At 41.5% G+C, this 57,671-nt stretch carries 51 protein-coding genes and 1 pseudogene (2 of these 52 cut by a window edge); 22 read left to right on the forward strand and 30 right to left on the reverse strand.

From position 1 onward, the window contains the following. The 5 genes and pseudogenes from M5U24_RS16410 to M5U24_RS16430 form a co-directional block, all read right to left on the reverse strand. On the reverse strand, window positions 1–155 hold the 5' end (the start) of the coding sequence (locus M5U24_RS16410; protein WP_298201247.1) for an ISAs1 family transposase. 700 nt of this gene lie to the left of the window's left edge; only the first 155 of its 855 coding nucleotides appear in the window; the start codon lies at window positions 153–155; its stop codon lies off the left edge, out of view. Further along, a complete protein-coding gene (locus M5U24_RS16415) occupies window positions 143–628 on the reverse strand; it encodes a Druantia anti-phage system protein DruA (RefSeq protein ID WP_298203020.1) in 486 nt (161 codons plus the stop codon). The genes M5U24_RS16410 and M5U24_RS16415 overlap by 13 nt, the downstream gene beginning before the upstream one ends. A 60-nt stretch (window positions 629–688) precedes the next feature. Further along, window positions 689–1,069 (reverse strand): annotated as a pseudogene (locus M5U24_RS16420) (ISAzo13 family transposase); the annotation flags it as partial. A 455-nt stretch (window positions 1,070–1,524) separates the two neighbouring features. Further along, window positions 1,525–2,421, reverse strand: coding sequence for a group II intron reverse transcriptase/maturase (gene ltrA / locus M5U24_RS16425; protein ID WP_099323530.1), 897 nt, complete (start codon window positions 2,419–2,421; stop codon window positions 1,525–1,527). Window positions 2,422–3,146: 725 nt separating this feature from the next. Continuing rightward, window positions 3,147–3,317 (reverse strand): hypothetical protein, encoded by a 171-nt coding sequence (locus M5U24_RS16430; RefSeq protein ID WP_298203022.1) that lies wholly within the window; start codon window positions 3,315–3,317, stop codon window positions 3,147–3,149. A 91-nt stretch (window positions 3,318–3,408) separates the two neighbouring features. Here M5U24_RS16430 and M5U24_RS16435 point away from each other — a divergent pair, with 91 nt between their 5' ends. From M5U24_RS16435 to M5U24_RS16465, 7 genes are all read left to right on the forward strand, one after another. After that, entirely contained in the window at window positions 3,409–4,125 is a 717-nt protein-coding gene (locus M5U24_RS16435; RefSeq protein ID WP_298203024.1) for a DUF4338 domain-containing protein, read from the forward strand. Beyond that, on the forward strand, window positions 4,115–5,569 hold the full coding sequence (locus tag M5U24_RS16440; RefSeq protein ID WP_076612121.1) for an IS66-like element ISCku6 family transposase: 1,455 nt from the start codon (window positions 4,115–4,117) through the stop codon (window positions 5,567–5,569). The genes M5U24_RS16435 and M5U24_RS16440 overlap by 11 nt, the downstream gene beginning before the upstream one ends. A 259-nt stretch (window positions 5,570–5,828) precedes the next feature. Then, complete coding sequence (locus tag M5U24_RS16445) at window positions 5,829–6,206, forward strand: hypothetical protein (protein ID WP_099326689.1); 378 nt, start codon at window positions 5,829–5,831, stop codon at window positions 6,204–6,206. A gap of 435 nt (window positions 6,207–6,641) precedes the next feature. Further along, entirely contained in the window at window positions 6,642–7,946 is a 1,305-nt protein-coding gene (locus M5U24_RS16450; RefSeq protein WP_298203030.1) for a TolC family protein, read from the forward strand. A gap of 34 nt (window positions 7,947–7,980) precedes the next feature. Next, the gene (locus tag M5U24_RS16455) at window positions 7,981–9,432 is read left to right on the forward strand and encodes an efflux RND transporter periplasmic adaptor subunit (RefSeq protein ID WP_298203033.1); all 1,452 of its coding nucleotides are present in this window, start codon (window positions 7,981–7,983) and stop codon (window positions 9,430–9,432) included. Window positions 9,433–9,436: 4 nt separating this feature from the next. Then, window positions 9,437–12,589 carry an efflux RND transporter permease subunit gene (locus M5U24_RS16460; protein WP_298203035.1) on the forward strand — a complete coding sequence of 1,051 codons (3,153 nt, stop codon included), beginning with the start codon at window positions 9,437–9,439 and terminating at the stop codon, window positions 12,587–12,589. Window positions 12,590–12,717: 128 nt separating this feature from the next. Continuing rightward, window positions 12,718–13,056 carry a YnfA family protein gene (locus M5U24_RS16465; protein WP_197705255.1) on the forward strand — a complete coding sequence of 113 codons (339 nt, stop codon included), beginning with the start codon at window positions 12,718–12,720 and terminating at the stop codon, window positions 13,054–13,056. Between the two features lie 216 nt (window positions 13,057–13,272). Here the strand turns inward: M5U24_RS16465 and rhuM are convergent, their stop codons facing one another. From rhuM to M5U24_RS16510, 9 genes are all read right to left on the reverse strand, one after another. Continuing rightward, window positions 13,273–13,662: a RhuM family protein gene (rhuM, locus tag M5U24_RS16470; RefSeq protein ID WP_099326693.1), complete on the reverse strand. Its 390-nt coding sequence runs from the start codon at window positions 13,660–13,662 to the stop codon at window positions 13,273–13,275. A gap of 407 nt (window positions 13,663–14,069) precedes the next feature. Continuing rightward, window positions 14,070–14,282, reverse strand: a complete 213-nt coding sequence (locus M5U24_RS16475; RefSeq protein ID WP_099326694.1) for a DUF433 domain-containing protein — start codon at window positions 14,280–14,282, stop codon at window positions 14,070–14,072. A 59-nt stretch (window positions 14,283–14,341) separates the two neighbouring features. Continuing rightward, entirely contained in the window at window positions 14,342–16,111 is a 1,770-nt protein-coding gene (locus M5U24_RS16480) for a transposase (protein WP_099326695.1), read from the reverse strand. A gap of 462 nt (window positions 16,112–16,573) precedes the next feature. Continuing rightward, entirely contained in the window at window positions 16,574–16,744 is a 171-nt protein-coding gene (locus tag M5U24_RS16485; RefSeq protein ID WP_164995065.1) for a hypothetical protein, read from the reverse strand. Window positions 16,745–16,962: 218 nt separating this feature from the next. Next, window positions 16,963–17,706, reverse strand: a complete 744-nt coding sequence (locus M5U24_RS16490; RefSeq protein ID WP_099326696.1) for an ATP-binding protein — start codon at window positions 17,704–17,706, stop codon at window positions 16,963–16,965. Continuing rightward, the gene (locus M5U24_RS16495; RefSeq protein ID WP_157820730.1) at window positions 17,663–18,301 is read right to left on the reverse strand and encodes an RNA-binding domain-containing protein; all 639 of its coding nucleotides are present in this window, start codon (window positions 18,299–18,301) and stop codon (window positions 17,663–17,665) included. Before M5U24_RS16495 ends, M5U24_RS16490 begins: the two co-directional genes overlap by 44 nt. Window positions 18,302–18,326: 25 nt before the next feature. After that, on the reverse strand, window positions 18,327–18,764 hold the full coding sequence (locus M5U24_RS16500) for a type II toxin-antitoxin system VapC family toxin (RefSeq protein ID WP_099326698.1): 438 nt from the start codon (window positions 18,762–18,764) through the stop codon (window positions 18,327–18,329). Further along, on the reverse strand, window positions 18,765–19,046 hold the full coding sequence (locus M5U24_RS16505; protein WP_099326699.1) for a type II toxin-antitoxin system prevent-host-death family antitoxin: 282 nt from the start codon (window positions 19,044–19,046) through the stop codon (window positions 18,765–18,767). A gap of 132 nt (window positions 19,047–19,178) precedes the next feature. Next, window positions 19,179–19,334 (reverse strand): hypothetical protein, encoded by a 156-nt coding sequence (locus tag M5U24_RS16510; RefSeq protein WP_164995067.1) that lies wholly within the window; start codon window positions 19,332–19,334, stop codon window positions 19,179–19,181. A 331-nt stretch (window positions 19,335–19,665) separates the two neighbouring features. Between M5U24_RS16510 and M5U24_RS16515 the strand changes: the two genes are divergently transcribed. The 5 genes from M5U24_RS16515 (at window position 19,666) to M5U24_RS16535 (ending at window position 26,925) form a co-directional block, all read left to right on the forward strand. Next, complete coding sequence (locus M5U24_RS16515; RefSeq protein ID WP_157820732.1) at window positions 19,666–20,061, forward strand: hypothetical protein; 396 nt, start codon at window positions 19,666–19,668, stop codon at window positions 20,059–20,061. A 360-nt stretch (window positions 20,062–20,421) separates the two neighbouring features. Then, window positions 20,422–21,714, forward strand: a complete 1,293-nt coding sequence (locus M5U24_RS16520; RefSeq protein ID WP_099326702.1) for a TolC family protein — start codon at window positions 20,422–20,424, stop codon at window positions 21,712–21,714. Window positions 21,715–21,794: 80 nt separating this feature from the next. Further along, the gene (locus M5U24_RS16525; protein WP_157820733.1) at window positions 21,795–23,327 is read left to right on the forward strand and encodes an efflux RND transporter periplasmic adaptor subunit; all 1,533 of its coding nucleotides are present in this window, start codon (window positions 21,795–21,797) and stop codon (window positions 23,325–23,327) included. Between the two features lie 34 nt (window positions 23,328–23,361). Beyond that, window positions 23,362–23,712 carry a four helix bundle protein gene (locus M5U24_RS16530; RefSeq protein ID WP_099326704.1) on the forward strand — a complete coding sequence of 117 codons (351 nt, stop codon included), beginning with the start codon at window positions 23,362–23,364 and terminating at the stop codon, window positions 23,710–23,712. A gap of 93 nt (window positions 23,713–23,805) precedes the next feature. Continuing rightward, window positions 23,806–26,925, forward strand: coding sequence for an efflux RND transporter permease subunit (locus tag M5U24_RS16535; RefSeq protein WP_298203042.1), 3,120 nt, complete (start codon window positions 23,806–23,808; stop codon window positions 26,923–26,925). Between the two features lie 439 nt (window positions 26,926–27,364). On the opposite strand, the gene M5U24_RS16540 is transcribed toward M5U24_RS16535, so the two are convergent. After that, the gene (locus M5U24_RS16540; RefSeq protein WP_099326706.1) at window positions 27,365–28,204 is read right to left on the reverse strand and encodes a universal stress protein; all 840 of its coding nucleotides are present in this window, start codon (window positions 28,202–28,204) and stop codon (window positions 27,365–27,367) included. Window positions 28,205–28,730: 526 nt separating this feature from the next. On the opposite strand from M5U24_RS16540, the gene M5U24_RS16545 reads away from it, so the two are divergent. After that, window positions 28,731–28,898, forward strand: coding sequence for a hypothetical protein (locus tag M5U24_RS16545; protein ID WP_157820734.1), 168 nt, complete (start codon window positions 28,731–28,733; stop codon window positions 28,896–28,898). A gap of 65 nt (window positions 28,899–28,963) precedes the next feature. On the opposite strand, the gene ribD is transcribed toward M5U24_RS16545, so the two are convergent. Together ribD and aroA are read right to left on the reverse strand one after the other, a co-directional pair. Beyond that, the gene (gene ribD / locus M5U24_RS16550) at window positions 28,964–30,067 is read right to left on the reverse strand and encodes a bifunctional diaminohydroxyphosphoribosylaminopyrimidine deaminase/5-amino-6-(5-phosphoribosylamino)uracil reductase RibD (RefSeq protein WP_230405658.1); all 1,104 of its coding nucleotides are present in this window, start codon (window positions 30,065–30,067) and stop codon (window positions 28,964–28,966) included. A 2-nt stretch (window positions 30,068–30,069) separates the two neighbouring features. Further along, window positions 30,070–31,344: a 3-phosphoshikimate 1-carboxyvinyltransferase gene (aroA, locus tag M5U24_RS16555; protein WP_230408019.1), complete on the reverse strand. Its 1,275-nt coding sequence runs from the start codon at window positions 31,342–31,344 to the stop codon at window positions 30,070–30,072. A 334-nt stretch (window positions 31,345–31,678) separates the two neighbouring features. On the opposite strand from aroA, the gene cooS reads away from it, so the two are divergent. After that, a complete protein-coding gene (gene cooS, locus M5U24_RS16560; RefSeq protein WP_164995071.1) occupies window positions 31,679–33,655 on the forward strand; it encodes an anaerobic carbon-monoxide dehydrogenase catalytic subunit in 1,977 nt (658 codons plus the stop codon). Window positions 33,656–34,393: 738 nt separating this feature from the next. On the opposite strand, the gene M5U24_RS16565 is transcribed toward cooS, so the two are convergent. Further along, window positions 34,394–34,603, reverse strand: a complete 210-nt coding sequence (locus M5U24_RS16565; RefSeq protein ID WP_099326708.1) for a type II toxin-antitoxin system HicB family antitoxin — start codon at window positions 34,601–34,603, stop codon at window positions 34,394–34,396. A 402-nt stretch (window positions 34,604–35,005) separates the two neighbouring features. Further along, entirely contained in the window at window positions 35,006–36,343 is a 1,338-nt protein-coding gene (locus tag M5U24_RS16570) for an IS1380-like element ISCku8 family transposase (protein ID WP_099323988.1), read from the reverse strand. Between the two features lie 229 nt (window positions 36,344–36,572). On the opposite strand from M5U24_RS16570, the gene M5U24_RS16575 reads away from it, so the two are divergent. Further along, window positions 36,573–37,547 carry a transposase gene (locus M5U24_RS16575; protein WP_099326710.1) on the forward strand — a complete coding sequence of 325 codons (975 nt, stop codon included), beginning with the start codon at window positions 36,573–36,575 and terminating at the stop codon, window positions 37,545–37,547. A gap of 206 nt (window positions 37,548–37,753) precedes the next feature. Beyond that, entirely contained in the window at window positions 37,754–38,377 is a 624-nt protein-coding gene (locus tag M5U24_RS16580; protein WP_099326711.1) for a peptidoglycan DD-metalloendopeptidase family protein, read from the forward strand. A 46-nt stretch (window positions 38,378–38,423) separates the two neighbouring features. On the opposite strand, the gene M5U24_RS16585 is transcribed toward M5U24_RS16580, so the two are convergent. The 9 genes from M5U24_RS16585 to atpD are packed head-to-tail and all read right to left on the reverse strand — an operon-like array spanning window position 38,424 to window position 45,090. Beyond that, complete coding sequence (locus M5U24_RS16585; protein WP_099326712.1) at window positions 38,424–39,323, reverse strand: F0F1 ATP synthase subunit gamma; 900 nt, start codon at window positions 39,321–39,323, stop codon at window positions 38,424–38,426. Further along, window positions 39,324–40,859 carry an alternate F1F0 ATPase, F1 subunit alpha gene (locus M5U24_RS16590; protein ID WP_099327122.1) on the reverse strand — a complete coding sequence of 512 codons (1,536 nt, stop codon included), beginning with the start codon at window positions 40,857–40,859 and terminating at the stop codon, window positions 39,324–39,326. 8 nt (window positions 40,860–40,867) lie between these two features. Then, window positions 40,868–41,635, reverse strand: a complete 768-nt coding sequence (locus M5U24_RS16595) for a hypothetical protein (RefSeq protein WP_099326713.1) — start codon at window positions 41,633–41,635, stop codon at window positions 40,868–40,870. Next, on the reverse strand, window positions 41,635–41,916 hold the full coding sequence (locus M5U24_RS16600; RefSeq protein ID WP_099326714.1) for a F0F1 ATP synthase subunit C: 282 nt from the start codon (window positions 41,914–41,916) through the stop codon (window positions 41,635–41,637). Before M5U24_RS16600 ends, M5U24_RS16595 begins: the two co-directional genes overlap by 1 nt. Window positions 41,917–41,922: 6 nt before the next feature. After that, the gene (locus M5U24_RS16605) at window positions 41,923–42,633 is read right to left on the reverse strand and encodes a F0F1 ATP synthase subunit A (protein ID WP_099326715.1); all 711 of its coding nucleotides are present in this window, start codon (window positions 42,631–42,633) and stop codon (window positions 41,923–41,925) included. Between the two features lie 13 nt (window positions 42,634–42,646). After that, the gene (locus M5U24_RS16610) at window positions 42,647–42,952 is read right to left on the reverse strand and encodes an ATP synthase subunit I (protein WP_157820735.1); all 306 of its coding nucleotides are present in this window, start codon (window positions 42,950–42,952) and stop codon (window positions 42,647–42,649) included. Between the two features lie 53 nt (window positions 42,953–43,005). Further along, window positions 43,006–43,320: an AtpZ/AtpI family protein gene (locus M5U24_RS16615; RefSeq protein WP_099326717.1), complete on the reverse strand. Its 315-nt coding sequence runs from the start codon at window positions 43,318–43,320 to the stop codon at window positions 43,006–43,008. Next, a complete protein-coding gene (locus tag M5U24_RS16620; protein WP_099326718.1) occupies window positions 43,313–43,705 on the reverse strand; it encodes a F0F1 ATP synthase subunit epsilon in 393 nt (130 codons plus the stop codon). Before M5U24_RS16620 ends, M5U24_RS16615 begins: the two co-directional genes overlap by 8 nt. Continuing rightward, complete coding sequence (gene atpD / locus M5U24_RS16625; RefSeq protein ID WP_298203050.1) at window positions 43,702–45,090, reverse strand: F0F1 ATP synthase subunit beta; 1,389 nt, start codon at window positions 45,088–45,090, stop codon at window positions 43,702–43,704. Before atpD ends, M5U24_RS16620 begins: the two co-directional genes overlap by 4 nt. 440 nt (window positions 45,091–45,530) lie before the next feature. Between atpD and M5U24_RS16630 the strand changes: the two genes are divergently transcribed. From M5U24_RS16630 to M5U24_RS16640, 3 genes are all read left to right on the forward strand, one after another. After that, a complete protein-coding gene (locus M5U24_RS16630) occupies window positions 45,531–46,640 on the forward strand; it encodes a site-2 protease family protein (protein WP_099326719.1) in 1,110 nt (369 codons plus the stop codon). A gap of 125 nt (window positions 46,641–46,765) precedes the next feature. Further along, window positions 46,766–48,337 carry a trehalose-phosphatase gene (otsB, locus tag M5U24_RS16635; RefSeq protein ID WP_099327124.1) on the forward strand — a complete coding sequence of 524 codons (1,572 nt, stop codon included), beginning with the start codon at window positions 46,766–46,768 and terminating at the stop codon, window positions 48,335–48,337. Further along, window positions 48,330–50,726 carry a glycosyl hydrolase family 65 protein gene (locus tag M5U24_RS16640; RefSeq protein WP_099326720.1) on the forward strand — a complete coding sequence of 799 codons (2,397 nt, stop codon included), beginning with the start codon at window positions 48,330–48,332 and terminating at the stop codon, window positions 50,724–50,726. Before otsB ends, M5U24_RS16640 begins: the two co-directional genes overlap by 8 nt. A 187-nt stretch (window positions 50,727–50,913) precedes the next feature. Here M5U24_RS16640 and ettA read toward each other — a convergent pair whose 3' ends face one another. After that, window positions 50,914–52,599, reverse strand: coding sequence for an energy-dependent translational throttle protein EttA (gene ettA, locus M5U24_RS16645; RefSeq protein WP_099326721.1), 1,686 nt, complete (start codon window positions 52,597–52,599; stop codon window positions 50,914–50,916). Window positions 52,600–53,206: 607 nt separating this feature from the next. Between ettA and M5U24_RS16650 the strand changes: the two genes are divergently transcribed. Further along, window positions 53,207–54,448, forward strand: coding sequence for an aspartate kinase (locus tag M5U24_RS16650; RefSeq protein WP_099326722.1), 1,242 nt, complete (start codon window positions 53,207–53,209; stop codon window positions 54,446–54,448). Here M5U24_RS16650 and M5U24_RS16655 read toward each other — a convergent pair. Then, a complete protein-coding gene (locus M5U24_RS16655) occupies window positions 54,445–55,650 on the reverse strand; it encodes a radical SAM protein (RefSeq protein WP_230405660.1) in 1,206 nt (401 codons plus the stop codon). The genes M5U24_RS16650 and M5U24_RS16655 overlap by 4 nt on opposite strands. Before the next feature lie 401 nt (window positions 55,651–56,051). On the opposite strand from M5U24_RS16655, the gene cimA reads away from it, so the two are divergent. Beyond that, the gene (gene cimA / locus M5U24_RS16660) at window positions 56,052–57,656 is read left to right on the forward strand and encodes a citramalate synthase (protein ID WP_230405661.1); all 1,605 of its coding nucleotides are present in this window, start codon (window positions 56,052–56,054) and stop codon (window positions 57,654–57,656) included. Beyond that, window positions 57,653–57,671, forward strand: partial view of a valine--tRNA ligase gene (locus M5U24_RS16665; RefSeq protein WP_230408021.1) — the 5' end (the start) only. Its footprint extends 2,750 nt past the window's final position; only the first 19 of its 2,769 coding nucleotides appear in the window; the start codon lies at window positions 57,653–57,655; its stop codon lies beyond the right edge, outside the window. Before cimA ends, M5U24_RS16665 begins: the two co-directional genes overlap by 4 nt.

The raw sequence follows: 57,671 nt of genomic DNA on the forward strand, positions 1-57,671 counted from the left end.
GTCTCCTTTCTTAATTGTATGGTAAGATTAAGGTTGTTAAGTTGTTTTTGGACTTGTGCTTTCAATGAGCGAACAAAGACCATCTTTGGCTTATTGTGCAGAAGATAGCCTTGTGATGATCTGGCAAAACCGGTTGAATGTCCTAAAAAATCCATCCTGCGGCCTTATAGCAGACGCCTTTAAAAAAACGAGGATCGACAAAGGTCTCCACAAGCCAGATTGGATGCCCATAGACCTTAGTCCAGTCTTGTGATAAGCGCTTAAGGTTAAGAGAAAGAATACGGGAGGCAAGGTTTGGTACGTGTATCTGAGGAAGGATCAGGAAACGTGAGTTGTTTGCTATGAGTTTCAGTCGTTGCGATTTTAAAAATGGCGGCCATCCAATCCACTTATCGCGAACGGTACATTTTAATGCTGCGGCAGCCCAGCCGATCAAGGCAAGCCATTGTCCCTGTGATTCCGCTACGTAGCGAATTGATTCTCCTACGAGAGAATGAAATCCAAGGTAATGATGCTGGCGCATCAGTGTGTCCCAATTTGCCTGGTCGTTTTGTGAAACAGGACGAACGGTAATTGAATGAAGTAGTTCGTTGTGTGTGTTATCGATTGGTGTTGTATGCTGGTTCATGCCCTATAATATAAAATATTTTAGGGGGAATGTCCACGTTTTTTTACATATCTTTGTATATTATGTGCTTATGGAAAACTTTGACAGCGCCGTGGGTGTGTCATAGGACGTACCAACAATAACTGTCCCTAGATTAGTCAGCAATTCATAGATACCAAACGGACATCCAACACCAATTGCCTGAGAACGAAAATCATGCAGGCCAAAACTCTCGTTTACTATTTTTGTCCACGCCTTGCCCTCATTTCTGAAATTACCTATCAATTCCTTTTTCTTACTGTCAACACTGATTATTGGCTGACCAGAATCTTCAAAATACTTTTTTGTCTCATTAATAATTTCAAACTGTCTATTACGGTCCGGATGACGTGTCTCTGCTATCGTTTTGCGATTTACCCTCAGAGAATAATCCATGTCCTTAAGAAGCTTGCTAACTGTTGTTGCACATACGCTTAGCTGGTAGGCTGGAGGCCATTAGCCTCCAACCCCCACTCGTCGCCAGATACTTTGGACAACGTGACAAAGCATCCTTTTTAAACCATACGTCTTTCTCGTAGTCAGCGACCCCGAAGTGTTGCTCTATAACAGAGAAAAGTCAAACATCATGCTTTAGCACACGCCTTAAGAAATTCTCTTTCGAATGAGAGTAACCCCATTTTAAAGAATCGGTGAACAGGGAAACGCTTGTTGTCTGTTCTCCATTTTCTTGAGAACTTGAAACATCTCAGTCTCATGCGTACCCAACAGTCTAATGAGCGATATACCTTTTGTACATTGCCCAGCCGAAAATAGTTGACATGCCCACGAATTACAGGGTTTAATGTATCAACAATGGCTTGCAGATTGACGCCCTGTGTACGTCTGGTGATGTCTCTGATGTTGTTCCTTCGGCAGGCTCAGGACAGGCTCTTGAGTTTGTTCAGTGATTTCGTGCTTATACCCTTATACTTGCCCTTGAAATCGTATCCGAGAAACCTGAAACCTCTTTCGAAGTTGGTGAGCTTGGTTTTATCCTCGCTCAGCTTCATTCCAAGTTTCCCTGCAATGATTTCTTTGACATAGCTGAGGGCGGCTGGGAGTTCATCTTTTGTTTTAGTCATGACAACGAAATCATCGGCGTATCGGACAAACTTATATCCAGCCTTTTCAAGTTCCTTGTCGATGATGTCACCGATAAGGTTTGCAAGCAAAGGGGAAATGACGCCTCCTTGCGGAGTGCCTTTGTTTGTCTCGTGCACGATGCCGTCCTCCATGACCCCTGCTTTGAGCATGTTCTCAATACTGTTCAAAACCCATCCATCAGCGATTTTCTCACGTAAGGAGTCCATAATAAGCTTATGGGGTATGGTGTCATAGAATGCCATTATATCGGCATCAAGGACGCTGGTATACCCTTCCTGCTTATACTGTTCAAGCCGTTTGATAGCATCGTGACAGCATCTGTCAGGGCGAAATCCAAAGCTGTTATCTGAGAATCCTTTCTCAAATATTGGCTCTATGATTTGCCTGAACGCCTGCTGTACAATCCTGTCCTTAACAATGGGAATGCCAAGAGGTCTCTTGTCATGCCTGCCTTTGGGGATGTATACCCGCAGGACAGGCGCAGGGTTGTATATGGCAGTCTTGAGTTCCTGATGGATACTCATGATATTCACATCAAGATTGGACTCAAATTGCTTAATACTTACCCTGTCAAGACCAGCTTTGCCTTTATTCTTCTTTACGTGTTTGAAAGCAGCATAAAGGTTTTTCAGACTAAACACCTTGTCTCTTAATGAATGATACTTAAGCATCTCTCGATATATTCCTTTCGATTGATTACGGATAATAGATTTGTCAATCGTGTTTCCTGGGTACGGATTCTCCCAAACATAGGCAAAAACAAGAGAGGCTCTTGTTACTGCTTACCTACGCAAAAGAGTTTCTTTTCTCATTGAACGTATTCAATCTGCCACTTTCATCAATTCCACTACGGTTATGCCCCTTTCATTTCCGATTCACACCGGAAACTATTATGAGCAATGCTGACGACTTCAAAGATAGACTTGTGAGAGAAGCTTGTCTATCACCATCTCATACAGCTCGGACTTCGGAATTTCCTTATACCTTGCTGTTAGGGAATTTTGCCCAAGGCGTAAGTCCTCCCCCGGTCATATGGATTACCCCTTTTCCCTTCGTGATGTATGTTCAAACGCATTAACCAGAGATGGTTTTACTTAATCTGTTTATCCATCTCCAACAAAGGACATTGTCAGTGCTTCGCTGAGAAATGGCAGTTGGCACGGAATAACACGCCACACTCATACACCCCAAAAGGTCGTCTGTACCTCGTAACTCCGTCATACCCCTCACGGGTATATGCTATCTTTCTACGCATACGGATTGCTCCATTGTGTGCGCATAGGCACAAACTTCTCTACGAGGATTAGGCTCGCAGAGGTGGTATTTTCAACCACTCAGGTATTCCATACTTCAAGGCACACACACCTCTATCACCGCATTCTTTTTTTGTAACCGTTCACGGGCAATAATGGCAATAATTTAGAGTTGCCCGCTGCGCCGTAATTTTTTTAGAAAAAAAGTTGCGTTCCGGTTCCTGATGATTTATAGTTTCGGGAATGGAAACAACCATAACATATCGGAGGCGGTCAGTCTCCCCGGAAGATATCGAGACCATCAGGCGGATCATTGAGGCGCATCCTGGCAAAAGCAGACGCTTCATTTCTTAGGAAGTTTGCAGGGAATGGGACTGGCGGCAGTCGAATGGTGTTCTTAAAGATATGGTCTGCCGAAGCCTGCTTCTTGTATTGGAGTCAAAAGGCCTCATTAAGCTGCCACACAGGAAATTCACTCCTGCCAACCCGCTTGCAGAACGAAAGAAACCATCCGGAGTAACAGTCGACAACACGTCCATTTATGGTTCTCTTGCCGATCTGTTTCCCATCAACCTTGAGCAGGTTCGCAGAACTCCCTTTGAGAAGATATTCAATGGTCTTGTAAGCGAATACCATTATCTTGGCTATACCCAACCCATTGGAGAGCACCTCAAATATATGGCCTTTTCCGGTGGCCGCCCCGTTGCATGTCTGGCATGGGGCTCTGCGCCATGGTATATCGGTGCGAGAGATCGTTTTATTGGCTGGAGTAAAAAGGCCAGAGAAAGGAATCTTCACCTGATCGCCAATAATCTCCGTTTTTTGATCCTGCCATGGGTACAGGTATCATGCTTAGCCTCATATCTGCTGGCATCTAACCGTCGGCGTCTGTCACAAGATTGGCAAGATCTATACAACCATCCGGTTTATCTACTTGAAACCTTTGTGGACACAGAACGATATCATGGTACCTGCTACAAGGCAGATAACTGGATATGTGTGGGCCAGACAACTGGTCTGGGCAAACTTAGTAAATCGCGCGAACCGCTACTTTCCAAAAAGGCCGTTTATGTCTATCCCCTGACTAAACATTTTCGCCGGGAGTTATGCTATGACGCCTGATGACGCATTGGCATTGTATAATGCAGGGCCTAAAGTTGTAATCAAAATACTGTGTGATTTAAGCAACACTGTTGAATCTCAAAAAGAGCAGATAACTCTCCTGGAAGCCAAGGTCGCCAGGCTTTCAAAGAACTCCTCCAATTCCGGCAAACGGCCTTCTTCCGATGATATTACAAAGCCCAATAAGAAGAAAAAGAAGAGTACCAGAAAAATAGGAGGACAACCCGGACACAAGAAACATGAGCGTCCATTATTTTCTGACAAAGAGATTGATAAGGTTCATTCCTACATATTACCTGCCTGTCCGGACTGCAAAGGGGAAGTCGCCATAATGGACGGCAAACCGCGTGTCATTCAACAGGTTGAATTGATTGAAGTCCCTTTGAGTAGAGAAGAACACCGCTCATATCCGGTATGGTGTCAGACATGTCTCAAGACTCATTATATGCCATTCCCTCCTGACGTTTATAAAGAGGGGTTGTTCAAAGAACGCTTAACATCGCTGATAGCCTACATGAAAAATGTCCTCCACGCATCATTTTCTACCATCAGGAAGTATATCAGAGATGTCCTTGGAGAAAAGATATCCCGGGGATATTTGCGTAAAGTCATATGTAAGGTATCCCGGTCTCTTGAAGCTCCGTACAACGAATTGCTCAATCGTCTTCCTTTAGAGACAGTCGTAAATTTAGACGAAACCGGCCATAAGGAAAATGGCGATAAATTCTGGACATGGGTTTTCAAAGCCGATCTTTACGTGCTCTTCAAGATTGACAAGTCCCGTGGTTCAAAGGTCTTGATCGACGTTTTGGGTAAAGAGTTTAACGGGGTGCTGGGTTGTGACTATTTTTCTGCATATCGGAAGTACATGAATGATTTTAACGTCTCAATACAGTTTTGTATTGCCCATTTGATTCGGGATATCCGGTTCTTAACCACTTTAAAGGACCGGGAAACAAAGGTTTATGGCCAAAAACTCCTCGATGAAGTCAAAAACATGTTTAAAGTCATTCATAACCGTAAAAGCATGACGTCAGAAACCTTTACGTCTGCACTCGAGTATGCCAAAGAACAAATCATCGCGGCGGCGTTAAGCAATGTTCCAAGCAAGTTGAACAAAAATGGTAAAGAGGAGAAAAGGGAAGCCCAAAATATGGCAAATCGCTTTCGTCGTCATGGAAAAGCATATTTTGAATTTATCACAACACCTGGCATAGATCCTACCAACAATGTGGCAGAACAAGCTATACGGTTTGTGGTGATAGATCGTCATGTAACGCAGGGTACGCGCAGCGAAAAGGGAAGACAGAGCAACGAACGTTTATGGACTGTTATAGCGACATGTTCTTTGCAAGGCCGGTCAGCTTTCAATTTCATCCTGGAGGCGGTCAAAGCATTTTTTTGTGATCAGCCTCCCCCTTCACTACTACCCGATTCCTCCTGACAATCATACCCCTCCTTGTCCAGCAGCTATCCGCTCAACTTTTCTATAGCACATGGATCTCGTATTGTGTTATAAAATTACCGTTCAGTCTCAACTACAAATGCATGGATGGAATCCGTATGCCCCCTGTGAACGGTTACAATTATTTTTAGAACTTGCATTTCTATTTGTTTGTGGATTATTATGAAAACGTAAAGATTGACAACCTTCATCATACGCTTAATGGAGTATTTTTGTCGTTATTGTACGAAAAGAAAAAATGAAATTTTTTACCCGGAAGTCTTTATTAAGAAAAGTATTCTATAGCATTCTGGCAGTGTGGTTTCTCTTATGCATATTGCCGGGTGATTGTTTATTATTGGGATGCACGGAAGAAGGTACTTCACATTGCAATGAAGAACCTTCTGTTGTCTCTTCCTATGATAATGATCATACTGCTGCCCCCGGAAATGCTTCACACTGTTCCACCTGTTGTGTGCTTTGCGCACATAATCTTATCTTATACACATCCCATTATCATTCAAATACGCACATGGACCTCATTGGCAATTGTGCGTTCATCCCTACAAACCGCTTTAACGCTATTTTTCAAACCATTATATTTCGCCCACCGCGAACAATCGCAGAACCTTTCTGATTTTCTACTCATTATTTAATTTTAACGCTTCACAGGGACACTATTTCCCCAAAATGGCAATAGCATAATCTTTTTCTACCGGTATGTTATCAGTTTATTTGACATGCAGGTACTGGAATGCTGTACAGTCGGCAATCAACAATTAGCAGTCGGCAGTCGGCAACCGGCAATCTACAGACGGCAAATTGTGGACTGTAGACTGTAGACTGTGGAAATTATTATAAAAACCTTAATTTATTGAGAAGTTACGTTAAATTCATGTAGTGCGACGAGGCTCGCCGCACTACAAATGGCACTTTCCCGTGTTGTCTCAATAAATAGGGGTAATGCATTTACATTCTTCGTATAAACCTTATAGCTGCTTACCTTTGTGCGGGTTTACCTATTTATTGAACTGATACTATTTAATTGTATTTTTTTACAAAAGGGCATGGTATGTTCACACATTTTTTTAACAGGCATAATTTTCAACGGTGTATTTCCAAGTATCATCTTCTTCTTGTTTGCTCATTTATTTACTTTAGCGCTTGCCATGAAATCGTCTGTGGGAACGATATACAAACACCGGCTAAAGCAATTTCTCTTAAAGAGGCAATAGACATTGCTCTTGAAAGAAACCCAGAACTGCAATCAATGAAAGATCAGGTAGAAGCACAAATTGGCTCATTGAAACAGGCTGGACTCTACCCAAATCCGGTAATTAACTTTCTGGCGGAAGAAATGCCTACAGATGAGATAGGGTTGAATGAGAGCCAAAACCAGGTATCAATAACCCAGCCCATCATTACCGGAGGGAAAAGAGGCCTTGCAATAAAAGTAAGCGAAAAAGCAAAGGAGAAAAACGAATTTGAACGGGATTCCTTTCTCCTCAGTGTTATTGCTGATACAAAAAAGGCATTTTACAAGGTGTTAGCAGGTCAGGAAAGTCACTCGGTAGCAAAGGAAACGGAAAAGATATCGAAAGATATTTATGAAAGTGAAAAGACACGGTTTGAAGCGGGAGAGGTTGCACTTACCAATGTATTCAGGGCAGAGGTGGAATTTTCAAAGGCAAAAAATCTGGTTTCCCGGACTGAAGGAGAGTTGCAAAACTCTTTCAGGGAATTGCAAACGATCATGGGTATCCCGGAGGCAACCGATTTTGATATCACCGGAAAACTGATAACGACACCCATGGAATTGTCGTTTCATGAACTTGAACAGAGTATGAAAAATAATCAGCCGCTTCTCAGGGTGTCTGAAAAGAATATAGAAATAGCGGAAGCCGGGTTACTGCTGGAACAAAGACAGGCCATACCGAATATCACCGTATCTGCAGGATATAAAAGACTTTCGCAGGAAGACGCTGATACCATTCAATTCAGCCTGGGGATACCCGCCCCTTTTTTCAACCGTAACCAGGGAAACATACAAAAAGGCAAAGCCCTTTCGAGAAAGGCAAAAAACGAAAGCATGTCGGTTTATCAGCAAATGCTGTTCGAGTTAAAAAAGAATTTCAACCTGTACAATATTGAAAGGAGACGCCTCATTGAATTTAAAAACAAGATTCTGCCAGGCACAGAAAAGGCCCTCTCCTTAATTACAAATGGCTATAAAGAGGGTGAGTTCGATTATATAGACCTGCTGGATACTCAGAGAATCTGGGCAGATACGAGGGTATCATATATCGATGTAATAAAACAACTAAACCTGATAATAGCCGATATCGAAAGACTGGCAGTTATCAAAATAGGGAAATAATAATGAGCATATGACACTTTCTTATAAGGAGAACATGGTGAATTATTGTATTTATTTACGGATGCACAACCCTCGTAAAACCATTATTTTATGGGGTATTATTCTTTTCTTTATCAGTTTTTTACCGGTAACAGATACTTTTGCCCAGAGAGAAGATGAACATGCATGCGAAAAGTCGTGTGGGGAAAAAGACGAACATATCCGGGAACAGACAAACAAAGATGAAAATAATCATGATCATAGTACTTCAGCCGGGGAAAATTTTTTGAATAGTACTGATTCTGGGCATGAACTCTACGAAAAACTTTTGAAAAAAGAATGCGAACATGATGTATCAATTATCAAATGTGATGAATGCCGTTATGAAGTTGGCGTCGTCAAGGTTGACCCGTCTCTTTTGGATGAAATCGTTATCATTGGCAAAGGAATGCCCATGGATATTGGTATTACGCATGAGGCAACCGGAGAAGTGGGACCCAACCAGGATCGTTTTGTTATAGTTTCGCCAAGAATATCAGGGGTAGTGAAAGAAGTATTTGTTGATTGGGGAGATCAGGTAAAGGAAGGGCAGAAATTAGCGCTATTGGATAGTATAGAACTCGGCGAAGCAAGGGCGGATTACCTGAAGGCTGCGGCCATGCTGAAACTGGCGGAAAAGAATTATTCGAGAGAAAAGGAACTTTACGGAAAAAATATTACTTCGGGAAAACATTTCTTTGATGCGGAGAATGCCCACGAACAGTCACACATAGAATTAAATGCCCTGATGGAAAAATTGCTTCTCATGGGTCAGGAAGAAGGGAGCATTAGACAGATGCAGGAAAAACTGCTCCTGATGGATCAGGAAGAAGTGGATATAAAGCACACGGCAGAAGCGGAGAAACATGTATCTTCGTTATTTACGCTCACCGCCCCTTTTGATGGAACCGTTATTGACAAGAAGGTCGCGGTTGGCGAACTCAAAAATGCCTTTGATCCGATGCTTACCATCGCAGACCTCACACAACTGTGGGTATGGTTTGACGTCTATGAGAAGGATATTCCAAAGGTAAGAATGGGAAATAAGGCGATGGTATCGGTAGCTTCTTATCCGGAAGAACAGTTCGAAGGGAACGTGACTTATATCGGGAATACCATAGACGAAAAGACACGCACCGTAAAGGTCCGTATCGAGGTTGCTAATCATCACGAAAAATTGAAACCCGGTATGTTTGCAAGGGTGCTGCTTCAGGTAGATGATGCCAAAAGCGCTGTTGGATTACCGGAAGAAGCGGTACAGGTTGATGGGCAGGAGCGATTCGTCTTTGTGCCACTCAAAGACGGCTATTTCATTCGGCGCAACGTGATACTGGGAACGCGGTTGAACGGGTATGTAAAAGTCGTCAGTGGTTTAGAGGAAAACGACCCGGTGGTTGTCAAAGGAGGTTTCCTGCTTAAATCCGAAACGATGAAAGAAAAATTTGGCGAAGGATGTGGAGGACATTAAACGTATGTTGAACAAACTGATTGAAGGTACATTACAGCAGAAATTTCTGATTATTCTTACCGTATGCGCCATTATCGGACTCGGTATATTTTATCTGAAAAAGCTGCCCATTGACGCAGTCCCCGATATATCACCCAACCAGGTACAAATCAATACCGAAGTGCCGGGGCTCGGACCGGTTGAAATGGAAAAACTCATATCGTTTCCCATCGAGTTCTCCATGAGCAGTTTGCCGGGGGTGAAAGAAATACGGTCACTTTCAAAAACCGGGCTTTCCCAGGTGCTTGTCTTTTTTGAAGACAACATCGATATTTATTTTGCCCGCCAACTGGTGCTGGAACGGTTGCAAACTGCAAAGGAACAACTCCCTCAACTCTTAAACGCCCAACCGGAAATGGGACCGGTCAGCACCGGCCTTGGCGAAATCTATCAATATGTAGTTACCGCTGAGAATAAGGACGCCATGGAACTGAGGACCATTCAGGACTGGATGATTACCCCACGACTGCTGCTTATCCCGGGCGTCAACGAGGTGAACAGCTTTGGCGGTTTTGTAAAACAATACCAGGTATTAATCGACCCGAATAAACTTATCACTTACAACGTTACCCTTCGCCAGGTATTTGATGCCCTGACCGCCAACAATGTCAATGCCGGCGGGCAATACATAGAACATGCCTCGGAGCAATATCTGGTACGGGGAATTGGCCTGATCAATACCATACAGGACATTGAGAATATTGTAGTTCATGCCACAAGGGAAGGTACCCCCGTTTATGTTAAAAATCTGGCGGAGGTAAAGCTGGGCTCAGAGGTCCGCTATGGCGCCGTTACCAAGGATGGCAAAGGGGAAGTAGTAACAGGCATTGCCATGATGCTAAAAGGGGAAAATAGCCGCACTGTTGTGGAGGCGATAAAACAGAAGGTAAAAGAGATCAGACAAAGCCTGCCGAAAGGTGTTGATATGATCCCGTTCTATGACCGGGCAGGCCTGGTCAACAATGTTATTCACACGGTATTTACCAACATTGGCACAGGTGTTCTCCTGGTAATTGGCGTGCTTATTCTTTTCCTGGGAAATTTGAGAGGGGCACTTTTGCTTGCGTTCTCTATTCCGCTCACGGCATTTTTAACCTTTACCGGTATGTATCATCTGGGCATTGCGGCTACCGTAATGAGTTTGGGCGCTCTTGATTTTGGCATGATCATTGACGGCCCTGTCGTTATGGTGGAAAACATTATCAGAAGACTTTCTCTCAGAAAGAAAACCGGCGATTCCGACCTGGTAATACGCTCTTCTGCACAAGAAGTAGCCCGTCCCATTCTCTTTGCTATCGCCATTATTATTATCGTATATTTACCCATTATGACCCTGCAGGGTATTGAAGGCATGATGTTCAGACCTATGGCCTTCACCATGGCCATTGCCCTCCTTAGTTCTCTCTTTGTTGCCCTATTTATTATGCCGCCCTTATGTTCCGTGGTTTTTAAAAAAGGCATAAAAGCCCATAAGATGAAGGTATCCTCCCTTCAATCGAAAGGAAACGATACGCATAGTCTGGTAACAGAAGTATCATCGGAAGAAACGGATAATCGTGTTATTCGATTTCTAAAAAGGTATTATGGCCCCTTATTACAAAAGACGATAGCCCATCCAGTGATAACAACCATTGCCGCTGCTTCATGCTTCTTTTTAAGCCTTATTCTTGTACAATTTTTAGGTTCCGAGTTTATACCGAAACTGGACGAAGGCGCTATTGCTATAAATGTCAATCGGCTCCCCAGTATCTCACTGATGGAATCGGTGGAGAGCTGTAAGTTGATAGAAAAGACCCTTTTGAAATACCCTGAGGTGAAAACCGTAGTATCCAAGACTGGAAGGCCGGAAATAGCAACCGACCCTATGGGTCAGCAAATCAGCGATGTATTTGTCATACTCAAACCAAAGAGTACATGGCGTAAAGGATGGACAAAGGAAGCGCTCATTGCAAAAATGAAAGAAGACCTGGAAAAGATTCCCGGCATGAGGTATAGCTTTTCTCAACCCATAGAACTCCGGGTCAGCGAAATGATTGCCGGCGTTCGCTCGGATATCGCTATCTGGTTGTATGGTGAAGACTACGAAATATTACTCCCAAAGGCAGGGGAGATCAATGCGGTTATTACGTCTGTCCCTGGCGCCAGCGAGGTAAGGACGGAACAGGTAACCGGTTTGCCTGCGATAGAGATAGAAATTGACCGCAAGGCAATTGCCCGTTATGGCATCAACGTCTCAGACGTACAGGATATTATAGAAATAGCCATTGGTGGTAAAGCAGCCACTCAGGTACTTGAAGGCGTAATGAGATTTGATCTTTTAGTACGGTATACTGAGGAAACGAGGAATGATGTTGAGAAGATAAAAAATATCCTGGTGAGCGCTCCCAGCGGCGTGCGGGTGCCGCTAAGCCAGTTGGCCGATATCTCTGTAGTAGAAGGACCTGCGCAGATAAGCCGTCAAAACGGAAAACGCCGCATTGTGGTGGAATGCAACGTCCGCGGCAGGGATATCGGGAGTTTTGTCGCTGAGGCGCAAAAGAATATACAGGAAAACGTTGAACTTCCTGCCGGATATTATCTGAACTGGGGAGGCCAGTTTGAAAATATGCAACAGGCAAGGAAACGCCTGGCAGTTGTCGTTCCCATCGCCATGGGTCTCATTTTTATACTCCTCTATACAAGCTTCAATTCCTTTAGAAACGCCATCCTTATCTATATTAACGTCCCCTTTGCGGCGACGGGTGGGATTATTGCATTGTTCTTACGTGATATGCACCTCAGTATAACTGCGGGGGTAGCATTTATTGCCCTTTTCGGCTTGTGCGTATTGAACGGTACGGTTATGGTTTCTTATATAAATGAATTACGGGAAAGTGGTATGAGGATGAAAGAATCTGTTATAGAGGGTGCATTAACACGGCTCAGACCCGTCCTGATGACCGTTACAACCGATATTATCGGGTTTATGCCTATGGCCATATCCACCGATGTTGGTGCGGAAGTGCAAAAACCCTTTGCCACCGTTATCATTGGGGGGTTATGTTTTTCAACATTCCTTACCCTTTTTGTTATTCCCGCTCTCTACGAATGGTTTCCAAAAAAGATAGAGACAACATAAAATAATTTTCCGTAGAGATTACAGAGGTTGCGGAAAAGAATAGGAACTTAGGAGTAAGGTACGTCACCTTGAAGAATCGCTATAGTACCTTGTGAAAGAAAAGATTTCTAACGCAAAAGAGGAAAACCATGGAAAAGATCGAGATTACAAAGTCCATTTTCTTCTTTATCCTTGCCGGATTCTGCGAAATAGGCGGCGGATACCTCGTATGGCTCTGGCTAAGAGAGGAGAAGAGTATTTGGCTTGGTTTATTCGGAGCGATAGTACTGGTTATCTACGGAGTCATACCAACCTTCCAGCCTGCAAACTTTGGCCGTGTATACGCCGCCTATGGTGGTGTATTCATAGTTCTCTCCATTCTATGGGGATGGCAGGTTGATAAGATAGCTCCGGATAAATTTGATCTGATCGGTGGTCTTATTGCCCTTATTGGTGTGGTTATCATCATGTACTGGCCACGGGGATAACATGTTTTATTGAACGGTTACTAAATACTATAGTAAACGCTAAAAGAAAGTTGTCATTGCGAGGAGGAACAGTTGCGAGGCAAAGCCGAAGCAAACTATTGGTAAGATTCCTCACTTCGTTCGGAACAGGCTCCTCAATCTCATGGCATGGATTGCTTCGCTGTCGCTCGCAATGACGGATTCATGTCAACTTATTTAGGATGTTTACTATTGAAATTATTCCTTACAAAGGAAGTCTGTAATTTTTTGGTAAAGCATCCTCTCGCTGGAGCGGATGTCTTTGATTTCTTCGTAAAGTTCGTCAAAATATCTGGCGCTGAATCGGGAGCCATATTTGAATCTGTCGCTATCCAGCACATAACCTTTGTGGATATAGCTTTTGAGGATTTCTGTTGCCCACTGCCTAAACTGGATGCCTCTTTCAGAATTGACACGGTAACCAACCGCAATAATTGCTTCCAATGAATAAAAGGAGGCGCTTCTTTTTACCTCTCTGTTTCCTTCTTGTTGAACTTGTAAGAAATCCTTACAAGTTGCCGGATGATCAATTTCGCCGCTTTCATAGATATTTTTCAGAAGGTATGAAGCTACAATTTGTATCTTTATTAATCCTTACTATTGGTTGTATCTCTACAAAATTTCCGAATTTTATATTTGAATATTGTTTCTTCATACCCCAAACTTCCTAAAACTCTCATTCATCCATGGAGACGCAAAATCTTGCGTCTCTACCTGGGTGTTTAAAATCTCTATTGCGCTCTTTCTCACGACTTATCCCCCTTCCGCATCAGTTCCGCCTCGCGCTCTTCTTCTCTACTGCAGATGATTGTTTAATCCTGATGTCTATGAATTCTATATCCAGATTCGGAAAGTACGATCATAAATGATTTTTCAGTATTCAATAGCACTTTTTCGTTGTTCATAACTTCAGTAATATTTTTTGCAATTCAACCGTATATTTTCATCTGCGAGTATTTTCATGGTTACTCTTTATTTGCAAAAACATTAACCTCTTATCCCTGGAATTGTCTAGTGGCAAAATCCAGAGCTGCATCCAATCCTTCTTCTGTCAGTTTTGGATAACCCATGAGGATTTCCTCCCTGGTCATACCTGAAGTAATATTCTGCAGTATCAGAGCCACAGAGATTCTTGTGCCCTTGATAATAGGCTTTCCATTAAGAATTTTTGGGTCACATACAATATGACCTTTCTCCTGTTTCTTCATAAGGTTCTCCTTTAACACCGATTTTCACAGGCATGAAAACCATCATAAAAACACCCTAATCATGCCGTCCAGACAATTTCAATAGATTTTCCTCCAAGCCATGGAACAGCGAATGGAGTTTGTAATTTTTTTACTTCCATCAAAACCGGAGTATGTGCTCTTTTTCTTATTTTCACAAAAAACTTACCACCGTCATAAACGACCCTCCCCGGCATATCAATAAACTTCCTGAATATTGCAGGGGCAAGATTATTTTCAAAACGTCTCAGGTCGCATGCGAATCGATGATACAGGGTATCAGCAATCATTGTCCATAGAATGTCAAAATGAATACGGATCATAATAGGTGAAGACAGAGAGTTCAGATTGAAAAACATTACCAGTTCGGCTATTTTGTTTTCTATCCGCCATCGTTTAGCGTAAACTTCCAATACCCTTTGTAAGGACAGCTCTTTGCTATTGGTTAAAATAAATGTAGGGTTCTCCCGTCCGTGATCTTTCACCACTATTTGCCTGAAAATGTTTTTACAATCTTTAAGCCTGACTTCGCTTTCATAAACTGAGACGTTTTTATACTTTCGCTTTGGAACCGGAATATAAACTTTTTTCCATACCTCCTTTGGAAGTACCAATGTTTCCTTCACAAGGCCGGCATAACGTTTACGAAGCGTTATGAACTTTACCTTGTCATTTTCAAGATCGTCAAGGATATTGTAAGCCGTAAACTTGCAATCAAAAACAAGTGTTTCGCTAACATTGCCTTTTATATTTTTCCAGTAACTTACAAACTTTTTAACCTCTTGCGACTCTTCGCGCCGTAGTATATCAGCTCTTGTATATAAAACTGCATTGCTTTTACTATCAGACGCAATGATGGTATTAGCGCCTTTCATGGTCTTACCCTTAGACCCACACCAGATCTTTTCCATTTCGGATTCATCCCCATAATGCGGGATCGAGTGAAAATCAAGATTTATATAGTCGCTACTATAAAAGTCCGGATACTTTTTCCTGAAAAGCGAAACAACTTTGCTTTGCAAATTCATCAACTGAGTTTCAGAGCAACGGCATGAATAGGTGTTCATGTATGTAGGCTTCGGAAGAACGTTTAATCCGGCAAAAACTCCAAAGCCAGGTTCCTGGTCATAAGCACAAATATGGGTCAGCCTCCTCTCGCCTATTAATTTCAGCAGTAACATGGAAAGACAGGCTTGCGTCGATCCAATATCGCTTGATTCAGGCAACTTACATTCCTGCAACAAATCAAGGATACCGGATTCTATGATATAAGGGATAAAAAAGAAAACCCCGGCCGTGGGGCAATCCACATTAAGATATTCGAGTATCTCAAAATCCAGGTGTTCCGAACGTTCCGGTATGATTTTGTTTTTAAGAGTTTTTCCAAGTTCATTATTCGTTCTGCGTTTTAGTTTGCCGAACCCTGCGGTTTTCAGAATACGTTCTACTGTGATTGCAGATATATTGATCTCCTCTTCCGCAAGGCGGCTATGGATGTCGGTTGTCGATAGTCCCTGTTTCCTGTATTTGATAATTTTATCCTGAACATCACAAGTAGTCCTTTTCTTTTTAGGGCCCTTTCGCACGATAGGGAAAAGTTCTATTTTCCCTGCATTAACGTCTCTCATTAAAGAATAAACCGTGCCTGGCTTGTAACCAAATTTTGTTGCTACAGTCTCAACTGCCTGTTTGTCAATTACAATGGCCCTTACTGCTTCATATTGTTTTTGTCTTTGTGAAACAGGATTATTGAAATATGAAACTAGATTAAGTTTGCCATGTATTAGGGTGTTATTATGATGATTATGCATTTGTAATATTCTTGCTGAATACTGATAATACCGTCAAATACCTTCTATTTGAGAGGTATTTGCGCTTGCTAATTGGTTAATATTCAGAATTGTAGCACACTTATAATCATCAATCAAGCATTTTGTTCATCATATTATCACCCTAAAATCCCAAAATTTGCTGAAATTCCCGAATAATGCAAAAATGCCCTGATTTAAAAATGTAATTTGTTACTACTAACAGGCAAGTAATGAAATACAAGGCATAGACTATTTTGTAATATAAGTTTACAAGGTAAGGGCAAAATAAATTCATCGCTCTGCAGCCTTCAAACACAGACGACTTTAAGGGGTGTATTATGATGGTTTATGTGTGTGTGAAAATCGGTGTTAAATCAGTTCAGTTTCAAGATGCTTTAAAATTTCAATCTCCCCTTCAAGTTCAATAAACTGCATGTCGTTGGTCTCTGTATGTTCAACATCTCACTTCATTAACTTACCAGTATCAACTCCGAGCGTTTTTGTGAGAGAGTTAATCTTCTCCTTACTCTTCCTGATGGTATCCATAATGATTTTCTCTTCCCTCTCCACTGCGTTTTTTAAAAGAGGAGCCACAGTCTCCGGAGAGTCGCTTTTTAAGGTTATTGTCTTCATGTTGGCACATAAGTTACTGGGAACAAATTTATGCCCTTGAAAGCTCGTATTTTACGTGTAAAAGCCTGTCCAGCATTACATGGTGTGACGCATCGAGGATTTCAATACCTACAATGCATCTATCATTGGCACAAATCTCTTGGAACGTAACCTACCAAAAAGGCTGAAAGCTAAAATGCTCGTCATTGCCTATCTATATAAGTTCTAATCGTTGTGTATTACCCATCAACAATCTCCCAATGCCCGCCTTTATCGGGACCGATGCGTTTGAGAATCCCCTTTTTTCTAAGTCTGGTTATATGATATTTTATTCCATCATCAGTTATTCCAATAAGTTCAGCCAGTTCTTTTTGAGTGATATCTGATTTCTTAGCGATAGCTTCTATAATTTTCTGGGTAGTTTTCTGGGTAATATCTTTCCCCGCTTTAAGAGAATACCTTGAATCACGGTAAAAAATGACCCGAAAGAACGCATCCATTTCAAACACAGGTTCTTTCAGTCCGGCCTCGCGCATAAGCTCTCTCATACGCTCGATACCAGAACCCATACGCTCAACTTTACCCATGCGATGGAACAGATCGGCAATAATCGGATTTCTTCTTACAGATGGCTTGCCGAAATCCCGCTTTGTAATTCCATCAGGCAATCCGCCGGGGTTTTCTATTTCCACGCGATCATCAAATATTCTTACATAAATACTTGTTCCGTTAATCGTATAATTCCTGTGGACTATAGCATTAACAACTGCCTCCCTTAAGGCGTCTAAAGGAATCTCATAAATGTCAAAGCGGTCAAAACCCCGAATTTCACTGCGAACGTTTAAATGTTTCTTTAAAAATGCAACGGCTCCATTAAACTGGGTTAAGAGGTCGTCTTTCACATCATTTCTGTCATAAATATTCGTTTTATCCGTTCCCTTAAAAGATGCAAAGATGCTTTCTGCGAGGGATGAACTTTTCAACTTTGGAAGAAAACATTAAAGCCCCTGTATTGTTGATTTTGTCTTTCCTGTAAATGCTCAGACTTGTGAGAAAGGAGGCAAGATTTGCCTTGCTGACCTTGTAAGACATATTTGCTTCACGCAAAAATGATTTAACTTTCATAAGCGAAATATCCTTAAGGCTTAAATCTCTGCAAGGGATATCCTCAAAGGAGATATTATCGGTTTCACGAAAAAGAGACCGCACCTCCCGATGAGTCATCTTCTGTGTCACTGCGTCAAGCCGTCTGTAATAACCGGAAGATGAACCATAAGGCTTTTCATCTCCCTCGGCAACCTCAACAACAACGATATTTCCCTCTTGATGGATTTTCTTAATGTGAATTGACGGATCACAGTTCCTGGCAATAGCATTTATTTCTGCTTTCATTTTATTGGTCAGTTTCTCACCAACAACCTTTCCTCTATCATCAATACCGAGAAGCAATAAACCGCCTTTTGAATTGGCAAAGGCGACAATATCACGGTCAATCTTTGGCGTGTATCTCTCCTTAAACTCAACCGTTAAGCCTTCGCCTTCTTTAATCAGAATGTTTATCTTGTCAGCATCTGTCATTGGATATCTCCCCATCTTCAGCAGTTCAACCAATAAAAACAGTCTTTAACCCTTTATCGTTGGTAAATTCTGCCTGTCTTTTATCAGAGGTAATAAATGTCAGCGCTATTCCTGTTGATTCCTGAAATAGCAGCGCCGAGGCTATGTGGATAGCATCAAGGGTTCGCGCACTTGAATGCAATAGAATTTCCTCAGTCCTCCTTAATACATCGTCTGTAAGTCTGACTATTTCAAGATACGGCAAGTCTTTTTTCACGCGGTTCACTAACCTGTCAAAGGTCTTATCATCTATCTCTTTCCCTTGCCTTCGCCTTGAGAAGGCTGAAAAACACTCGCTCGTAAGAATGGCGGATGCAAGGAGTCTGTTTTCTTTGACCAGTTTCCTTACCTTGTCCGACCCCTCTTCCTTCAGGAATATCTTCAGATATGCGCTTGTATCAATATATATCCAGGGCGGGTTCATTTAAAACCTCTCTTCCCTTCCCTCTATGATGGTTTCGGATAAAGGCTTTCCTGTAATCGCAATAGTCCTGCCAAGCGGCAACTTCCCTTTAACAGCCCTTCGCAATATTCCCCGATCTTCCAAACTTTTGATCTTATCGTCCGGCGTCCCCTCTTTCATGATCGGCTTGATAACGGCAACAGGGTTTCCCCTCTCCGTTATAACAACCTCCTGCCCTTCTCTGACTAACTTCAGATATTTTGAAAAGTGCATATTTGCTTCCCTTAATCCAACTTGCAGCATATCAGTCCTCCTTTTGTAGTTATGTTACTACAATTTATCTGTTTATACCTTCTGTGTCAATTTGTTTTTAAAGACCTTCAGGGCATTTCATTTATAGCGGTGTGCGCCACAACTATCATAATCTATTTACGATTATATAACTTTCCATCTGATAGTAAACAGTTCTGTTTGTTCAATCTTCTGCTTCAACCCCGCCTCAATTTCTTTAATTAATTGGTTTTTTTTATTATCCACGTCATCCTGTGTCTGATACAAATTTAAACGCATGGTGTTTCGTTTCTTTTCCATTTCCTTTATCTGCCTATGTGCCATTACGCTACATAACAAAATTTGGTCTTCAGTTTCAAACGAATGAATTGTTAAGTTAATTACAGATAACCAGCCGGGAGCATTCCCGTTTTTTTGTAACCGTTAATGATGGGGTCAGGACGAAACAACCCAGACAGGGTTTGTAACCTAGTCAGTGTTGTTTTTTCCTGACCTCATGAACGGTTACCAGGTTTGTAACCCGGCAGGAATCACGGCTGGATAACGAAAAATTATTGACACTGTGGGATGTTATGAATTATATTTTGCATTAGTAAAAATATTTTTAATATTTCATTCTGCAAAATCTCTGATGACAAAAATACAAACAGCCAAACTTCTTTTAATTTTAGTATCCATTGCATTCTGTTTATCGAATGCCACTATGGGCAAGATTATCACACACGAACATGAACTTCATTTTGAACACGGTACTGTTCATGTTCATCATACCACCGGAGATCATGGCCCAGGAGAAACTGACCATAAAGACGCAAAGGATATTTTGTCTTTCGATTATTTACCTGCAAACCATTCCAATTCCGCCAAGACGATTCACGCCATTAAACCATGTTTGTTTTCTCGTTTTTCACTTCAACCAGATGACCTATTTATCTGCATTTCTTCAAAGAATTTCCATTTCTTATCTTTCCGCCAATCTTCTTCCTCCAATAAAATATACCAACTCAATTCTGCTTATCTTATCTAAACAATTCGTATTACCACATTTCCCTTTGTTCGCAAATTTGTTTTCTTTCGGAAAATAGCGTCATTTTCATCGACTTTATTTTTCTATAAGGAAGCATCATCGACAAACAGGTCGCTCCTATGGAGCTTTGATTGATTTAATCAATTTCCGTTATTACAAACAGTTCGTCCCTACGGGACTTTTACAAACAAATTATCCTTTTAGCTCCATCAGGAGCATACTGTTTGTAGTAGATAGAGATTATATTCCATACAGTTGGTTAGCTCCGTAGGAGCGGCCTGTTTATTCTCTTATTGTTCATGCTTTGTCTTTTACCCGGTCAACATAAAAAGGTCTCATGCCATAAATAGGAGTAATAAAATGAATTTTCTTAAAATTTTAAGTATTGCAATTCATCTGTTTATCGTTACGCATTTTGCAATATCTTTCAATACCACTTTAGTGATTGCTTCTGATTTGGAATTCAAACAGAAAGAAAAACATCTAACCATTGAAGACGCTGTAAATATTGCAATCAATAATAACCCCATCATTATGTCAAAGAAACATACCGTAGGTGCTGCCCAAGGAAAGATAAAACAGGCTCAATTAATGCCAAATCCGGAGATTACGCTGTTAACAGAAGAGATACCCACAGAAGAAATAGGGTTAAATCAAAGCCAAAATATGGTTTCATTATCGCAAAAATTAGAGATTGGCGGCAAAAGAGGACTAAGAACAGATGTGGCAAAAAAGGAAAAAAATATCCTAAGCTTTGATGTACAAACTACCATCTGGAATATTACAGCACAGACGAAAAAGGCATTCTTTGATCTTCTCACAGCGCAAGACGAATTAAACCTTGCAAAAAAGACCGTTGAAATAGCAATGAGCTTGAAAAACCTGTCAGACAAAAAGTTTAAAGTTGGTGATATATCAAAGTTGGGAGTTCTTAAGGCGGAAGTTGAATTATCCAACGCAAAAACAACTGTAGTCGAAGCTGAAAGGAATATGTTTAATGCAACTAAGAGATTGCAAACTGTTATGGGGACAACAGGGGCTCCTTTACAAAAGCTTGTTCCTATTCCTGTTACCGATGCGCCGCTTCTCAAATTGGAAAAACTAGAGGAGTTATCATTAAAAAATTATCCTGAGTTACAAGCGCAAAAAAGTATTGTCAACCTTTCGTTATTAAAGGTTAAAGAGGCAAAAAGAAAAATGATCCCGGATATTGATGTATCTATAGGATATAAGCGTCTTTCAGCAACAGATGACGATACAATCCAGGCTGGAATAAGCCTTCCTTTACCTTTTTTCAATAGAAACCAGGGCAATATTATCGAGGCAAAAGAATTGTCACACAAGTCAAAAGATGATGAGGCCGCCGCTAGAAACAAATTATTACTTCAATTGGACAATGCTTATTCTATGTACGCTTCAACTCGTGAACTGGTTCGTTCTTTTATTGACACGATAGTCCCACAGGCTGAAGAATCTTTGAAGATGTCAAAACAGGGATATGAACATGGTGAGTTTGATTTCCTTGAAGTATTAGATGCCCAACGAACATTGGTGACCGCAAATGTTTCATATTTAAAGGCTTTAAACGATCTTTTTACTTCAATAACAGAAATTGAAAGACTTGTCGGAGTTAAGATTTCTGATATTAAATAATTTCATATTTACCACTTAAATTACTGAAAAATTAAAAACCTTTTTTACACAAGGATACTTACATGCTAAGAACGTTCTTTATGAATAAAATAATCATTTCATTCGTCATCGTTGCAGGCTTATTAGCGGGCTGTAATGATGACAATCATAAACACGTTGATGCCGAACACGGTCATTTGCACGGAGACGAAGTACATACAGACGTAGAGCCTGAACCGCTTGCTTACACCCTCTACACAGACAAAATGGAACTGTTTGTAGAGTTTAAACCTTTGATCGTAGGGAAAACCTCAAAGTTTGCTGCACACTTTACCCGATTAGGAGAAAATTTCAAAGCAGTAACAGAAGGTTCCGTAACAGTCCGCCTGATCGGAAACGAGAGGCCATTAACGGATAAAGCCGAAAAACCATCATCTCCGGGCATATTCCGATTGGCTTTGAATCCTGAAAAACCCGGCACATATCAGTTGGTCTTTGACATCCGTACTAAGGAATTTTCCGACAAAATCATGATAGAAAACATCACTGTTTACCCTGACGCAAAAACCGCACTGTTACATCAACAGGAACAAACAATCAACGAAGAAATTGTTTACCTGAAAGAGCAGGCATGGAAGATAGATTTTGCCAATAGGGAAGTAAAAAGACAGCCCTTTACAGAAATAATCAAAACCACAGGACAAATCTTGCCTGCACGGGGAGACGAGATAACTATAACAGCAAAAAGCAGCGGTATCATAACATTCGGAAACAATAAAAAACTGATCGGTTCTGCTGTAAATGTAGGCGAAACATTATTTGTAATTTCAGGAGCCGGTTTAACAGAAGGTAATTTAGACACGAAATACAAAGAAGCAAAAAATAACTATGAAAAAAGTAAAATAGATTTTGAAAGAGCCACAGAGTTGGCGAAAGACAATATCATTTCACAAAAACACTTTCAGGAAACACAACTCCAATACAAAAATGCCCAAACCACTTTTAATACTATTGAAACCAACTACACTGCTGGTGGACACAAAATCAAGTCGCCAATACAAGGGTATATAAAAAATGTGGTGATAAGCGAAGGAGAGCATGTTGGAATCGGGCAACTCATCGCCATCGTTTTCCAAAACCGCAAACTCATTTTAAAAGCCGAAGTGCCTCAAAAGCATTTCTCAAAACTCAACAGTATTTCATCAGCGAATTTCATAACTGCCTATGACAGTAAAATATACCGCACTGACAGCTTAAACGGCAAGCTCGTTTCATATGGAAAAAGTGCCGACAACAACGCTTATTATATTCCGGTAAACTTTGAGATTGACAATAATGGTGAAATCATTCCTGGTTCATTCGTAGAGGTGCTTCTAAAAACCAATGTAATTAGAGATGCTTTAGTAATTCCTTATTCAGCGCTCATAGAGGAACAGGGAAATTACTTTGCATATGTGCAAACATCGGGTGAGGGATTTCAAAAGCGTGAATTAAAAACCGGAGTCAATGATGGTATGAATGTACAGGTATTAGCAGGTATAAAGGAAGGCGAAAGAGTTGTCACTAAAGGAGCCTACCAAATAAAATTAGCAACAATGTCAGGTAAAATGCCTGCTCATGGACACGAACACTGATAAAATTTTGAATTTTAAATTAAGGACAATTTCAATGAAAAAGGACAATATAATACTTGAGAAAACCTTTGATTTTGCTTTAAGCATTATCGAGCTGTATAAAAAAATGACTGAACAAAAGGAATATGTTTTGTCGAAACAAATTCTCCGGAGTGGAACAAGTATTGGTGCAAATATAGAAGAGGCGATTGCAGCACATTCAAGAAAAGATTTTGCAGCTAAAATGATACTTGCATCAAAGGAAGCAAGAGAGACCCGATACTGGTTAAGGTTACTTCAAAAGAGCCAGTTGGTTAAATTAGAATTTACAACTCAATTAAATGACATTGAAACTATAATCAACATTATTACTGCTATTGTAAAAACTACCCAGAGGAAATCTTGAATTATGAATGTTAAATTTTAAACAAAAAATAAACAGTCAGTAAATTAAAATTTAAAATCTAAAATCCAAAATCCAAAATCTAAAATTTCTACCATGTTAAATAAAATTATACAATACGCCCTAAATAATCGCTTAATGATTATGGCAGCCTCAGCACTGCTTTTAATAGCTGGCATTTATACGGCATCCATAATGGAAGTTGATGTATTTCCTGACCTTACTGCGCCAACGGTAGTAGTGTTAACCGAAGCGCACGGAATGGCTCCGGAAGAAGTCGAAAAATTAGTAACCTTTCAAATTGAAACGTCAGTCAATGGCGCCACCAATGTACGCAGGGTAAGGTCATCATCTGCCGCAGGAATATCAATTGTTTGGATAGAGTTTGAGTGGGGAACAGATATTTTTAAGGCACGACAAATCGTTAGTGAAAAACTGACAATCATTGCAGAAAAGCTACCACTGGGAGTCGGAAACCCTACAATGGCCCCTCAATCATCCATCATGGGTGAAATTATGCTTATCGGTTTATCATCGGAAAATACAACACCAATGGATTTAAGAACCATTGCCGACTGGAATATCCGGCCCAGGTTATTGGCGACAGGAGGCGTGTCGCAGGTTATTGTAATTGGCGGAGAATACAAGCAATACCAAATACTTGCCTCTCCTCAAAAAATGAAACATTACAACATTTCTTTAAACGAATTGCTGAGGGCAAGTAAAGAAAGCAATCTTAATGCCTCAGGCGGTTTTATGAACGAATATGGCAACGAATACATCATAAGAGGTGTTGGAAGAACAAACAGCGTGGAAGAAATAGGCAATGCAGTAATCAAGGTTGTTGCTAATGTGCCGGTAAAAATAGAGGATGTTGCAGAGGTTAAAATAGGCGGAGCAATCCCTAAAATCGGGGACGGTTCACTCAAAGCAAGTCCGGCAATTATTATGACCGTAGCAAAACAGCCGGGAACCAACACCCTGGAACTCACAAAAAAAATTGATAATGCTATTACAGAGATTGCCAAAACCCTGCCTTCCGACATCAAAATCAACACCAATATATTTCGTCAGGCGGATTTTATTCAGGCTTCCATAAGTAATATTCAAAAAGCGCTAATTGAAGGTTCTGTCTTTGTAGTTATCATTATGTTCTTGTTCTTAATGAACTTCCGAACCACCATTATATCCCTGATTGCTATTCCCCTTTCACTTATCGTTTCCATTATCACCCTTAAATTTTTGGGATTAACCATCAATACCATGTCTCTTGGCGGAATGGCAATAGCCATCGGCTCATTGGTAGACGATGCTGTTATTGATGTGGAAAACGTCTTTAAACGTCTAAAGGAAAATGCACAAAAAAATAATGAAGCACGAGAAAGTACACTTGTTGTAGTTTATGATGCCTCAAAAGAGATTCGCTCATCAATCCTTAATGCGACCCTTATCATTATTGTTGCTTTTATCCCCTTGTTTTTTCTTGGCGGGATGGAGGGAAGAATGTTGCGGCCTCTGGGGATCTCCTTTATCGTTTCTCTGTTTGCATCCCTGATTGTTGCGGTAACACTCACCCCTGTGCTTTGCAGTTTTATGCTTACCAACGACAAAATGCTTTTAAAGCAGGCAAAAGGCAGTTGGCTGGAAAGAGGGCTTCACCGATATTATAATTCCGCATTAGGAAAGGTAATGAAAATTAAAAAGACATTACTTGGGATATCCATCGTGTTGTTCATTATGGCGATTTTTCTAATGTTTGGTTTGGGACGGAGTTTCTTGCCTGAATTTAACGAAGGCACTTTAACGGTAAATGCTGTCAGTATGCCGGGCATATCACTCGAAGAATCAAATAAAATTGGAAACAAGATTGAAAATATCCTACTGTCGGTGCCAGAAATTTCAATTACTTCACGCAGAACGGGAAGAGCCGAATTAGATGAACATGCACAAGGTGTAAATGCCGCTGAAATTGATGCTCCCTTTGTTTTGGCGGAAAGAAGCAAGGATGAATTTATGAAGGAAGTTCGAAAGAAATTAAGTGCTGTCTCTGAAGCGAACATCACCATCGGGCAACCCATAGGACACCGTATTGACCATATGCTTTCAGGCACAAGAGCCAACATTGCCATTAAGCTTTTCGGAACAGACTTATCCAAAATGTTTTCTGTTGCTAATCAGATAGAGCGCACCATTGAAGGCATAGACGGACTTGTGGATATTAGCGTGGAACAGCAGATTGAAATTCCGCAAGTACAAATAAAAGCGAAACGGAATATGCTGGCTAAATATGGTATTTCAATAGGTCAATTTGCCGAATTCATTGATGTTGCCCTTGCAGGCGAAAAGGTATCTCAGGTTTTTGAGAGAAACAAAAGTTTTGATTTGGTATTACGATTTAATGATGAAAACAGGGGCAAAATAGAAAATATCCGCAACGTCTTAATTGATACCAATATCAATCCAAACCAACAATCCAAAATTCAAAATTCAACATCCAAAATCCCTTTACATTATATAGCTGATATTGTTTCAACAACAGGCCCCAACACCATTAACCGGGAAAATGTACAACGGAAAATTGTGGTTTCAGCCAATGTGGCCGGACGTGATTTAAAAAGCGTAGTAAACCAAATCAAAGAAAAAATAGATGATACTGTTCAGTTGCCGGAAAATTACCGCATTCAATATGGCGGACAATTTGAAAGCGAAGCAAAGGCATCAAAAATATTATTCTTCACCTTTTTAATGGCTTTATTCATCATATTCCTTTTGCTTTATCAGGAATTTAAAAATATCAGGCTTGCAGGCATTGTTTTTCTCAATTTGCCTTTGGCGCTGATAGGCGGCGTCTTAAGCATTTGGTTTACAGGAAAAATCATAAGTATTCCCTCTATCATCGGGTTTATTACACTGTTTGGAATAGCGACACGTAACGGGATATTATTGGTTTCACGCTATCAGACATTGCAGAGTCAAGGCGTTGCTTTGTATGAAACCGTCATTAAAGGCTCTTTAGACAGGCTAAACCCGATTCTCATGACTGCCTTAACTACCGCTTTGGCATTAATTCCATTGGCAATAACCGGCGACCTGCCAGGAAATGAAATACAAAGCCCAATGGCAATAGTGATATTAGGAGGTCTGCTCAGTTCCACCCTCTTAAACATCTTCATTATTCCTGCCGTTTACTACATTTCAAATGTGAGAAAAAAATGATGATGATACTTGATATTTAATGGTAAAATCCGAAGTCTTCAGTCTTCAGTCTGCGATTTTGTACGATTGATGATTGCCGGGTGAGAGGGTGGGTGGGAAAGGATACATCCGGATGAATGGAAGGATGAGTCTCGATGGGAGCATTCCCGATTTTTTGTAAGTGTTCATGGAGTTGGGGCAAAACAACCCTGACAGGGTTTGAAACCCTGTCAGGGTTAACATACTGTACGTTTTATTAAAACATGGCGGAAGTCACAAAAAATCGGGAATGCTCCCAGTCTCGATACAAATATTGCTGAAAAGACCTGTCACAAAATTACAAGGACGTTTCCCACCGTATTGACCTTGTAATAACAGAAGTTCTCTTCACTACGAGAAACATATCCCGTAATGCGGAACAATCGCCAATGCTTTTTTCTCATTTATAAAACACGCTTACTTACCGGTAAAGCAATAGTGGGCAATCAGTATGTCTCATTACCCTTGTAGTCGTGCTGCCCAAAATCATTTCTTGTAGTTTGGAATGTCCATACGCGCCCATCACTAACAAATCGCAGTTGTCTTTACATGCATCCTGTATACCCTTTGCATGATCTTTTCCTTCTATTGGAACAATGTTTGGTGTGAGGTTAAGACCATCGAGAAAAGTTTTTGCTTTGGATAAGATTTGCAAGGCTTTTTCCCTGGTATCATCAACACATAGTAACGTCATATTTAATTCCATGAGTTGTGCCATCTCCGCCCCTATCGCTAATGCCTTATCTGCAAACAGGCTCCCGTCGTATGCAATTAGCATGTTACGAAAGGGTTTAAATCCAGCAGGCGTTATAAGTACGGGCTTATGTGTTTTCCGCACAACGAATTCTACGTTTGAACCAAGAAAGACATCCAGCCATTCAGCGTGAACCCCCTTTTTCCCCATAACAATCAAATCATAATTTGCCGATGATTTTACAATTTCATGATTTACAATGCCTTCTTGTATTTCACGGGTAAATGGTACTCCCGCTTGTATGCACTTCCCTTCTACCTGATTCAAAGCTGCGTCTGCCTTAGAATCAAGCATTTCCCTGACCGTTTGATTAAACGTCCCATAGGGAACCATACCGCCAATGCTTGTGCCAATGTCATGAATCAAAGGACCCGCCAGAATTTTAATATCTTTCACAAATAGTCCATGCACACTCCCATCATTTGTTTTCGCGATACTCACGGCATAATCTGCTGCGGCAAGGCTATTATCGGAACCATCAGTAGGAACTATAATTTGTTTTAACATAGATAACCTTGATAAAAAAATTTATATTATTTGCCACTAATTACGTCATTAGGGCATTTTACAAAGCACAGAAGCAATGTGATTATTACGTTGTGATAAATTTTTGTCAAGTTAAAATATGACTTAAAAATTGATAACACTTTATTTTTTAAAAAATTCCAATAATCGCAGTGTAAGGGCGAAGCATTTGCTGTAAATTGTCATAAGTGCGTTTATACCCAAAACGGGCAAATGCTTCGCCCCTACTTTTTCAAAAAAATAAAGTGTTATAAAGATGGTGAAATATATTTTCCACCACCATCTTTAGCATCTGAATGAATGTCAAAGAAATTCAGACACTCTTCAAGCCCTCATTAAATGCTAATATCGCTCCAGGAAGGCATATTCATTTGTTGTGTTTTATTTCTTATTTTTGTGGTTAATTTAGGCTTGACATTATGTGCTGCAGGTATATAATTTTTATCGATTTTTATTTATTTCTGATTGTCGGATTTAACCTATTTTATAAGCGGGAGAAAGTAATAAAATGATTTTAGAGGCTAATCATTCCACAGATAACCAGTCAAAGAAAACTGAGCGTTTATCATTTATCAAAGAGAGATATAAGAAGTTAGTACTTGAGCCAAGAAAAGAAATTGAATTCGAAATTGAAAGATCTCTTGATGATGAAGATGGCGCAGTAGAACCTGCGTAAACAGGCGATGTTATCCCACATACCATTTACATATACTTATTCCGAAAGAAGACTTCGCAGATTTTTTAATTTAAAAGTCCTTCCACTACAATATCGTCTGAAAATCTATAGTGCCTTACTTCTCTTATTTTCAGCGCATCGCAAACGTTTTCAACGCCCTTACCCAGCACCGGAGAGGTATCCCCACATCCTCCAATTATGATGGGAGCGATAAATACAATAATTTTATCCGCAAGACGTTCTTTCAGTAATGAGGTGATTATTTTGCTACCACCTTCCACCATAATATTGGTCAACCGCATTGACCCCAGTTTTAAAAAGAGTTCTTTTAAATCAACATGATCGTAATCGCCATTTGTTTCTATAACCCGGCATCCCGATTGCCGTAATATCTCAACTTTTTTTTGGGGGGCGTTTTTACTCACCGCGATAATTATTTCACTTTGTTGGACAGTCCTGATAAGCGCTGATGTTAAGGGAAGCGAGGCCCTGCTATCAATAATGATTCTTTTTGGATTTCTCCCCCCATTAAAGCGGCACGTCAATAGCGGATCATCTTTCAAAACGGTGTTAATTCCCACCATAACACCGTCAACCTGACTTCGTAATGTATGAACATACCGGCGGGATTCTTCCGACGTAATCCATTTTGAATCGCCGGTGACGGTGGCAATCTTCCCATCAATCGACATTGCCCACTTTACAATTATATAAGGCATCCCCTTTTGAATTAATTTAAAAAAAGGGGCATTAAGTTTTTTGGCTTGATCTTCCATGACGCCCATGCGCACAGTTATTCCCGCAGCCTGTAATTGCTTCACCCCTTTGCCGGATGTAACCGGATTAGGGTCCACGCATGTAGTTACAACCTTTGCAATTCCCGCCAAAATTATAGCGGCAGCACAAGGCGCGGTTTTGCCATAATGAGCGCATGGTTCCATGGTTACATATAGCGTTGCGCCTTTGCAATTTACTCCGCCTTCATTTATCGCGTGTATTTCCGCATGAGCGCCGCCATAGTTCTTATGATACCCCTTCCCCACGATTTCATTGTTTTTTACAATGACAGCGCCTACCATTGGATTCGGTTCAACCATCCCCCTGCCTTTTTCTGCAAGTTCCAATGCAAGCGTCATATATTCTTCGTCATGTTCTTTCATAAGCGGCATAACTATCCCCGCAATTTTTCTATCAGTTGGAAATAATTAGGAAATGTTTTAGAGACACATTTCGGATTTTTAATAAATATCCCGTCTGATTTTAATCCTATCAAAGCAAAACTCATTGCCATGCGATGGTCATCATAGGTTTCTATTTCCGCAGGTTTCGGCATAGAAGGTTCAATCTCAAAACCATCTTCATATTCCGTGACAGATATCCCCATTTTCCGCAATTCTTTTGCTACAGCGGCGATTCTATCCGTTTCCTTAATTCTCATGTTTTTAACATTTCGCACCCTTGTTTTGCCTTTCACATAAACCGCAACCGCCGCTAATGTTTGAGCCACATCAGGCATATCCCCCATATCAACATCTACGCCATGTAATGCCCTGCCGCTGACTTCTATCCAGTCCCTTCCCCTATCCACATGACATCCCATTTTTTTTAAAACATCGGCAAATTGGACGTCGCCCTGCAAAGAATCTTTTCCTACACCTTCAACCCGCACTCTTCCGCCGGTAATCGCCGCAACAGCAAAAAAATAAGACGCTGCGGAAGCATCTCCTTCCACTTCATAAGAAATTGTTTTGTACCGCTGTCCACTTTTCACCAACAGTCTTTTGTAACCGATATTTTCAACAGTTACGCCGTGCTTGCCCATTAAATCAATGGTCATATCAACATAACGCTTTGACACCAGATCGCCCTTCACTTCTATTGTCACATCATTCTCTGCATAGGGAGAAACCATTAATAAAGCGCTAAAATATTGACTGCTTAAATCGCCATTCACTATAGCCTTCCCTCCCTTTAACCCCTTGCCCTTGATGATGACCGGAGGGCAGCCATTGTCAAGTTTTGATTTTACTTCAGCGCCAAGTTGGTTTAAACCCTCCAGCAAATCCTGTATAGGTCTTTGTCCCATTCGTTCCACGCCGCCAATTTCATACACCCCGTACCCTAACGTAAGCAGAGCGGTAAGAAATCTCATGGCAGTCCCGGCATTACCAACAAACAGATTTGCCTTCTCTGCGGGAATACACCCCCCCTTGCCATTAACAATAAATGTATTCGTGTCTTTTCGCTCCTCCACAGGAATCCCAAGAGAATTTAAACATGACGCCATATAATGTGTATCATCGCTAAAAAGGGCATTATTTATTGAAGAGATTCCGTCGGCAAGTGCCGTTGTAATTAATGCCCTGTTTGTATAACTTTTTGAACCTGGAACCCGAATTATCGTGTTTATTCTTCCTGTAACAGGTTTAATCTCAATCACATTCATTCTGACATCCCGTCCGTTTAAAACTTGTTGTTCATGATATAATAGATATTTTAATTTTACATCTGATTGACTGCAAACAAACTCAATATAGCAAACATATAGCGAATTAAAAGAAAATAATGCATACGTCAAATATTTGAAAAAATATATTTAATAATCGTCATGTTCTGTTTTTCCACTATTTAAAAAGAACCATGACTGTCTGAATAACACATGTTCCAAAATTGACTTTGTTTCTGTGATTTGATAGAATCCCGCTGATTTTTAAAATACTAATAGGTACGACAGCTTTCTTTATATTGTTTTATTGCTTGGGAAAAATAAAGGTGGACAAATGAAACATTTTTTAAAAAAAGAAAAGGAATTAAGAAAAAAAGCCTTTGCTGATAAGCAAATTGAGGAGACCGTTGATTTTTTGCGACAACAGGGTATTGAAACTGTTTGGGATATACAGGCGGCTTACGATACAAGCCTGTTTGGATTAAAAGACAGGTGTGGATTTGGAAGTCATGGACTCTGTTGCCGAAACTGCAACCTTGGTCCCTGCCGGCTGGATAGTGAAGAATTACCTCTTCATACAAGGCTTGCAGCCCCAAAGGTAAAGAGGAGTTCCTGCGGCAAAACGGCTGATAATATGGTTGCCGGTATGTTTCTTCAAACGGTGCTGCGCGGCACAAGCTCGCACCTGGGGCATGCAATACATGTGGCGAAAGCGTTTGTCGCGGCAGCTAAAGGGTCTGAAAATTTCCCAATAAAAGATGAGGCAAAACTTTATGCCGTGGCAAAAGAATTGGGCATAAATACTGACGGCATGCAAATGCTTGATATTGCTAAGGAAGTCGGTCAAAAAGCGATGGAAGACCTTGTTGGGCAGGGAGAGGGACCTATGAATTTTGCTCTTGCCCTTGCACCAAAAAATATTGATAAACTGGCAAAGGCAGGCATTGTTCCTCAAAAAGGCGCTGCAGAGGCAATAGTTCAGGGAATCCATAGTACCGCCCAGGGGATGATGAGCAGCACAGACCACCTTATCATGTCGTGTTTAAAATACGGGGTAATTGATGTATTGGCCCTCTACATTTCAACACAATTACAGGACATTTTGCTGGGAGTACCCACACCCAAAGAAAGCTCGATAGGTATGGACGCACTCGATAAAGACAAGGTAAATATCCTTGTACATGGCCATGTGCCGGTACTTTCTGAAATGGTAGTTCATTTTGCAAACAAACTTGAGGACATGGCAAAAGAGGCGGGGGCGAAAGGCATTAATGTGGTAGGAACCTGCTGCACCGGTACGGAAGTATTAATGAGGCTCGGCATACCCATGGCTGGTAGCACAATTATGCAGGAACTTGTGGTTGGCACAGGACTGGTAGACGCCGTATGTGTGGATGTACAGTGTGTGTATCCATCACTTTCGTCAATTACAAAGGGGCTCCATACCCGATTAATTACTACCATGCCTGAATTGCGGATGGACAATGATACCTATATTGAATTTACTCCGGAAAACGCCCATGAATCCGCAAGGCAAATTGTAGAGGAGGCAATCAAAGCGTATAAAGATCGTTTGTCTGACCGCGTATTTCTGCCAAAAGCCAAGGGGCATAAATTAATGGGTGGCTTTTCTACCGAGGTAATGATTGACGTCCTGAAAAAATTAAATGCCCAACAGCCGCTAAAACCGCTTGTCGATCTTATAGTGGATGGTTCTATTCAGGGCGTTGCCGTGCTTGCCGGTTGTTTGTCCTCAAAGATTCAAACAGACATGAGTTTTGTTATCATGGCAAAGGAGCTTTTAAAGAATAACGTTTTGGTCCTTGCTACAGGCTGCGCGGCAACGGCATGCGCGCGTCACGGATTACTGACAGGAGAGGCGAAAAAATATGCAGGTGATTCTTTGCGGGGTGTTCTGGAAACAATAGGAAAAACCTCTGGATTAAATGGAAGCATCCCCCCTATCCTTCACTTTGGTTCATGCGTGGATAATTCACGCTGCGCTGTATTGGCTTCAGCCATTGCAGATTATCTGAACACATCCATCGATAAGCTCCCTCTTGTTGCAAGCGCCGCCGAACATGTTGTGGAAAAAGCGGCCGCTATTTATATGGGGGTTATGGCGCTTGGAATTACCACACACATTGGTGTAACGCCAAAGCTTGGAGGTTCTCCGTATGTAATTGATATGCTCACCAACAAACTGGAAAGTATCACCGGCAGCACATTAATCATTGAAATCGACCCTGTTGAATCGGCAAAAAAGATGATACATCATATTCAAAAGAAAAGAAGGGCATTGGGGATATGATAATTTTCAACACATCAGTACCTTAGTCAGCAATCTACAGTCGGCAAATTGCAGATTGAGGACTGAGGATTGAGGACTGCAGACTGTTTTCGTGTTTGTTTGGCTATGGCAGCTTAATGGGTAAGAAAGAGGTGTATGATTCAGGCACAGGGCAATCGCATCATAACGGAAATCTTTTTGGTACTTTACAAAAATAATCGTCACCCCATCCGGCCATTCATTTTTTAGTACCAATATAGTTTTAGAAAAAACCAATAGTAGCGATGTTTGCCGCATATTGTAGGGGAGAAGCATTTGCTATAAATTGTTATAAATGCGTTCATGCCCAAACCGGCAAATGTTTAGCCCCTGCTTTTCCAAAAAACTAAAGTGTTACTCCGCATGTCATTTTATTATGTGTAACGTCCCAGTTGAGCGGTACCGGCTACAAACAGAACCGAGAAGCGCCGCGGCCGAGTCACGGCATCCGCCTCGAACGTAATGTTATACATCTATCTTTGTGGAAATCCTCAAAGACTTCACTACTCTATTCCAACCAGAAAGCTTTCTAAAGTGGACGGGTCGGTTCCGGTTTCCGTTCATAATAATCATAATTATAAGTAGGTGACTATGGTCACATCTTAAATAATAAATATTAAGAAAAGAAATTGGAAAATCTTTACAGGCTATCACGAAATACAATACAAATTCACAAATTTCCTTTTAAACATTCATTGTTTTTTCCCACCCGCTATTCTTTTATGCGAAAATTAACCTGCCTTTAGGTTCGGGAACATGACGTCCTAATTCCTTAGCAGTCTCTAGCCAATCTTTGATAACAATTTCAGCATTACTGAGCGCCTCCTGATATGTAGCTCCATCGGCTGCACAGCCTGGCAATTCCGGAACTTCTGCAATGAAGGCATGATCCTCTACGCTCCAGTAGATAATTATTTCATATCTGCTCATTTTCTTTGTCTCCCAACTTGTATTTTAATATTATATTGCGTACCTGTTTAACTCCTAAGCTAAGCCCCCAGCTATGCTGGGGAGAATGGCAAAAGCTATGCTGAAGTATTTGAAAAAGGAATGAGCTTTTGAGATTATTATTGCTCCTAAATCCTGCAAACGATTTTCGCAATGCGAAAATCAGTATTTTCCACTACCAAGATTGGCAAAAAGCGATAACAGATATCCGTTTTTTAGCAATTGTGGTAGCGCTATTGTACTACTTTAAACAAAAAGACATGGGAAATTGTCGGAAACGTGCTCTCTGATGCAATGAAAATCAAGATAGGGATGTACTGTCTCCATCTGCGGTATACTTACCACTCTCAAAAGACTAAAAAAACGAAATACAACGTCGGTTTTCTACTGAAAAACTACATCCAGTGACATGCGTTCCCACTTTTCCCATTCCTCCTGATGGAGAAATTTCTCCGGCAATTTTAATGTCATCTGCCGGCTTCTCTCCACCAGTTTCCCTGCCACACGGATTAACCACAGTCTCATCGTCTTTACTTCCCACTTTTGTATCACTCCACCACTGAGCAATCCCATCCACTTCAAAAGATTATACGCTAACACCGCACACTGAAATAGCGCAGCATTGGCCAAAAATTCACCCGTACGTATGTGCCCCGCATTCATCTGTCCTTTACTCTCTTCTATCAAAGTCTCGCAGGTAGCCCTCTTTCCATAACAACGATGCGCTTCCATCGGACTTAACCGCTCCGTTGTAACGTAACAAAAATACTCATACACGGACACTTCTACTAATTTCTTTTCTCTTTTGACCAATTGCCGCACTGCCACAAAACGTCTCGCACGATCCCACCCTGCACATCGATACCAAAATTCAGCCTGTTCCCATCCTGGCTCCCCTTTCACCTCATTCCATTTCTGCCCTTCAAGCAATCCTTCCAGATTCTTCAGCTTTACCTTAATCAGATATCCCGCCAATATTGACTCAAGGTATTCAAGTAATTCTCCGGTAAAAAAACCGCTGTCTCCCCGAAATACCACCCTTACCCCCTTATTCATGTACGCCATACATTCCTTCATGAACTCTACTACTCCGTTACTCGTGTAGGCGCTTCCACAGCGGAACCAACTATGTAATACCTCCTTTGTTTCTGCAATAAATGCCATTAAGGGATGATACGCCTTCTGCCCCTTCTTGTGCGGATTATATCCTACCTCTGCACCCTCCTGTTTCCCATATACACCATCTACGGTAGAATCAACATCTATCCATACTTCGCAAAGAGCACTCCTGAGTTTATGGCCTGATCTCACCGCACGCTTCCATATCTTTCCCCTAAACCGGTGGATCACCCCCGTCAGTTCCACTATATCTCCCTGACTCGCCAGCTTCATAATACGTCCTATCGTAGTATCTACAGGTACCTCTTTCCACCCGGACATCTTCTTCAATACCTCATCTGTACACACCTTCATCACCTCTACCATCGATGTCGCCCCTGCTATCAACCCTATCACTACCATTTGTACCGCATCGACAAACTGATACCGGGCATTTGCTCCACGATCCTTATGGACCGCTTCATGGACTCTCTCCCGGAACATCAGCTTACCCATAAAATTCAATACCGGTAAAAGCCCTGCATGTACCGTTAAGCCTTTCCCGCTCATCTCTGCCTTGATTTTCGGTTGTCTTTTGCTGTATTTTTTTGCTATATTCTTCATCGAAATGGTGAATCTCCTTTCAGGTGTTTTTTGTTATCAATATACCGCCGAATACCTTGGAAATCCTACCATTTCAATCCTATTCCTGCAACAAGGCTTTGCCTTGTTTGCAGGATTTAGGTTGCTTATTATTTCCACCTGTCAATTACAAAAAATTAAACATTTCAAAGAAAAGGCGGGGTCAAATCTTAATGATTGACAAATAGCTTGTATCTGATATGATACCCGCATGGCAAGACCACTACGCATACAATATAAAAATGCATTATATCTTGTGACCTGCCAGGGTAACAAGCGTAAGGCAATATTCAGGGATGACCAGGATAAGAAACTGTTTCTTGAGTTGTTGAATGACGGGCTGAAAACTTATACTAACCTTCTGTATGGTTACGTTCTCATGGAGAATCATTTCCATCTGCTTTTAGAAACACCCCTCGCCAATCTCAGTGAATTTATGAAATGGATTAACATTACCTACACCGCATATTACAATAAAAGACACAAAAGGACAGGCCATTTGTATCAGGGGAGATACAAGAGCATTCTCCTTGAAAAGAAAGCGTATCTGGATATTGTGTCCCGATATATTCATTTAAACCCTCTCAATACGAGGCTGGGGAAAAAACTGCCGCTATCGGAAAAGAGAAATTATTTGAAGAACTATGCGTGGAGCAGCCTTTTAGGTACTATCGATCATACCAAAAGAAATGACATTATAGCGTATGCCGGGGTACTTGAGCCATATGGAGGCGACAACAAAAAAGGACGGCAATTGTATTGGGAGGCTGTTTGCAGTGATTTGCCGGCAGGTATTAAAATAAAAAATATGGTTGTTGGTGGAAACATACTGGGGAGCACCGGGTTTATCAACAGGGTGAGAGATAAATATTTACCGCTGAGATCACGTGAGATTTTACCTGCACGGCGGTTAAAAAACTATATCAGAAAAGAGACCATCATTAAAGCACTCTGCAAGGAGACAAAGAAAAGTTTTGATGAAATAAAGAATGAACGGGGTGTAATACGGCAAATAGCCATGGACTTATTGTACCGTTTTGGCGGGCTAAGCGGAACGGAGATCGGAGAAATGATGGGGATTGGCTATAGCACTGTAAGCATGGAGAGAAAACGATTACGGGCAAAACTTAAAGGCAACAGGCATCTTTCCGGGATTATCAAAAGGATTGAAGCTATCCTCCAATGAGAAGGCATTGACCCCTCTCCCCTTAAGCTAGCATAGCCAGAATCAAACAAACACGAAACAGTCCTCAGTCTTCAATCTTCAGTCTTCAGTCGGCAATCCTCAATCGGCAATTTGCCGACTGCCGACTGTAGATTGCCGACTGCAAAAAGATACTAATAAAGCAGCTCCCCGATTACTTCTCCCGCACGACATTTCCAGACCGCATTATGACTATTGAAAAATCGCGATTCCACCAATTTATTATAAAACAAAATAATTTTGACCGGCTAGGGTTTGAAAATTGGGTTTTTTACCCCGGCATGTTGTTTAATGATCATCATAAATGGTGGTCAGATGCAGGTATTCGCCGCCAACCTCACGAAGGAGTTGATTTCTGTTTTTACCGGGATACAACGGGAGGTATACGTACTATTGGCTATAAAACAAAGATCCCGGCGCTCTATGATGGAAGGGTAGCGCATATCCACGATGATTTTCTGGGCAAATCTATCTATGTGCAGCACAATACCTACGACGAGCGCAGACATGCGCTTTTCACTATATATGGACATACCATTCCAGTGAATGGCCTTAATACGGGAGATATGGTGAGCGAGGGCAACATACTTGCAACCACCGCAAATGTGCGGGAACATGCAAGGATTCTTCCCCATGTGCATATCACAGTGGCATGGATACCTGTATCTTTTCCCCATGAAAGACTTACATGGAAAATGATAAATGCCCCACAGATAACCACCCTCTGTAATCCTCTTGAGTTTATCGATTGCAAATTTACCGTTGAAAGGGAATGGGTCGATCCGGAGGATTATTTTCCGGCAAAAGACTGATTTTTGGCTTACCGAATTATTCTCCCATGTTACAAAAAGAAATGAATCAAAATTGTTTCCCTTCTGATTGCAACGCCTCAAAGCCCGCTACTATATCAAGAAGTTCTTCAGTGATAGAGGTCTGATACTGATGACGATAGGACATATTCAACCCTTCAACCGTTTCTTTTATATTTTTTTCTGCAGTTTGCATGGAAGAAAGCCGGCTTGCGTTTTCACTTGCCATAGACTCTGCAAGTGCCCGATAGAGTAAAACAAAAATATACTGGCGAACAAGCGTTGAAAAAAGTTTCCTCCTCTCCATTGTAAATGTTGGAATTATATGAGATGGCCATTTTTTCCCCGCTAACGCATCCAACCATTCCTGATCCAGCGGCAAGAGATGCGCTGTTTGAGGTTTGCAGGAAGTGCTGGATAACAATTTATGGTGAAACAAAATAACCTTTGTAATTTTCCCCTTCTCTTCCAAACTGTTAAGCGCCGTTACAATTTTGTATCCGGTTTCTACAAGCTCTGAGTGGGACGCCGGTACAGGGAATATTTCTTCAACAGGATGCCCTCGTTCTTCGATAAGATCTGCTGCCCGCACTCCGACGCAGAGCAAAACATATCGTTCATGGGCAATGCTTTTGCTGTACATGCTTTCCAGCGCATATGATGTTATTTGACTATTGAATCCGCCACAAAGGCCATGGTCGGAACCGAATACCACGGCGCATCCTGCAGTTTTTTCCTTTCCTGATATTTTTGAAACAACTTCTCCCTCTCCTTTTTGGAGAACCACCTGAAGGCCCATTTCAATGGTTCGGTAGTAACCGGAAACCGCTTCAACAGCTTCCTCATAATGGCGAACATTTATCGCTGCAAGCGTTTTCATAGTTTTTACTATGGCATGCAAATCTTCAGCGCTCTGAATTTTCCTCCTCAACCGTTCAAGTGTTAGCATCTAAATGCCCTCTTCTTTTTCAGCAATAACATTTCTTGCCAGAGAGACAATTTTATACCGGTCTTCGTCAATGAGTTGTTCTCCTTTTTCAATCTTCTGGCATACGTCAGGCAATTTTTCAGTCACTTCTTTACTGATGGCGGATTCCGCTGCAGAAATAAGCTCTATGGGCGATTTATCCAATAAGCCTTCCACTACTGCCATTAAAACAACAATTTGCACAGAAACCGGCACAGGTTGAAACTGTGGCTGTTTGAGAATCTCACGGACACGTTTCCCACGCTCAATAATTTTTCGGGTTGATTCATCTAACCGCGTGCTGAAACGCGCAAACCTCTCCAACTCCTCAAATTGAGCGTAAGAAAGCCGTAAATCACTTGCCACCATCCTGTAAGACGGAAATTGTGCCTTGCCCCCGACTCTGGATACCGACCTCCCTACATTTACAGCCGGCATAATCCCTTTCTGCGCAAGTTCCGGAGATAGATAAATCTGTCCGTCAGTGATAGAAATCAAATTTGTAGGAATATACGCCGAAATATTCTGCGCTTCCGTCTCAATAATAGGCAAAGAGGTCAAAGACCCTCCTCCAAGCTCTTTTTTCAGGTGTGTGGATCTTTCCAGCAGGCGGGAATGAATATAAAAAATATCGCCGGGAAAAGCTTCCCTGCCAGGCGGCCTTCTCAGCAGGAGGGATAGTTCCCGGTATGCCCGTGCATGATTCGTTAAATCATCGTACACGATGAGCACATCCTCTCCCTTATACATGAAATATTCCGCCATGGCAGTGGCGGCATAAGGAGCGATATATTTCATTCCGGGAGTCGATTCACCAGCGGCAACCACGATAATTGTATTATCCAATACATCATTTTTCCGAAGATCCGCTATCAATTTTGCCACGGAAGAACTTCTTTGCCCTATTGCGCAGTAAACGCAAATAACCCCCTTATCTTTTTGATTAATAATCGTGTCCAGGGCAATCGTTGTCTTTCCTGTCTGGCGGTCGCCAAGAATGAGTTCTCTTTGCCCCCTTCCTATGGGGATTAAGGCGTCTATCACCTTTATTCCTGTTTGCAGCGGTATATTTACCGGAGAACGGTCAATAATAGCCGGCGCTTCTCTCTCTATAATTTGACGGTGAGTTGTTCGTACCGGGCCATAATTATCCAAAGGCCTTCCCACAGCATCTATCACGCGCCCAAGCAGCATTTTACCGACAGGCACATCTATGACCTTGCCTGTCCGCTGCACTTCGCCTCCCGCTTTTATATCATCATCTTCGTCGAGCAAAATGATCCCAGCTTCCCCATGATCCAGGTTGAATACCAGGCCGGGAAGACTGCCGGAAAAAAGCACCATTTCTTCAGATTTCACATTCCATAAGCCATTTACCCGCGCAATTCCTTTTCCCACGTAAGTAACCGTGCCTGTTTCCCGTATTTCCAGTGGATATTCTTTTTTCTCCAATATCTGTCCGAAGGCATCAAATGCCTTGTTAATTTGTGTTTCCATGAGATTTCCAGTAGTCGCCATAATCATGATTACCTCGCTAATTCTTCATCCAATGTTTTATCCACTTCTTTCTCAAGGAATTTAATGTAATCATCGAGGTTCCATCCGATCCTGTAGTTTTTTACCCTGAAGTCTATTCCACAAATATGGTCATGGGGAGATATATATTGAATTTCCAGTTTTTCACCCATGACATTGCTGATTTCAGTGGTAATGATTTGCTGCTGTTCTGCAGGAATCTCAAACATACTGGTTATCACTGCCTGATAGTGTGATTGTTCTAAAATGTCTTTAATCTTGTTTTTCTCTGTGTTGCCAAGATTTCTGATTTTTTTAAGAAAGGTATCTGTCATATTTTTTTCAAGATCAGCACTTGAAAGATCCGACAATATTTTTCTCAGAATAGCATATATCTGCGTAGTCGTTTTTTTCCGGAGATTTGCAAGAAACGTTTCTCTCTCTTCCTTCAATGATTCATGCCATCGTTCTTTCAATTCTTCAACTTCCCTGCGTGCATTTTCAATAAGTTCCTTTTTCTGTGCTTCTGCTTCCAAACTTGCGCTGGTAAAGAGACTTTCGCATCTTGCATCATTTTCCTTATTTTTTTGAAGATAAAGTTCTCTTTCGTTGTCTGCGTCAATCATCTTCTGTTCCGCCGACTGCAATTTGGAAGCGATCATTTCTTCTCTTGCATTCATAACCGAAATAATCCTTCCATAAAGAAAATGCTTCAGGAGAAAAACAAGAAGCAGGAAGTTAAATATTTGGGCAAATACGGTGAACCAATTAATAAGCATCACTGTCCCCCGGCTTTAGTTATCACATAATTCCAAAAAGGATTTGCAAAAATAACAATCATAGCTACAACAAAACAATAGATCGCAGTGGATTCTATCATAGCCATGCTGACAAACAACGTCCTCGTAATTGTATTTGCCTCGTCAGGCTGCTGTGCAATTGAACTGAGAGCCTGAGCCGCCGCACGAGCCTCTCCCAGCGCGGGGCCAATCGAACCAACCGCTATTGTAAAACCGGCGACAATAATAGATACCATTCCAATCAGGCCAACATTATCCATGCTGTTTTACTCCTTTCCTTTTCCATATTTTTCTAATGTTTGTTCTTTTTCTTCATAAACCCGCGTTGCAGAAGCGATATACACGATAGAAAGAATAGCAAAAATGTACGCCTGTATTAACCCTGTCAGCAAGCCCAACGCCTGCATGAGAATGGGGAAAAAAATTGGCGCAATCGAAAGCAGGATTGCGATGATAACAGACCCGCTCATAACGTTTCCAAAAAGCCTGACTGCAAGCGCTATCGTACGGGAGGCTTCTCCCAAAATATTGAACGGCAACATGAATGGCGTGGGTTTCAAATAATGTTTCAAATAACCTATAAAACCGCGTTTTGATATTCCGTAAAACTGCACTGCCACAAATACACAAATGGCAAGCGCTGCAGTGGTTGATAAGGAACCGGTGGGCGATTGATACCCCGGAATAATACTCATAATGACAGACACTGAAATGAATAAAAATAACGTTCCCACGATAGGCAAAAACCTGTCCGGTTCCTGGTTGCTGATTGCCCGAATCTGTTTATTCATGCCTAATACAAGCGTTTCAAGAAGATTTTGCCAGCGGGATATCTTGCATTCTGTCGTCAATTTCTTCGTGCCAAACCATGACAGCGCAACAATCACTGCCATGGTAATCCAGGTATAGACAATGGTCGCATTTAATGCGATCGGCCCAATGTGAAGAACTATTGTATTGTCAGGACTTATATTCACGCATTACCCCCCACTATTTTGAATGGTATGTCATCTTCATCTTGGACCCTTCGGGAAGAAAACGTTTTACCAATACTCGTCGTACAATAAAGAACCCCACTAAACACACAAGTAATCGTTCCCAGCGGCCATCCATGATGAAATAAAATGTAGCCAGAACAATCGCCATGCGTATAATATAACTTAGCATAATCAGTGCGGAGGGGTATTTTATTATTGGAAGATAATGTATGGTACTCCACATGCCGGCAAAATTCAGCAAACCTACCGCCATTCCAACTGCAAGTGCAGTGGCAAGCGTAAATATATCATTTACCATAATCATTATTCCCCTTTGTTCCAGATATATTTAACAGTAAAGCAAGATTCACATTAATCATTTTTATCGGACATTTTTATCCAGCGCCACGCATTCAGGCAACCAATTGCTATGCCAACACTAAGAAGCGTAAGCGTCCATGACACAGGCGACGGCCATTTTTTATCAATCCAGATACCAAGTGCTATGCCAAGTAATGTGGGAATAGTTATCGACCAGCCTATGATCCCCGACATGCCCATGCCAAACCAAAACGATTTGGACTTCGATTCTTTCCTGCCTTTTATTTTACGCGATTCTTTTTTCCCTACTTCCACAACGAATTTTTTTAATACATCATCCTCTTTCTTTTGTGCAGGGTCAACCATGTCTGCTTTCACCAAGTTCAATAAATTGCCGTACAAAATTAATCTCAAGTTTTGCTACAGCGGAGCGAGCGGTTTTCTTTCGTTCATCATCTGAACGAAATTTATTTTCCACCGTTTCTTTCAATTTCCCAAGGTCAGGGCCACGAACGGCATTTCTTGTGGAAACAAGTACCTCGGCGCCACATTTTGCGAGAATCCCTTCATCAATAGCAAGGAATACTTCGCGTCCTTCCTGCTCGTATATTAAAAGCCCCGGAACAAGAGCAGATACAAAATCTACATGGCGGGGCAGTAAGCAGAAATATCCATTATCCGCTTCCGCAACGACCTTTTCAACTTCTTCGTTTATAAATATTTCAGTAGGAAGCAGTACTTTTAGTTTCATGGTTTCTTTGCTTCATCAATTCCGCCAATCATGTAAAGTGAGCTTTCCGGAAATGAATCGAACTCTCCATTCAAAATCCGCTCACATCCTTCCAATGCATCCTCAATGCCGACTGTTTTTCCTTTATGCCCGGTAAATTGCTCAGTCGTAAAAAAGGGTTGTGTAAAAAATCGCTCAAGCCTTCTGGCAAGATATACCGTCCTTCTGTCTTCCGGAGAAAGTTCTTCCAGACCCAGCATAGCGATAATATCTTTGAGTTCTTCATAGTTTGCCAATATTTTTAAAATTTCGCGCGCAATCTGATAATGCTTCTTTCCAACAATATGCGGCATAAGCATCTTTGACCCCGATTGCAACGGGTCAATCGCTGGATAAAGACCCTCGCTGGCTCTTTTTCGCGACAACACGATTGTGGCAGATAAATGACTAAACGTATGAACCGCAGAAGGGTCTGTAAAATCATCCGCAGGCACATACACTGCCTGAACAGAAGTAATTGACCCAGAAGAGGTGCTGCAAATTCGTTCCTGTAGTTCAGAGAGTTCCGTTCCCAATGTAGGTTGATACCCTACGCGGGAAGGCAACTGCCCCAAAAGCCCCGACACCTCGGAACCTGCCTGTATAAAACGAAAAATATTATCTATCAGGAGCAACACATCCTGTTTTTCTTCATCCCGAAAATATTCAGCCATTCGAAGCGCCGCATGCCCTATACGAAATCTCGCGCCTGGCGGTTCATTCATTTGCCCAAAGAGCATTACCGTATTATCCAAAACCCCGGCAGCTTTAATTTCCCGAAAAAGGTCCTCAGCCTCGCGGCACCGTTCACCTATACCGCAAAAGAAGCTTACTCCGCCGTAAATCCCCATGACTTTATGAATTATTTCAGTAATAAGCACTGTCTTTCCAACCCCGGCGCCTCCAAAAAGCCCTGCTTTTCCTCCCCTCTCAAGAGGTGCAAGCACATCGATTGCTTTAATTCCCGTACTGAAAATCTCTGTAGAAACGGAACGGCTGGACAGTGAAATCGTTGGCTGGTATATGGACTTCCACACAACATCACGAAGAGGTTCTCCATTATCAATAGTTTCACCAAAAACATTAAACATTCTCCCAAGTAATTCTTTTCCCAAGGGAACCCTTAACGTTTGTTCCATGTCGGTCAATATAAACCCCCGGTATAATCCCCCTGTGGGAGTTAGCGCTATTCCACGAACGGTTTCATGATCAAGATGAATCACTACTTCGATTACGTATTTTACATTTCCCAATTCTCCCCTGAGTTCATTATGAATAGGAGGGACTCTTCCTGGAAAGCGAACGTCCACAATACTTCCTCTTATCGATACAATCTCACCTTTATTGATTTCTTTTTGTAGTAACATGGGATGCATACTCATTTATTATCGTATTACTTGTTGAAATACTGGTAATACTTTATGTAGCAGCAATTCATCCGTCGCCGCTACACCGCTGATAATGGCGTTATTGTAGTATTTTAAAAAAACGGACCTGTTGCGAAAAATCAGTATAGGTCAAAAGAAAATTCAATGCAAGCACAATACGCTTGCACATTACTTACAAAACGAATGGTTAAAATATTTTGTAACACTTTGGTTTTTTGAAAAACGTAAGAGCGAGAGACGAGAAACGAAGGATATCCGTCGTCTCTCGTCCGTCATCCTTCGTCCTCGGTAGTTTATATTACGCTATAATAGTAGCCAGGAGGTTAAAATTATTATTGCATTTAACATTGAAAAAGATTAGAGATGCGGTAAGCGTATTTTGGGTTGAATAATTTAAAAACAGATGAAAGGAGAAAAACATGAACGGATCATTACAGGGGGCATGGAAGATAGGTACGGTAATGGGTATTCCAATAAGAGTGCATTTTACGTGGTTTATCGTCTTCGGTTTGATTACATGGTCTCTGTCAACTTTATACTTTCCAAAGGCAGCTCCTGACCTACCTGTGACATCTTACTGGCTAAAAGGCGCCCTTGCAGCCCTTCTACTTTTCGCCTCCGTAGCCTTTCACGAACTGGCCCATTGCATTGTGGCAAAGAGGTACAAAATTTCCATAGAGAGCATAACACTCTTTATCTTTGGTGGAGTTTCCAGGATGAAAAGTGAACCACCCCACCCAAGGGCTGAATTTAATATTGCTATTGCAGGGCCTCTTTCCAGTTTTTTTTTGTACGCTTTGTTTTACTTTATTTCTATGGGTGTATCAGGAAGCATGAAGACGCTTTTTATATACCTGGCACAAATCAATCTGATTATTGGGATATTTAATCTCATTCCGGGTTTCCCTTTGGATGGGGGGAGGGTTTTGAGAGCTATTTTGTGGAGTAAGAATAAGAACTTTTTTTCTGCGACGCAAAAGGCAGCTGGCGTCGGGAGGAAGATTGCCCTGTTTTTTGTCTTTTTCGGGTTGTTTTCTCTTTTTACAGGAGTGCCGGGAGGTCTGTGGCTGATGCTTATTGGTTGGTTTCTCTTTACGGCAGCCCAGGCAAGTTATCAGCAGTCAGCGCTTCAGGAATATCTTTTTGGCGTTAAAGTCAAAGACTTAATGGTGAGGGACCTGATTAACGTAAGTCCTTCCCTTAGCCTTGAGGAGGTTGTGAATAATTACTTTCTGAAATATGGCTACGGCGGTTTCCCTGTAGTAGAGGATGGAAAGTATCTTGGTATAATAACCCTGAAAGAAATAAAAGGCATACCTAAAAACGCTTTTGAAGATACAAGAGTCAGGGAAGTTTATCTGAAACATAAAAAGCAATGGGAAATATCCGCCGAAGCGGAGGCAATAAAAGCCCTTGAATCGATGCTGAGGGAAGATACAGGGAGGTTGGTTGTTAAGAAAGGGGCATCTATACAGGGACTCATAACCAGAAACGGCATTGCCCGTTATGTCCAAATCATCGGGAAATGACACGGTCAATTGATATTCTGCCTTACGAACCTGCAATCATACCGGCAGCAAAATATAACCGGAACATCTGCATCAGAAGGAAAGTAATAAGTCCCGGAAACTTAAAGCAAACCGGAGGTGCTTCGATGGTTCACAAAAAATCGGCATACACAATATCAAGGGAAGACTTTGATGCGGTAATCTTTGATCTTGACGGAGTGGTCACCGATACGGCAAGCGTGCATGCAGATGCATGGAAAAAGATGTTTGATGAATTTCTCTCCCAATATGCTGCCTGTAATAATAAGCCATTTCAACCTTTTGATATTGACGCAGATTACCGCCTTTATGTTGATGGCAAACCACGTTTTGATGGCGTGAGGAGTTTCCTCCGTTCAAGGGGTGTTAATCTGCCCGAAGGACAACCAGATGATTTGCCCGGCACAGAATCTATCCACGGCCTGGGCAAATTAAAGAATGAATATTTCCTGAAACACATCGGAGACCATGGCGCTGAAGTATATGATTCGACAATAGATTTTATACATAGTTTGAAAAAACAAGGCTGCAAAACAGCCATAATATCCTCGAGTAGAAACTGCGCCATGATCCTTGATTCAACAAATCTTTCATCCCTGTTTGACGTCAGGGTGGATGGACTGGATTCTGAAGTTCTTGGCATTAAAGGTAAGCCTGCTCCGGACATTTTCCTTGAGGCAGCAAGACAGTTAAAGGCGAAACCTGAACGTGCGGTTGTGATTGAAGATGCTATTTCAGGTGTTCAAGCAGGAAAAGCCGGCAAATTCAGGCTTGTGGTTGGTGTGGCACGGACAGGCGATAAAGAATCGCTGCTTGAAAACGGAGCTGATGTAGTAGTTGAAGACCTCTCTGAAATCGGCGTCAGGAACGATATTGAAGTAATTCATGGCCTGCCTTCCGCACTGGACAGCATTGATGATATTGCCAATCAGGCAAGGGGCAAACGCATTGCCGTTTTTCTTGACTACGACGGAACTCTAACCCCTATAGTTGAAACACCCGACAAAGCTATTATGGCAGAAGACATGCGGGAGGCTGTGATAAAACTTTCCAATAATTGTACGGTAGGAATAATAAGCGGTCGCGATCTAAAAGATGTGCAGGAGAAGGTGGAAATAGACTCATTTGTCTATGCCGGAAGCCATGGCTTTGATATTGCGGGGCCAGAGGGATTAAACATAAAGAGTCAGGCAGGGGCAGAATTTCTGCCTGTTCTCGATAAAGCAGAGAAGGAACTTTCCGAAAAGCTCCGCTCAATAGAAGGTGTGTTTGTGGAACGGAAAAAATTCGCTATTGCCATTCATTATCGCCTTGTAACTCCGGAGAAAGCCGAACTTGTAGATGAGATTGTGGATAAAGTGGCTTCCGTCTATCCTGAACTTAGAAAGGCATACGGAAAAAAGATATTCGAACTACAGCCGGATATTGACTGGCACAAGGGAAAGGCCCTGCTTACCTTATTAAAAGCATTGAAGCTTGACGGAGACGACGTACTGCCTTTTTATATAGGAGATGATGTGACCGATGAAGACGCATTCTGGACACTCAAAGGCAGTGGTATCGGAATTGTTGTCTGGGACGAACCCTATGAGACGGCGGCTTCTTATAGTCTTAAGAATCCGGAAGAGGTACGCAAATTCCTTTTGAAACTTATTCCATTAGGAGGTGGCCATGAATAACTGGACACTTTTATATGAAGACTTTAAACCTTCCATGGAAAGCCTCAGAGAAGCCCTTTGTACACTGGGAAACGGATATTTCGCAACACGTGGTACCTCGCCGGAATCTGAGGCTGACGAGATTCATTATCCCGGTACTTATCTCGCTGGAGGCTATAACCGGTTGAAAACTGATATTGCAGGCCGTGTAGTAGAAAATGAAGACTTGGTGAATATGCCAAACTGGTTACTCACGAAATTCCGGCCTGAAGGCGGCGACTGGTTTAATCTGATGACCGTCGACATTCTTTCCTATCGGCAGGAACTCAACATGAAAGAGGGCATTCTCTCAAGAACAGTGAGATTCAGAGATAGACAAAATCGCGAAACAACATTGATTCAACGGCGTTTTGTACATATGGCAAATATGCATCTTGCAGCGCTTGAAATTACAATCATACCTGAGAATTGGTCAGGGCGTATTCAAATACTCTCCGCCATGGACGGAACTATTATCAATGCAGGAGTTGAACGTTATAAGCAGTTAAACAGCAAACATCTTGCGCCTGTAAAAAGCGGAAAAGCCGATAATGACATAATTTATCTGCTTGTAGAGACCAATCAATCTCATATCCGTGTGGCAGAGGCTGCAAGAACCCGTGTTTATATTGAGGGTGAACAGATAGAAGTTGAAAGAAAGCCTGTTGAAGAGCCCGGCTATATTGCTCAGGAATTTTTTATTGAGGCAGTAAATAATACGCCTGTGACAATTGAAAAGATTGTTTCTTTTTATGCATCTAAAGACTTTGCCATTTCCGAACCTGCTCAGGATGCTGTTGAAGCTCTCAGGCATACCGGCAATTTCAAAGAATTATTCGAGCGCCATGCTATGGAATGGAACCATCTCTGGTACAAATGCGACATTCAGATAGCGGACAATGACCGTACACAGATGATTCTCCGCCTGCACATATTTCATATGCTACAGACGGTTTCCAGAAACTCGATTGATCTGGATATAGGTGTACCTGCAAGGGGTTGGCACGGAGAGGCATACAGGGGGCATATTTTCTGGGATGAGTTGTTTATCTTTCCATATCTCAATTTGAGAATTCCAGTGCTTACCAGAGCTCTGCTGCTTTACAGATACAGGCGGTTAAACAGATCTCGCATTGCCGCTCAAGAGGCGGGATTTAGAGGCGCACTCTATCCATGGCAAAGCGGAAGCGACGGAAGGGAGGAAACACAACAGCTTCATCTTAATCCCAAATCAGGCCGCTGGCTTCCGGACAACACACACCTCCAGCGCCATGTAAATGCAGCTATAGCGTATAACGTCTGGCAGTACTTCGAAACAACAGAAGATCTGGAATTTATGGCTACATATGGCACGGAAATGATTCTTGAAATCGCCAGATTTCTGTCAAGCCTCACCTCTTATAACAGAGAAATAGACCGCTATGAAATACTCGGTGTCATGGGGCCTGACGAATATCATGATAAATATCCTGACGCTGAAAAACCTGGGCTGAATAACAATGCCTATACAAATGTGATGACCGTCTGGGTATTGCGTACTGCTATTAAAGCCCTCAACAAGCTGAACCCTAAAAGGAGGTATGACCTTCTGGAAATAATTGGCTTGGAGAAAACCGAGATCGGACAGTGGCAGGACATTATCCATAAAATGAAGGTTGTCTTTCATGATGATGGCATAATCAGCCAGTTCGAGGGATACAATGAGTTAGCTGAATTCGACTGGGATGGTTATATCAAAAAATATGGAGATATACAGCGTCTTGACCGTATTCTGGAGGCGGAAGGAGATACAACCAACCGCTATAAGGCTTCAAAGCAAGCGGACGTACTCATGCTTTTTTATCTCTTTTCTGCAGAGGAACTGCACGAACTTTTTAAAGAAATGGGATACGATTTTGATCCACAAATTATTCCAAAGAACATAGAATACTATCTTAAGCGATGCTCTAACGGTTCTACCCTCAGCAATATTGTCCTATCGTGGGTTCTTGCCAGGTCAGATCGTACGGGATCATGGAATATTTTTAATAAGGCACTGGAAAGCGATATCTCGGATATACAGGGAGGCACTACACACGAAGGCATACATCTGGGCGCAATGGCTGGGACTGTTGATATTCTCCAGCAGTGCTATACAGGTATAGCATTCTGTGATGAGATGCTCCATCTGAATCCGAAAATTCCTGAAGGTTTGCAAAGACTCATGTTAAAGATAAAGTATAGGGGGAACTGGTTTGATATCAACATAACACCGGATGCATTGGCCATTACCTCAAGCAAAGAAAGAGACATAATAACGAAAATTTGTTTCCGCGAAAAGATATATGAAATTAAACCTGGCGACACTTTAAATTTTGATATAAAGGTATAAATGCCAATGGGCGTATTCCCGATTTTTTGTAAATCTTCACACCCGAGGTTTGCCTTTGTCGCGATGCTTTTCCTGTTGTTTGGCAAGAATCAGGCTTATAATAGCTGTTTAATAACTTTTATATTCATAATATATATAAAATCAAGATAATTTGGTTCTGGCTTACCACAGGTTAAAGTTGTTGGTATTATGCCCGTGTTAAGTGTCTGTATTTGATGCGATGAGGCTGGTCGGAGGCGGAGCCAATGCGTCTTTTTCTCTCTTCCTCGTATTCAGTATAGTTTCCCTCAAACCAGATAACCTTGCTATCCCCCTCAAAAGCAAGAATGTGGGTGGCAATCCTGTCAAGGAACCAGCGGTCATGGCTTATCACCACAGCGCAGCCGGAAAAGTTTTCCAACGCATCCTCGAGGGCACGCATGGTATTTACATCAAGATCATTTGTTGGTTCATCGAGCAGGAGGACGTTTGCGCCTTCTTTTAACATACAGGCAAGATGCACCCTGTTTCTTTCCCCTCCGGAAATAGCGTTCACCGGTTTTTGCTGATCCGCACCTGAAAAGTTAAATCGCGCCACATATGCGCGTGAGTTGACCTCTCTGCTGCCGATTTGAATTATGTCGTTACCGCCGGATATTGTCTCCCATATCGTTTTATTCGGATCGAGGGTTTCACGGCTCTGGTCTGCATATGCTAGTTTTACCGACTCCCCTATCCTGATTGTTCCGTTATCCGGCTTCTCTTGTCCGGTAATCATCCGGAACAATGTAGTTTTCCCGGCACCGTTAGGGCCAATGATGCCTACAATTCCACCACGCGGCAGTGAAAACGTCATATTCTCTATCAAAATACGGTCTCCGTATGATTTGAAAACCTTATCCGCCTCAATAACTAAATTCCCCAATCTCGGTCCTGGCGGGATGTAAATCTCCAGTTCTTTTATTTGTTTCTCGGTTTGTTGCGCAAGCAATGATTCATAAGAATTGATTCGCGCCTTTGATTTTGCGTGCCGTCCCTTCGGACTCATCCGGATCCATTCCAGCTCGCGTTGCAATGTCTTTTGCCGTTCAGTCTCTTGTTTTTCTTCCTGTTGCAATCTTTTCTGTTTTTGATCAAGCCATGAAGAATAGTTACCCTTCCATGGTATACCATATCCGCGGTCAAGTTCTAATATCCAGCCGGCGACATTATCAAGAAAATACCGGTCGTGCGTCACAGCAATCACTGTTCCTTCATATTTCAGCAAGTGTTGCTCCAGCCAGGCAACCGTTTCAGCATCGAGGTGGTTCGTCGGTTCATCCAAAAGCAGGATGTCCGGTTTTTTTAAGAGCAATCTGCAAAGCGCCACACGCCGTTTTTCTCCACCTGATAATATCTTTACCGGTGTATTTCCCTCAGGGCAACGTAGCGCATCCATTGCCATTTCAAGCCGGGAATCAAGGTCCCAGGCATTAAGCGCGTCAATCTTTTCCTGAACCGCCCCCTGCCTTTCTATCAAAGCATTCATTTCATCGCCTGACATTGGTTCTGCAAATTGTTCGTTTATACGGTTATATTCATTGTGGAGATCTACCAATTCCTGGACGCCTTCTTCCACAATCTGACGCGCCGTTTTTGTTTCGTCAAGCAAGGGTTCCTGTTCAAGAAATCCTACCGTATATCCCTGTGAAAGCGTTACCTGTCCGTTATAATTCTCGTCTACTCCTGCCATTATGCGTAAAAGAGAACTCTTTCCCGAACCATTTAAACCAAGCACGCCAATCTTAGCGCCGTAAAAATAGGAAAGCGAGATGTCTTTTAATACGGGTTTTTTTTCATAAAACTTGCTCACACTGTTCATGGAATAAATAACTTTGTTCGGTTGATTGCTCATTTTGGCATGCCTCCGGGAAAAATTGTTACATGGTTTTTTCTGCTTGTATTCTTAATATGAATCAGCATGTGCATAACTATAAAAGAATTTTGCCTGCTTAGCAAGCCTGCGGTAGAACTCTTCCATAAACTGTACCGTCGGCAATCGACAATCTACAGTCGGCAAATTGAGATTGAAATTATTATTAAAACCTCAACTTATTGAAAAGTTACCATAAAGCACACTTTTTCCGTCAATTTTTTCGCTCCATGCAGAGACGCACAACAACGCTTCCCAACATTAGTCATTAGTCATTGGTCAACTGCCGACTGAAGAAAGGATCATTAAATATTTTGCCGGAAAATGTAAAGAAATTACTGATAAGGTACTATGTTCTCTACAGTTAAAATATTGGCTATTATTATCGTTAAAAATGATTTGACTTTGTTTAACTCTTTTTATAATCTTGATAAAAATTTTCTTTTAGCTATTCATAGCACACAAAGCCGCAATCAAAAAGAGTTTAACCACGAAACACTATGGGCACAAAGAAAAACTGACAAAAGAAAGATGTTTTTACAGGGTAATACTATATTCACCATTACATTTTTTATCATAAGAGCGACTCATGGGACTAATTGTTCAAAAATTTGGCGGTACTTCTGTTGCTGATGCTGAACGCATAAAGGCTGCTGCCAGGCGAGTTACAGAAACATATGATGCCGGGAATAAAGTGATTGTTGTTGTTTCTGCGAGGGGACAAACAACTGATGAACTTATTGAACTTGCAAATGAAATTATTGATAAACCTTCTACACGCGAAATGGATATGTTATTATCAACGGGCGAACAGGTTTCTATTGCCCTCATGGCAATGGCGATTCATGCGCTTGGGTATCCTGCAATATCATTTACCGGTGGTCAGGTGGGTATCGTTACGGATAGTTTTCACACGAAGGCGCGCATCCGCAACATCAATGCAGACCGAATCCGCAAGGAATTAGATAATGGCTCCATTGTTATTGTAGCGGGTTTTCAGGGCATTGACGTAAATGAAAACATAACCACCCTGGGAAGAGGCGGTTCTGATACTACGGCAGTCGCCCTCGCATCTATTCTGCATGCGGACAGATGTGATATTTTTACGGACGTGGATGGAATTTATACCGCCGACCCAAGAAAGGTGCCAAATGCCAGAAAACTCAATAAAATCTCGTATGATGAGATTTTAGAGCTTGCGAGCCTGGGCGCCCAGGTAATGCACTCACGCTCGATAGAATTTGCAAAAAAATACAATGTGCCTTTATACGTTCGCTCAAGTTTCAACAACTCTGAAGGAACATTGATATGTAAGGAGATTGATGATATGGAAAACATTGTTGTAAGCGGTGCAACCGTCAGCAAAAACGATGCAAAAATTACTATCAGGTCTATTCCTGATGTTCCCGGCCAGGCGGCAAAAATATTTCACGAGATCGCGAAAAAAAATATTAATGTGGACATGATCATTCAAAACGCAAGTGTCGAAGGACGCGCTGACGTAACGTTTACTGTACCGCGAAGTGATTTGAAAAACGCGCTGGAAACTGCAGAAAAGATAAAAAAGGACCTCTGGGCAATGGAGGTTTTATACGATGACAAAATCGCTAAACTATCCGTAGTAGGGATAGGCATGCGGAGCCATTGTGGTGTAGCGGAAAAGATGTTCAGTATCCTTGCTGAAGAAAAAATTAACATACAGATGATTAGTACCTCTGAAATAAAAATATCCTGCATAATCGATGAAGCTCACGCCGAACGGGCATTAAATGCAGTGCATAAAATATTTGGATTAAACCTCGTCAAAAACGAAGTGGCCGCTAAGGTCTAATTTTCGTTTGTACGCGTAAGTTTCGGCTGATAAATACAATATGGTTCTTCCGCCAAATAGTTTCCTGTATCGTAAAATGCACGAGCCCTGCACCCTTCGCAGACTTTTTTGTATTCACAGTCCCCGCACTTGCCCTCTAATAAATCCGGATTTCGCAGCTTTTCAAATACCGGAGAATTTTTCCAGATATCTGCAAATTTTTGTTTCTTTACATGTCCCGCTTCGACGGGCAAATAACCGCAGGGGAAAACCTCCCCTTTATGGGAAACAAAACAAACGCCTGTACCCGCCAAACACCCCTTTGTCATCGCAGCCATACCATGGGTTTGGGGAGATATTGTAATCCCTTCCTCTTTTGCCCGTTCTCTCATGATACGAAAATAATGCGGCGCACAGGTAGCCTTCGTCTGAATTTTTGCTTCTTTTGATAAATCATAGAAATGATTGAGTACTTCTTCGTATTTGGCGGGATGAAGCATTTGATCATCCGCAATCTGAACCCCGCAACCCACAGGCACCAGCATAAAAACATGTAGCGCATCAGCACCCAGCTCTAAAGCCAATTTGTACATATCATCTATTTGTTCAACATTATGTTTGGCAATCGTGCAATTTATTTGCATACTCATGCCCAGATTTTTCAATCTTTTAAAGCCTTCCATTGAACGCTTGAACGAACCGGGTATTTTTCGAAAATCGTCGTGCGTTTTTTCGTCTGCGCCATCAAAGCTGATAGAAACCCTGGCAATGCCTGCATCAACAATTTTTCTTGCCACATCGTCTTCAACAAGTGTACCATTTGTAGCTAATGCAACGCTTAGCCCTTTGCTTACCGCATGTTTTGCAATATCGAAGATATCCGGACGAAAGAGAGGCTCTCCCCCACTCAATACCAAAATTGGATTGCCCACCTCCACGATAGCATCAACAAATTCAAAGGCTTCTTTTGTAGACATATCGTCTTTTGCAAGAGTAGTACTTACATCAAGCCTGCGGCAATGTATACACTCCAGATTACAGCCGACAGTCGTCTCCCAAAACACAAGCCTTAACTGATTTTTCATATTTTTCATATATTCAACTGCAGATTTACCTGATGTATCATGTTTCATACGATCATACGTCTGTCTGATTGTTTCCGGATGATCACCATGGCCATGAGGCGTCGGGTGGCTGCTTTTTTGTTTTTGTTCAGTGTGCAAAGTGTTTTCCTCCATAGTTTTTTGTATTCATTTTTGACCGACATAATAAGGATTCTTATTATAGAAAATACCCGTAGTTTGGTCAATTAAGAAAACAAACTTTCCTTAAAGCCCTTGTTTAAAAACAAAAAAGTACTTTGCCGGAAAACGGACATCAACATATAATGATGTAGAGAGAAACCTCGTTAGCCTTTTAAACTTGACAATATATTTTATCATTGATACCATTTAACCTCATTGTAACTTATAGTTATACAATATATTATTTATAACTAATTGCTTATTTCTTAAGCACTTACATAACTAATCACTCTATTTACTTAATCATTTAGTTTTCTCACCAGGCATACTAAAACCTCCCCCCATTTTTCTTATTTTGCTATGGAAAATGGGGGTATTTTTTGTCAATAAAAATTGTAACAACAACACTAATTATGGATAGAATCTTTATATACGATACAACGTTACGTGACGGAAGCCAGGCAGAAGGGGTCTCCTTCTCGTTACAGGACAAATTAGCAATAACCGTCAAGTTAGATGAATTAGGCATAGATTTTATAGAAGGCGGATTTCCCATTGCCAATCCGAAGGACGAATCGTACTTTAAAGAAGTAAAATCTTTATCTTTAAAACATTCCAAAATCGCATCTTTTGGCAGTACAAGAAAAGTTGGGGTGCGCACAGAAGAAGATAAAAATGTGAATGCCCTTCTATTTGCCGAAACCCCTGTAGTGACTATTGTGGGTAAAAGCTGGGATTTTCAGGTCACTGATGTTTTAAAAACTACGTTAGACGAAAATGTAAAAATGGTAACGGATACTATCTTATTTCTTAAATCCAGGAATCGTGAGGTCTTTTTTGATGCGGAACATTTTTTTGACGGATTCAAAAGCAACCGCGGATATGCGTTGAAAGTTATTAATGAAGCCTGTTCCGCAGGCGCAGACGTAATAGTTTTATGCGATACCAATGGTGGCAGTTTGCCTGACGAGATTGCAACCATTGTTGAAGAAGTCAGAAAAAACAATAAGTGCATATTAGGTATTCATGCCCACAACGATGGCGACCTTGCAATTGCAAATACCATTATGGCTGTAAACAAAGGGGTGAGGCAGGTACAGGGAACAATCAATGGTATTGGCGAGCGATGTGGCAATGCGGATCTTTGTTCCGTAATCCCTAATCTGGTTTTAAAAATGGGATATCACTGTTTACATAACGATGGCCTTCGGAAATTGACGGAAATATCGCGCTACGTTTATGAAACCGCAAATTTATTGTTTCGCACAAATCAACCTTTTGTCGGGTCAAGCGCTTTTGCGCATAAAGGCGGTTTACATATCAATGCAATTCAAAAAAACAAGGTTACTTACGAACATATCAATCCTGAATCGGTCGGTAACAAAAGGAAAATATTGATCTCTGAACTTTCAGGAAGTGCTACAATTCTTTCCAAAACAGAAAAATTTAATTTAACACACGATACCGCTCTTTTAAGGTCGATCCTCGAAGAAGTGCAAAATCTTGAAAACGAAGGATATCAACTTGAATCAGCGGAAGCCTCCTTTGAATTACTGGTACGAAAGAAAACCGGAAAATATAAACCATTCTTTGAACTTGAAGGTTTCAGGGTAATTGTCGAAAAAAGAGAAAATGGTTTACCGATAACGGAAGCTACTGTTAAAATAAATGTCAATAACACACAGGAACTCACTGCCAGTGAAGGATCTGGTCCGGTAAATGCATTAGATACTGCATTACGAAAAGCATTGGAGAGGTTTTATCCCGTTTTAAAGGACATGAAACTTCTCGATTATAAGGTAAGAGTTATAAATCCCCGCAGTGCAACCGCTGCAAAAGTAAGGGTAATAATAGAATCAAAGGATAAAGAAAACGTCTGGAGTACTGTTGGCGTATCAGGAAACCTTATTGAAGCAAGCTGGCAAGCGCTTGTCGACAGCATAGAATATAAACTTATTAAAGAATATGAAGCAAAACAACTTTGATCCTGCTTTATAAGG

The sequence above is a fragment of the Candidatus Kuenenia sp. genome, assembly GCF_027493735.1.
GTDB classification, from domain to species: domain Bacteria; phylum Planctomycetota; class Brocadiia; order Brocadiales; family Brocadiaceae; genus Kuenenia; species Kuenenia stuttgartiensis_A.

Excerpts from the sequence above, each read along its gene's own strand:
- M5U24_RS16430 (WP_298203022.1), bottom strand. The coding sequence starts at position 3,317 with ATGATCCGCCTGATGGTCTCGATATCTTCCGGGGAGACTGACCGCCTC.
- cooS (WP_164995071.1), top strand. The coding sequence starts at position 31,679 with ATGAAACATTTTTTAAAAAAAGAAAAGGAATTAAGAAAAAAAGCCTTT.
- M5U24_RS16415 (WP_298203020.1), bottom strand. The coding sequence starts at position 628 with ATGAACCAGCATACAACACCAATCGATAACACACACAACGAACTACTT.
- ltrA (WP_099323530.1), bottom strand. The coding sequence starts at position 2,421 with ATGCTTAAGTATCATTCATTAAGAGACAAGGTGTTTAGTCTGAAAAAC.
- M5U24_RS16540 (WP_099326706.1), bottom strand. The coding sequence starts at position 28,204 with ATGTTAAAACAAATTATAGTTCCTACTGATGGTTCCGATAATAGCCTT.
- M5U24_RS16465 (WP_197705255.1), top strand. The coding sequence starts at position 12,718 with ATGGAAAAGATCGAGATTACAAAGTCCATTTTCTTCTTTATCCTTGCC.
- M5U24_RS16595 (WP_099326713.1), bottom strand. The coding sequence starts at position 41,635 with ATGCTTATTAATTGGTTCACCGTATTTGCCCAAATATTTAACTTCCTG.
- M5U24_RS16530 (WP_099326704.1), top strand. The coding sequence starts at position 23,362 with ATGAAAAAGGACAATATAATACTTGAGAAAACCTTTGATTTTGCTTTA.
- M5U24_RS16610 (WP_157820735.1), bottom strand. The coding sequence starts at position 42,952 with ATGGTAAATGATATATTTACGCTTGCCACTGCACTTGCAGTTGGAATG.
- M5U24_RS16455 (WP_298203033.1), top strand. The coding sequence starts at position 7,981 with ATGGTGAATTATTGTATTTATTTACGGATGCACAACCCTCGTAAAACC.
- M5U24_RS16460 (WP_298203035.1), top strand. The coding sequence starts at position 9,437 with ATGTTGAACAAACTGATTGAAGGTACATTACAGCAGAAATTTCTGATT.
- M5U24_RS16630 (WP_099326719.1), top strand. The coding sequence starts at position 45,531 with ATGAACGGATCATTACAGGGGGCATGGAAGATAGGTACGGTAATGGGT.
- M5U24_RS16545 (WP_157820734.1), top strand. The coding sequence starts at position 28,731 with ATGATTTTAGAGGCTAATCATTCCACAGATAACCAGTCAAAGAAAACT.
- M5U24_RS16600 (WP_099326714.1), bottom strand. The coding sequence starts at position 41,916 with ATGGATAATGTTGGCCTGATTGGAATGGTATCTATTATTGTCGCCGGT.
- M5U24_RS16640 (WP_099326720.1), top strand. The coding sequence starts at position 48,330 with ATGAATAACTGGACACTTTTATATGAAGACTTTAAACCTTCCATGGAA.
- M5U24_RS16565 (WP_099326708.1), bottom strand. The coding sequence starts at position 34,603 with ATGAGCAGATATGAAATAATTATCTACTGGAGCGTAGAGGATCATGCC.
- ribD (WP_230405658.1), bottom strand. The coding sequence starts at position 30,067 with ATGCCGCTTATGAAAGAACATGACGAAGAATATATGACGCTTGCATTG.
- M5U24_RS16615 (WP_099326717.1), bottom strand. The coding sequence starts at position 43,320 with ATGGTTGACCCTGCACAAAAGAAAGAGGATGATGTATTAAAAAAATTC.
- ettA (WP_099326721.1), bottom strand. The coding sequence starts at position 52,599 with ATGAGCAATCAACCGAACAAAGTTATTTATTCCATGAACAGTGTGAGC.
- M5U24_RS16525 (WP_157820733.1), top strand. The coding sequence starts at position 21,795 with ATGAATAAAATAATCATTTCATTCGTCATCGTTGCAGGCTTATTAGCG.
- M5U24_RS16515 (WP_157820732.1), top strand. The coding sequence starts at position 19,666 with ATGACAAAAATACAAACAGCCAAACTTCTTTTAATTTTAGTATCCATT.
- M5U24_RS16440 (WP_076612121.1), top strand. The coding sequence starts at position 4,115 with ATGACGCCTGATGACGCATTGGCATTGTATAATGCAGGGCCTAAAGTT.
- atpD (WP_298203050.1), bottom strand. The coding sequence starts at position 45,090 with ATGTTACTACAAAAAGAAATCAATAAAGGTGAGATTGTATCGATAAGA.
- M5U24_RS16620 (WP_099326718.1), bottom strand. The coding sequence starts at position 43,705 with ATGAAACTAAAAGTACTGCTTCCTACTGAAATATTTATAAACGAAGAA.
- M5U24_RS16485 (WP_164995065.1), bottom strand. The coding sequence starts at position 16,744 with ATGAAGACAATAACCTTAAAAAGCGACTCTCCGGAGACTGTGGCTCCT.
- M5U24_RS16450 (WP_298203030.1), top strand. The coding sequence starts at position 6,642 with ATGTTCACACATTTTTTTAACAGGCATAATTTTCAACGGTGTATTTCC.
- M5U24_RS16445 (WP_099326689.1), top strand. The coding sequence starts at position 5,829 with ATGAAATTTTTTACCCGGAAGTCTTTATTAAGAAAAGTATTCTATAGC.
- M5U24_RS16585 (WP_099326712.1), bottom strand. The coding sequence starts at position 39,323 with ATGCTAACACTTGAACGGTTGAGGAGGAAAATTCAGAGCGCTGAAGAT.
- M5U24_RS16650 (WP_099326722.1), top strand. The coding sequence starts at position 53,207 with ATGGGACTAATTGTTCAAAAATTTGGCGGTACTTCTGTTGCTGATGCT.
- otsB (WP_099327124.1), top strand. The coding sequence starts at position 46,766 with ATGGTTCACAAAAAATCGGCATACACAATATCAAGGGAAGACTTTGAT.
- M5U24_RS16475 (WP_099326694.1), bottom strand. The coding sequence starts at position 14,282 with ATGAAGAAACAGGAGAAAGGTCATATTGTATGTGACCCAAAAATTCTT.
- M5U24_RS16510 (WP_164995067.1), bottom strand. The coding sequence starts at position 19,334 with ATGGAAAAGAAACGAAACACCATGCGTTTAAATTTGTATCAGACACAG.
- aroA (WP_230408019.1), bottom strand. The coding sequence starts at position 31,344 with ATGAATGTGATTGAGATTAAACCTGTTACAGGAAGAATAAACACGATA.
- M5U24_RS16520 (WP_099326702.1), top strand. The coding sequence starts at position 20,422 with ATGAATTTTCTTAAAATTTTAAGTATTGCAATTCATCTGTTTATCGTT.
- M5U24_RS16590 (WP_099327122.1), bottom strand. The coding sequence starts at position 40,859 with ATGGCGACTACTGGAAATCTCATGGAAACACAAATTAACAAGGCATTT.
- M5U24_RS16570 (WP_099323988.1), bottom strand. The coding sequence starts at position 36,343 with ATGAAGAATATAGCAAAAAAATACAGCAAAAGACAACCGAAAATCAAG.
- M5U24_RS16495 (WP_157820730.1), bottom strand. The coding sequence starts at position 18,301 with ATGACAGATGCTGACAAGATAAACATTCTGATTAAAGAAGGCGAAGGC.
- M5U24_RS16535 (WP_298203042.1), top strand. The coding sequence starts at position 23,806 with ATGTTAAATAAAATTATACAATACGCCCTAAATAATCGCTTAATGATT.
- M5U24_RS16435 (WP_298203024.1), top strand. The coding sequence starts at position 3,409 with ATGGTCTGCCGAAGCCTGCTTCTTGTATTGGAGTCAAAAGGCCTCATT.
- M5U24_RS16480 (WP_099326695.1), bottom strand. The coding sequence starts at position 16,111 with ATGCATAATCATCATAATAACACCCTAATACATGGCAAACTTAATCTA.
- M5U24_RS16575 (WP_099326710.1), top strand. The coding sequence starts at position 36,573 with ATGGCAAGACCACTACGCATACAATATAAAAATGCATTATATCTTGTG.
- M5U24_RS16505 (WP_099326699.1), bottom strand. The coding sequence starts at position 19,046 with ATGCTGCAAGTTGGATTAAGGGAAGCAAATATGCACTTTTCAAAATAT.
- M5U24_RS16500 (WP_099326698.1), bottom strand. The coding sequence starts at position 18,764 with ATGAACCCGCCCTGGATATATATTGATACAAGCGCATATCTGAAGATA.
- M5U24_RS16580 (WP_099326711.1), top strand. The coding sequence starts at position 37,754 with ATGACTATTGAAAAATCGCGATTCCACCAATTTATTATAAAACAAAAT.